This window comes from Pseudomonas arsenicoxydans (assembly GCF_006438915.1).
GTDB classification, from domain to species: Bacteria; Pseudomonadota; Gammaproteobacteria; order Pseudomonadales; family Pseudomonadaceae; genus Aquipseudomonas; species Aquipseudomonas arsenicoxydans_A.
This window is the reverse complement of record NZ_RCZE01000011.1, coordinates 1-56,537: the sequence shown is the minus strand read 5'-3', so window position 1 is coordinate 56,537 and position 56,537 is coordinate 1. Positions and strand designations below refer to the sequence as shown.

General features: G+C 59.1%; 52 protein-coding genes, 4 tRNA genes and 1 pseudogene (1 of these 57 running past the window's edge). 26 read left to right on the top strand and 31 right to left on the bottom strand.

The window, feature by feature from the left end; genetic code table 11:
* The 7 genes and pseudogenes from clpB to EAH78_RS33425 all read left to right on the top strand — a co-directional run.
* Positions 1-2,340: the 3' portion of an ATP-dependent chaperone ClpB gene (gene clpB / locus EAH78_RS21985; RefSeq protein ID WP_140669413.1), read on the top strand. It extends 225 nt beyond the left edge of the window; 2,340 of the gene's 2,565 nt are visible here — the last part of the coding sequence; its start codon lies off the left edge, out of view; its stop codon occupies positions 2,338-2,340.
* A gap of 299 nt (positions 2,341-2,639) precedes the next feature.
* Positions 2,640-2,715, top strand: a tRNA-Asn gene (locus tag EAH78_RS21980).
* A 9-nt stretch (positions 2,716-2,724) separates the two neighbouring features.
* A tRNA-Pro gene (locus EAH78_RS21975) sits at positions 2,725-2,801 on the top strand.
* 5 nt (positions 2,802-2,806) lie between these two features.
* Positions 2,807-2,882, top strand: a tRNA-Lys gene (locus tag EAH78_RS21970).
* Between the two features lie 96 nt (positions 2,883-2,978).
* Positions 2,979-3,055 (top strand) — tRNA-Pro (locus EAH78_RS21965).
* A 185-nt stretch (positions 3,056-3,240) separates the two neighbouring features.
* A pseudogene (locus tag EAH78_RS33430) lies at positions 3,241-4,011 on the top strand (MCP four helix bundle domain-containing protein); the annotation flags it as partial.
* Positions 4,003-4,866, top strand: coding sequence for a methyl-accepting chemotaxis protein (locus tag EAH78_RS33425; protein ID WP_430539947.1), 864 nt, complete (start codon positions 4,003-4,005; stop codon positions 4,864-4,866). The pseudogene EAH78_RS33430 and the gene EAH78_RS33425, both read left to right, overlap by 9 nt.
* A 63-nt stretch (positions 4,867-4,929) precedes the next feature.
* Here the strand turns inward: EAH78_RS33425 and EAH78_RS21955 are convergent, their stop codons facing one another.
* The 5 genes from EAH78_RS21955 to EAH78_RS21935 form a co-directional block, all read right to left on the bottom strand.
* The gene (locus EAH78_RS21955; RefSeq protein WP_027924177.1) at positions 4,930-5,328 is read right to left on the bottom strand and encodes an HvfA family oxazolone/thioamide-modified RiPP metallophore; all 399 of its coding nucleotides are present in this window, start codon (positions 5,326-5,328) and stop codon (positions 4,930-4,932) included.
* 319 nt (positions 5,329-5,647) lie between these two features.
* Positions 5,648-6,946, bottom strand: a complete 1,299-nt coding sequence (locus tag EAH78_RS21950) for an NAD(P)/FAD-dependent oxidoreductase (protein ID WP_140669411.1) — start codon at positions 6,944-6,946, stop codon at positions 5,648-5,650.
* A 60-nt stretch (positions 6,947-7,006) separates the two neighbouring features.
* Complete coding sequence (locus EAH78_RS21945) at positions 7,007-7,180, bottom strand: DUF3094 domain-containing protein (RefSeq protein WP_032833555.1); 174 nt, start codon at positions 7,178-7,180, stop codon at positions 7,007-7,009.
* A gap of 50 nt (positions 7,181-7,230) precedes the next feature.
* Complete coding sequence (locus tag EAH78_RS21940; RefSeq protein ID WP_140669410.1) at positions 7,231-7,758, bottom strand: MOSC domain-containing protein; 528 nt, start codon at positions 7,756-7,758, stop codon at positions 7,231-7,233.
* Entirely contained in the window at positions 7,755-8,381 is a 627-nt protein-coding gene (locus tag EAH78_RS21935) for a DUF1780 domain-containing protein (RefSeq protein WP_007942303.1), read from the bottom strand. The genes EAH78_RS21940 and EAH78_RS21935 overlap by 4 nt, the downstream gene beginning before the upstream one ends.
* Before the next feature lie 138 nt (positions 8,382-8,519).
* On the opposite strand from EAH78_RS21935, the gene EAH78_RS21930 reads away from it, so the two are divergent.
* The gene (locus EAH78_RS21930; protein WP_140669409.1) at positions 8,520-9,209 is read left to right on the top strand and encodes an energy-coupling factor ABC transporter permease; all 690 of its coding nucleotides are present in this window, start codon (positions 8,520-8,522) and stop codon (positions 9,207-9,209) included.
* Between the two features lie 63 nt (positions 9,210-9,272).
* The gene (locus EAH78_RS21925; RefSeq protein ID WP_140669408.1) at positions 9,273-9,488 is read left to right on the top strand and encodes a hypothetical protein; all 216 of its coding nucleotides are present in this window, start codon (positions 9,273-9,275) and stop codon (positions 9,486-9,488) included.
* Positions 9,489-9,491: 3 nt separating this feature from the next.
* On the opposite strand, the gene yacG is transcribed toward EAH78_RS21925, so the two are convergent.
* From yacG to pilB, 5 genes are read right to left on the bottom strand one after another with little or no spacing between them, the layout of a single operon-like run.
* Positions 9,492-9,692, bottom strand: a complete 201-nt coding sequence (yacG, locus tag EAH78_RS21920; RefSeq protein ID WP_140669407.1) for a DNA gyrase inhibitor YacG — start codon at positions 9,690-9,692, stop codon at positions 9,492-9,494.
* On the bottom strand, positions 9,689-10,312 hold the full coding sequence (coaE, locus tag EAH78_RS21915; protein ID WP_140669406.1) for a dephospho-CoA kinase: 624 nt from the start codon (positions 10,310-10,312) through the stop codon (positions 9,689-9,691). The genes yacG and coaE overlap by 4 nt, the downstream gene beginning before the upstream one ends.
* The gene (locus EAH78_RS21910; RefSeq protein WP_140669405.1) at positions 10,309-11,181 is read right to left on the bottom strand and encodes a prepilin peptidase; all 873 of its coding nucleotides are present in this window, start codon (positions 11,179-11,181) and stop codon (positions 10,309-10,311) included. Before EAH78_RS21910 ends, coaE begins: the two co-directional genes overlap by 4 nt.
* Position 11,182: 1 nt before the next feature.
* The gene (locus EAH78_RS21905; RefSeq protein ID WP_140669404.1) at positions 11,183-12,400 is read right to left on the bottom strand and encodes a type II secretion system F family protein; all 1,218 of its coding nucleotides are present in this window, start codon (positions 12,398-12,400) and stop codon (positions 11,183-11,185) included.
* 2 nt (positions 12,401-12,402) lie between these two features.
* The gene (gene pilB / locus EAH78_RS21900) at positions 12,403-14,103 is read right to left on the bottom strand and encodes a type IV-A pilus assembly ATPase PilB (protein ID WP_140669403.1); all 1,701 of its coding nucleotides are present in this window, start codon (positions 14,101-14,103) and stop codon (positions 12,403-12,405) included.
* A gap of 225 nt (positions 14,104-14,328) precedes the next feature.
* On the opposite strand from pilB, the gene EAH78_RS21895 reads away from it, so the two are divergent.
* On the top strand, positions 14,329-14,745 hold the full coding sequence (locus EAH78_RS21895; protein WP_140669402.1) for a pilin: 417 nt from the start codon (positions 14,329-14,331) through the stop codon (positions 14,743-14,745).
* Between the two features lie 308 nt (positions 14,746-15,053).
* Positions 15,054-15,407, top strand: coding sequence for a BON domain-containing protein (locus EAH78_RS21890; protein WP_140669401.1), 354 nt, complete (start codon positions 15,054-15,056; stop codon positions 15,405-15,407).
* Between the two features lie 288 nt (positions 15,408-15,695).
* Here the strand turns inward: EAH78_RS21890 and EAH78_RS21880 are convergent, their stop codons facing one another.
* From EAH78_RS21880 to dksA, 16 genes are all read right to left on the bottom strand, one after another.
* Positions 15,696-15,956 carry a DUF2845 domain-containing protein gene (locus tag EAH78_RS21880; protein ID WP_140669569.1) on the bottom strand — a complete coding sequence of 87 codons (261 nt, stop codon included), beginning with the start codon at positions 15,954-15,956 and terminating at the stop codon, positions 15,696-15,698.
* Between the two features lie 35 nt (positions 15,957-15,991).
* A complete protein-coding gene (locus tag EAH78_RS21875) occupies positions 15,992-18,943 on the bottom strand; it encodes a DUF748 domain-containing protein (RefSeq protein ID WP_140669399.1) in 2,952 nt (983 codons plus the stop codon).
* A 92-nt stretch (positions 18,944-19,035) separates the two neighbouring features.
* The gene (locus tag EAH78_RS21870; protein ID WP_140669398.1) at positions 19,036-20,052 is read right to left on the bottom strand and encodes a class I SAM-dependent rRNA methyltransferase; all 1,017 of its coding nucleotides are present in this window, start codon (positions 20,050-20,052) and stop codon (positions 19,036-19,038) included.
* 189 nt (positions 20,053-20,241) lie between these two features.
* The gene (locus EAH78_RS21865; RefSeq protein WP_140669397.1) at positions 20,242-21,114 is read right to left on the bottom strand and encodes an oxygenase MpaB family protein; all 873 of its coding nucleotides are present in this window, start codon (positions 21,112-21,114) and stop codon (positions 20,242-20,244) included.
* 50 nt (positions 21,115-21,164) lie between these two features.
* Entirely contained in the window at positions 21,165-23,102 is a 1,938-nt protein-coding gene (gene acs / locus EAH78_RS21860; protein ID WP_140669396.1) for an acetate--CoA ligase, read from the bottom strand.
* Between the two features lie 227 nt (positions 23,103-23,329).
* Positions 23,330-24,994, bottom strand: coding sequence for a glucose-6-phosphate isomerase (gene pgi / locus EAH78_RS21850; RefSeq protein ID WP_140669394.1), 1,665 nt, complete (start codon positions 24,992-24,994; stop codon positions 23,330-23,332).
* A 229-nt stretch (positions 24,995-25,223) separates the two neighbouring features.
* Positions 25,224-25,604, bottom strand: coding sequence for an aspartate 1-decarboxylase (panD, locus tag EAH78_RS21845; protein WP_003228271.1), 381 nt, complete (start codon positions 25,602-25,604; stop codon positions 25,224-25,226).
* A gap of 193 nt (positions 25,605-25,797) precedes the next feature.
* A complete protein-coding gene (panC, locus tag EAH78_RS21840; protein ID WP_140669393.1) occupies positions 25,798-26,658 on the bottom strand; it encodes a pantoate--beta-alanine ligase in 861 nt (286 codons plus the stop codon).
* The gene (gene panB, locus EAH78_RS21835; protein ID WP_140669392.1) at positions 26,655-27,455 is read right to left on the bottom strand and encodes a 3-methyl-2-oxobutanoate hydroxymethyltransferase; all 801 of its coding nucleotides are present in this window, start codon (positions 27,453-27,455) and stop codon (positions 26,655-26,657) included. Before panB ends, panC begins: the two co-directional genes overlap by 4 nt.
* Positions 27,456-27,820: 365 nt before the next feature.
* A complete protein-coding gene (gene folK / locus EAH78_RS21825; protein WP_140669391.1) occupies positions 27,821-28,306 on the bottom strand; it encodes a 2-amino-4-hydroxy-6-hydroxymethyldihydropteridine diphosphokinase in 486 nt (161 codons plus the stop codon).
* A 3-nt stretch (positions 28,307-28,309) separates the two neighbouring features.
* Entirely contained in the window at positions 28,310-29,710 is a 1,401-nt protein-coding gene (locus EAH78_RS21820; protein WP_170219149.1) for a polynucleotide adenylyltransferase PcnB, read from the bottom strand.
* A gap of 733 nt (positions 29,711-30,443) precedes the next feature.
* Positions 30,444-31,880 (bottom strand): sigma-54-dependent transcriptional regulator, encoded by a 1,437-nt coding sequence (locus tag EAH78_RS21810; RefSeq protein WP_140669389.1) that lies wholly within the window; start codon positions 31,878-31,880, stop codon positions 30,444-30,446.
* Between the two features lie 22 nt (positions 31,881-31,902).
* Positions 31,903-34,857, bottom strand: a complete 2,955-nt coding sequence (locus EAH78_RS21805) for a sensor histidine kinase (protein WP_170219148.1) — start codon at positions 34,855-34,857, stop codon at positions 31,903-31,905.
* On the bottom strand, positions 34,841-35,017 hold the full coding sequence (locus EAH78_RS21800) for a hypothetical protein (protein ID WP_003176118.1): 177 nt from the start codon (positions 35,015-35,017) through the stop codon (positions 34,841-34,843). The genes EAH78_RS21805 and EAH78_RS21800 overlap by 17 nt, the downstream gene beginning before the upstream one ends.
* Before the next feature lie 77 nt (positions 35,018-35,094).
* Complete coding sequence (gene gluQRS, locus EAH78_RS21795) at positions 35,095-35,979, bottom strand: tRNA glutamyl-Q(34) synthetase GluQRS (RefSeq protein WP_170219151.1); 885 nt, start codon at positions 35,977-35,979, stop codon at positions 35,095-35,097.
* Positions 35,980-36,183: 204 nt separating this feature from the next.
* Complete coding sequence (dksA, locus tag EAH78_RS21790) at positions 36,184-36,624, bottom strand: RNA polymerase-binding protein DksA (protein ID WP_027924150.1); 441 nt, start codon at positions 36,622-36,624, stop codon at positions 36,184-36,186.
* 332 nt (positions 36,625-36,956) lie between these two features.
* Here dksA and EAH78_RS21785 point away from each other — a divergent pair, with 332 nt between their 5' ends.
* Positions 36,957-38,129 carry a pyridoxal phosphate-dependent aminotransferase gene (locus EAH78_RS21785; protein ID WP_140669387.1) on the top strand — a complete coding sequence of 391 codons (1,173 nt, stop codon included), beginning with the start codon at positions 36,957-36,959 and terminating at the stop codon, positions 38,127-38,129.
* Positions 38,129-38,842 carry a DNA/RNA nuclease SfsA gene (sfsA, locus tag EAH78_RS21780; RefSeq protein ID WP_140669386.1) on the top strand — a complete coding sequence of 238 codons (714 nt, stop codon included), beginning with the start codon at positions 38,129-38,131 and terminating at the stop codon, positions 38,840-38,842. The genes EAH78_RS21785 and sfsA overlap by 1 nt, the downstream gene beginning before the upstream one ends.
* Here the strand turns inward: sfsA and EAH78_RS21775 are convergent.
* Positions 38,839-39,156 (bottom strand): Rieske (2Fe-2S) protein, encoded by a 318-nt coding sequence (locus tag EAH78_RS21775; RefSeq protein WP_140669385.1) that lies wholly within the window; start codon positions 39,154-39,156, stop codon positions 38,839-38,841. The two genes, sfsA and EAH78_RS21775, sit on opposite strands and share 4 nt — an antisense overlap.
* Before the next feature lie 165 nt (positions 39,157-39,321).
* On the opposite strand from EAH78_RS21775, the gene EAH78_RS21770 reads away from it, so the two are divergent.
* The 4 genes from EAH78_RS21770 to EAH78_RS21755 are packed head-to-tail and all read left to right on the top strand — an operon-like array spanning position 39,322 to position 42,866.
* Positions 39,322-40,194, top strand: a complete 873-nt coding sequence (locus EAH78_RS21770; protein ID WP_140669384.1) for a heme/hemin ABC transporter substrate-binding protein — start codon at positions 39,322-39,324, stop codon at positions 40,192-40,194.
* Between the two features lie 50 nt (positions 40,195-40,244).
* Positions 40,245-41,228 (top strand): FecCD family ABC transporter permease, encoded by a 984-nt coding sequence (locus EAH78_RS21765; protein ID WP_185045079.1) that lies wholly within the window; start codon positions 40,245-40,247, stop codon positions 41,226-41,228.
* On the top strand, positions 41,228-41,995 hold the full coding sequence (locus EAH78_RS21760) for a heme ABC transporter ATP-binding protein (RefSeq protein ID WP_140669382.1): 768 nt from the start codon (positions 41,228-41,230) through the stop codon (positions 41,993-41,995). Before EAH78_RS21765 ends, EAH78_RS21760 begins: the two co-directional genes overlap by 1 nt.
* A 19-nt stretch (positions 41,996-42,014) precedes the next feature.
* Positions 42,015-42,866, top strand: coding sequence for a ChaN family lipoprotein (locus EAH78_RS21755; RefSeq protein WP_140669381.1), 852 nt, complete (start codon positions 42,015-42,017; stop codon positions 42,864-42,866).
* Between the two features lie 252 nt (positions 42,867-43,118).
* On the opposite strand, the gene EAH78_RS21750 is transcribed toward EAH78_RS21755, so the two are convergent.
* The 3 genes from EAH78_RS21750 to EAH78_RS21740 all read right to left on the bottom strand — a co-directional run bounded on the left by EAH78_RS21750 (position 43,119) and on the right by EAH78_RS21740 (position 45,602).
* Positions 43,119-43,391, bottom strand: a complete 273-nt coding sequence (locus EAH78_RS21750; RefSeq protein ID WP_140669380.1) for a TfoX/Sxy family protein — start codon at positions 43,389-43,391, stop codon at positions 43,119-43,121.
* 219 nt (positions 43,392-43,610) lie between these two features.
* Positions 43,611-43,955 carry a pentapeptide repeat-containing protein gene (locus EAH78_RS21745; protein ID WP_140669379.1) on the bottom strand — a complete coding sequence of 115 codons (345 nt, stop codon included), beginning with the start codon at positions 43,953-43,955 and terminating at the stop codon, positions 43,611-43,613.
* A gap of 90 nt (positions 43,956-44,045) precedes the next feature.
* Positions 44,046-45,602, bottom strand: coding sequence for an AAA family ATPase (locus EAH78_RS21740; protein ID WP_140669378.1), 1,557 nt, complete (start codon positions 45,600-45,602; stop codon positions 44,046-44,048).
* Positions 45,603-45,720: 118 nt separating this feature from the next.
* Here EAH78_RS21740 and mrcB point away from each other — a divergent pair, with 118 nt between their 5' ends.
* Genes mrcB through EAH78_RS21725 form a run of 3 tightly spaced genes read left to right on the top strand, consistent with a single transcriptional unit; the run spans position 45,721 to position 49,137 of the window.
* Entirely contained in the window at positions 45,721-48,045 is a 2,325-nt protein-coding gene (mrcB, locus tag EAH78_RS21735) for a penicillin-binding protein 1B (RefSeq protein WP_140669377.1), read from the top strand.
* Positions 48,046-48,061: 16 nt separating this feature from the next.
* Positions 48,062-48,802, top strand: a complete 741-nt coding sequence (locus EAH78_RS21730; protein WP_140669376.1) for a tetratricopeptide repeat protein — start codon at positions 48,062-48,064, stop codon at positions 48,800-48,802.
* Positions 48,802-49,137: a YqcC family protein gene (locus EAH78_RS21725; protein WP_140669375.1), complete on the top strand. Its 336-nt coding sequence runs from the start codon at positions 48,802-48,804 to the stop codon at positions 49,135-49,137. The genes EAH78_RS21730 and EAH78_RS21725 overlap by 1 nt, the downstream gene beginning before the upstream one ends.
* 45 nt (positions 49,138-49,182) lie before the next feature.
* On the opposite strand, the gene EAH78_RS21720 is transcribed toward EAH78_RS21725, so the two are convergent.
* On the bottom strand, positions 49,183-49,599 hold the full coding sequence (locus EAH78_RS21720) for a DUF4124 domain-containing protein (protein WP_140669374.1): 417 nt from the start codon (positions 49,597-49,599) through the stop codon (positions 49,183-49,185).
* Between the two features lie 400 nt (positions 49,600-49,999).
* Here EAH78_RS21720 and EAH78_RS21715 point away from each other — a divergent pair, with 400 nt between their 5' ends.
* The 6 genes from EAH78_RS21715 (at position 50,000) to msrQ (ending at position 55,983) form a co-directional block, all read left to right on the top strand.
* Positions 50,000-51,724 carry an acetolactate synthase 3 large subunit gene (locus EAH78_RS21715; protein WP_140669373.1) on the top strand — a complete coding sequence of 575 codons (1,725 nt, stop codon included), beginning with the start codon at positions 50,000-50,002 and terminating at the stop codon, positions 51,722-51,724.
* A 2-nt stretch (positions 51,725-51,726) separates the two neighbouring features.
* The gene (ilvN, locus tag EAH78_RS21710; RefSeq protein WP_003176102.1) at positions 51,727-52,218 is read left to right on the top strand and encodes an acetolactate synthase small subunit; all 492 of its coding nucleotides are present in this window, start codon (positions 51,727-51,729) and stop codon (positions 52,216-52,218) included.
* Positions 52,219-52,266: 48 nt separating this feature from the next.
* Complete coding sequence (gene ilvC / locus EAH78_RS21705; protein WP_007948647.1) at positions 52,267-53,283, top strand: ketol-acid reductoisomerase; 1,017 nt, start codon at positions 52,267-52,269, stop codon at positions 53,281-53,283.
* 145 nt (positions 53,284-53,428) lie between these two features.
* A complete protein-coding gene (gene pssA / locus EAH78_RS21700; protein WP_007948646.1) occupies positions 53,429-54,286 on the top strand; it encodes a CDP-diacylglycerol--serine O-phosphatidyltransferase in 858 nt (285 codons plus the stop codon).
* A gap of 63 nt (positions 54,287-54,349) precedes the next feature.
* The gene (msrP, locus tag EAH78_RS21695; RefSeq protein ID WP_140669372.1) at positions 54,350-55,363 is read left to right on the top strand and encodes a protein-methionine-sulfoxide reductase catalytic subunit MsrP; all 1,014 of its coding nucleotides are present in this window, start codon (positions 54,350-54,352) and stop codon (positions 55,361-55,363) included.
* Positions 55,363-55,983, top strand: coding sequence for a protein-methionine-sulfoxide reductase heme-binding subunit MsrQ (msrQ, locus tag EAH78_RS21690; protein WP_140669371.1), 621 nt, complete (start codon positions 55,363-55,365; stop codon positions 55,981-55,983). Before msrP ends, msrQ begins: the two co-directional genes overlap by 1 nt.
* Positions 55,984-56,537: the final 554 nt, after the last annotated feature.

Sequence of the window (56,537 nt, the reverse complement as noted above, 5' to 3'; positions counted from 1 at the left end):
AACCCGACCGGCGACGTGAACATGTCGCAGGACCTGGCGCGCCTGCTCAATCAGGCTGATCGCCTGGCCCAGCAGAAGGGCGACCAGTTCATCTCCAGCGAACTCGTGCTGCTCGCCGCCATGGACGAGAACAGCAAGCTCGGCAAGTTGTTGCTGGGGCAGGGCGTGAGCAAGAAAGCCCTGGAAAACGCGATCAATAACCTGCGGGGTGGCGAAGCGGTCAACGATGCCAACCACGAGGAGTCGCGCCAGGCGCTGGATAAATACACGGTCGACCTGACCAAGCGTGCCGAAGAAGGCAAGCTCGATCCGGTGATCGGCCGTGACGACGAAATTCGCCGGACCATTCAGGTCCTGCAACGCCGTACCAAGAACAACCCGGTGCTGATCGGTGAGCCAGGCGTGGGTAAAACCGCCATCGCCGAAGGCCTGGCCCAGCGCATCATCAACGGCGAAGTGCCGGACGGCCTGAAAGGCAAACGCCTGCTGTCCCTCGACATGGGGGCGTTGATTGCCGGTGCCAAGTACCGCGGTGAGTTTGAGGAACGCCTGAAATCGCTGCTCAATGAGCTGTCGAAGCAGGAAGGGCAGATCATCCTGTTCATCGACGAACTGCACACCATGGTCGGCGCCGGTAAAGGCGAAGGCTCGATGGATGCGGGCAATATGCTCAAGCCTGCGCTGGCGCGCGGCGAGCTGCATTGCGTCGGCGCGACCACGCTCAACGAGTACCGCCAATATATAGAGAAGGACGCAGCCCTCGAGCGGCGCTTCCAGAAAGTCCTGGTGGACGAGCCGAGTGAAGAGGACACCATCGCGATTCTGCGTGGCCTCAAAGAGCGTTACGAGGTTCACCACAAGGTGGCGATCACCGACGGCGCGATCATCGCCGCGGCCAAACTCAGCCATCGTTACATCACTGACCGGCAGTTGCCGGACAAGGCCATCGACCTGATCGACGAAGCGGCCAGCCGCATCCGCATGGAGATCGACTCCAAGCCGGAAGTGCTCGACCGTCTGGAGCGTCGCCTGATTCAGTTGAAGGTGGAATCTCAGGCACTGAAGAAAGAAAGCGATGAAGCGGCGATCAAACGCCTGGAGAAACTCCAGGAGGAAATCGTCCGCCTCGAGCGTGAGTACTCGGACCTCGAAGAAATCTGGAACGCGGAAAAAGCCGAAGTCCAGGGTTCTGCGCAGATCCAGCAGAAAATTGAACAGTCTCGTCAGGAGCTGGAAGCCGCGCGCCGTAAAGGTGACTTGAACCGCATGGCCGAGCTGCAATACGGGGTGATCCCGGACCTGGAGCGCAGCCTGCAAATGGTCGATCAGCACGGTAAAAGCGAAAACCAGTTGCTGCGCAGCAAAGTGACCGAGGAAGAAATCGCTGAAGTCGTGTCGAAGTGGACCGGCATCCCCGTGTCGAAAATGCTCGAAGGCGAGCGCGACAAACTGATGAAGATGGAAAGCCTGCTGCACCAGCGTGTGATCGGCCAGGATGAAGCGGTGATCGCGGTCTCCAACGCGGTGCGGCGTTCGCGGGCAGGGTTGTCCGACCCGAATCGCCCGAGCGGTTCGTTCATGTTCCTCGGCCCGACCGGTGTCGGTAAAACCGAGCTATGCAAGGCGCTGGCCGAATTCCTCTTTGATACTGAAGAGGCCATGGTGCGGATCGACATGTCCGAGTTCATGGAGAAACATTCCGTGGCCCGACTGATCGGTGCGCCACCAGGCTACGTGGGCTATGAAGAGGGCGGTTACCTGACCGAGGCTGTGCGTCGCAAGCCTTACTCGGTGATCCTCCTGGACGAGGTCGAGAAGGCCCACCCGGATGTGTTCAACATCTTGCTGCAAGTGCTGGAAGATGGCCGCTTGACCGACAGCCATGGCCGCACAGTGGATTTCAAGAACACTGTGATTGTCATGACGTCCAACCTGGGCTCGGTGCAGATCCAGGAACTGGTCGGTGATCGTGAGGCACAGCGCGCGGCGGTGATGGATGCGATTTCCACCCACTTCCGGCCGGAGTTCATCAACCGGGTCGACGAAGTGGTGATCTTCGAGCCATTGGCGCGGGATCAGATCGCGGGCATTACCGAGATCCAGTTGGGTCGCCTGCGCAGTCGCCTGACCGAGCGTGAGCTGAAACTGGAGCTGAGCCCTGAGGCCATGGATAAGCTGATCGCGGTGGGTTACGACCCGGTGTACGGCGCACGTCCGCTCAAACGAGCGATTCAGCGCTGGATCGAGAACCCGCTGGCTCAGTTGATTCTGTCGGGGCGTTTCTTGCCCGGCGATACAGCCCAAGGTGTGGTGGAAAACGACGAAATCGTATTCGTCTGACCCATCCAGGCAACAAAACCGACGAGGCCTCGGATTGCGAGGCCTTTTTTTCGCCAGGCTGTTGAACTCTAAGGAAAAGGCTTGTAAAGTGCGCCCCGCAGTCAGTTACCCGCCAGGGTTTCCGCTCCCCAAGCAGGAATCCAAAATAAGTTGCAAATCATTAACTTGAAAGCAATTTAGGGGGTTGACAGAGGTGCTGAAGATTGTAGAATAGCGCGCCTCAGACACACGAACGCAGCGATGCGAACGGGTCGAAGAGAACGCAAAAAGCTTCACCGTTGTAAATTGAAATATGTAGTTCCGTGATAGCTCAGTCGGTAGAGCAAATGACTGTTAATCATTGGGTCCCAGGTTCGAGTCCTGGTCACGGAGCCAATTTCAAACCGGGGTATAGCGCAGTCCGGTAGCGCGCCTGCTTTGGGAGCAGGATGTCAGGAGTTCGAATCCCCTTACCCCGACCATTTTTGGGTCGTTAGCTCAGTTGGTAGAGCAGTTGGCTTTTAACCAATTGGTCGTAGGTTCGAATCCCACACGACCCACCATTTTTGAAACCAGTTAACGCTGGGATCAGATCTTAAGATCAGAGGCCAAAAGCCCTGATCGAAGAAGGCGACTTGTAAAGGTCGCCTTTTTTTTACCGGGGTATAGCGCAGTCCGGTAGCGCGCCTGCTTTGGGAGCAGGATGTCAGGAGTTCGAATCCCCTTACCCCGACCATATTAAAAATCCTCGTATCGAAAGATACGGGGATTTTTTTTGTCTGCCGTTTTTTTGCCTGCCGCTTTTTATCTACCGGAAATGCGATTCCCTTCAAGTCATCGTACAACTTGCCGATAGCGAAGCGACGGGGTTCTGCCGACACACGCCCCTTATCCAGGCCATTACAAAAAAGGGCGTTCGTTATGTTGCTTCGTCAGTTGAATATTGCTCCTCGGGCGGCCTTGGGGTTTGCCCTGATCGCCGTGTTGGTCGCCTTGCTCGGCGTGTTTGCGCTGGGGCAGATGTCGAGCATTCGCGACAGTGAGGTGGCGGTGGAGAAGCAATGGCTGCCGAGCATCCGCGGTGGCGACGAGATCCGCGAGATCATGCTGCGCATCCGTACCATTTCCCTGCGGATGGCCCTGGATCAGGACCCCAAGAACATCCCCCAGTACCGCAGCCAGATGGATACTCGCGACAAGGAACTCAGCGACAGGATCGCCGCGTACGACAAGCTGGTAAACACCGCCGAAGGCAAGGCGTTGTATGACCAGTTCAAAACCACCTTCGCGGCTTACCGTTCCGGTATTGCCCAATCGTTTTCCCTGGCAGAACAAGGTCGCCGTGACGAACTGACCAAACTGCTGCTGATCGACATGAAAACCGTGGTCGATGGCTCCGGTAAACAACTCACTGACCTGGCGGACCTGTTCGCCAAGCAAGTCGCCGCTGAAAGCGAGAAGTCCGCTGCGCATTACGACACGTCGCGAATGATCGTCAGCCTGTTCATCGCGTTGGCGGCGCTGGCCACCGTCGGCCTGGCCATGTTGCTGACCCGCAGCATCGTCAAACCCTTGAGCGAGGCGTTGCAGGCTGCGGAAAACGTGGCCCGTGGCGACCTCACGCGTCCGATCGAAACCCATGGCAACGACGAAGTCAGCCGCTTGCTCAAGGCGCTGGCGACCATGCAGCAGAATCTGCGCGAAACCTTGCAAGGTATCAGCGGCTCGGCGGCGCAACTGGCCATGGCGGCGGATGAGTTGAACGCGGTTACCCTCGACAGCACACAAAATCTGCAGCAACAGAACAACGAAATCGAACAAGCCGCCACCGCCGTCAACGAGATGACCACGGCGGTGGAGGAAGTTGCTCGCAATGCCGTGTCGACGTCCGACGCTACGCGACAATCCAGCGAATCCGCCCACGCCGGTCAGGAGCGCGTCAGCGAAACGGTCACGGCCATCGGGGTGCTGGCCAGTGATGTGCAGGTGACGGGTGGCCTGGTGCAATCCCTGGCCAACCAGTCGCAGGACATTGGCAAAGTGCTGGATGTGATTCGCGCGATTGCCGAGCAGACCAATCTGCTGGCGCTCAACGCCGCCATTGAAGCGGCGCGCGCCGGGGAAAGCGGTCGGGGGTTTGCAGTGGTGGCCGATGAAGTTCGCGCACTGGCTTATCGCACGCAGCAATCGACCCAGGAAATCGAACAGATGGTGCAGGGCATGCGCAGCGGCTCGACCCAGGCGCTGGATTCGATGCAAGCGAGCTCAACTCGCGCAGCAACGACTCTGGCCCTGGCCGAGCGCGCGGGCGAAGCGCTGCAGACCATCACTGACTCGGTTCACCAGATCCATGAACGCAATCTGGTGATCGCCAGCGCGGCTGAAGAACAAGCCCAAGTGGCGCGTGAGGTCGACCGTAACTTGGTGAACATCCGCGACCTGTCGGTGCGTTCCGCTGCCGGGGCGAATCAGACCAGCGCCTCCAGCCATGAACTTTCACGCCTGGCGAATTCGTTGAGCACCATGGTGCAGCGCTTCCAGGTGTAAATTCGCCAGACGAAAAATAGCCCCGCTTCTCGGTGGAGAAAGCGGGGCGTGGTGCTCAGAGGCTTAGGCGCCGTCTTGGTCTTTCAGGTGCTCGAACAGACCTTTTGGCATTTTCTTGCCGTTGGCTTCGTAGTTGGCTTTCACGTTATCGAACGCTTCTTGCTCGTCGATGAAGCCATCATGGTTGGTGTCGATCTTGTCGAAGTTGGACTTCGGAGCGACAGCCTGGAATTCCGCGCGGGAGACCTTGCCGTCGCCATCAGTGTCGGTTTTGGCCATCGACGCATCGCCACACTTGCCTTCGCCACATTTGCCCTCAGGGGTTTTCACCACCTGTTCAGCCGAGGCCAGCAGATAGCCTTGGGTCAGGGGCTGCGAAGCGAAGACAGAGCCGGTCAACATCATGCCACCAGCCAAAACAGCGCCAAGCAGACCGATAGTGTTTTTGGTAGTACGGGACATTTCAATTCTCCTGGGTTGCACGACACAACCACTTGATAAAGGGTTGCCACGTAAGTGCGGCGACAACCGAAGCGGGCGGGGTGCCTTGCTCGGGTGTGGCCATTTAGCGGGATGGGTGTATCGCTACTGTGTCGCGCAAGGGGGAGTTTGTAAGCGAAGGGGCGAAAACGCGGGGGGAGATACAGTGAGACACAGATCTTCAGGGCAATGAATAACAAATGTGGGAGCGGGCTTGCTCGCGAAAGCGGAGTGCCAGGCAACATTCATGTCGACTGACACTCCCTGTTCGCGAGCAAGCCCGCTCCCACACTAGACCGAGTTAGTGCAGTTTTAGTCGCGGCTCAGTCCCGCGCCCGATTTTGCTGCCCAGCATCAGCATCGCCGTACGAAACGCCCCATACAGCGCCATCTGGTGCATGCGGTACAGCGACACGTAAAACATCCGCGCCAACCAGCCTTCCAGCATCACGCTGCCCGTCAGGTTGCCCATCAAGTTACCCACAGCCGAAAAACGCGACAGCGAGATCAGCGAGCCGTAATCGGTGTACTTGTATTCCGGCAACGCTTTGCCCTCGATCCGCAGCTTCAGCGACTTGGCCAGTAACGACGCCTGCTGATGCGCCGCCTGAGCGCGCGGCGGTACATTTCGATCAGTACCCGGTTGCGGGCAGGCCGCGCAATCGCCGAACGCGAAGATATTTTCGTCGCGGGTGGTTTGCAGGGTCGGCAGCACTTGCAGCTGGTTGATGCGGTTGGTTTCCAGGCCGTCGATGTCCTTTAGGAAGCCCGGTGCACGAATCCCGGCGGCCCAGACTTTCAGGCTCGCGTTGATCACTTGGCCATCGGCGGTGATCAGGCTGTCGGCTGTCACTTCACTGACCGCCGCATTGGTCATGACGTTGACCCCGAGTTTCTCCAGGGTTTTATGCACAGGCCCGCCGATGCGTTCCGGCAACGCCGGCAATACCCGAGGCCCGGCTTCGATCAGAGTGATGTGCATGTTTTCCGGTTTGATCCGGTCCAGGCCATAAGCCGCCAGTTCATGCGCCGCGTTGTGCAGCTCGGCAGCGAGTTCAACACCAGTGGCACCGGCGCCGACGATGGCCACGCTGATCTGTTCGACCTTGTCGGTCTGCCCGGCATGGGCTCGCAGGTAATGGTTCAGGAGTTGCTGGTGGAAGCGCTCGGCCTGTTTGCGGGTGTCGAGGAACAGGCAATGTTGCGCCGCGCCCTGGGTGCCGAAATCGTTGGTGGTGCTGCCGACCGAGATCACCAGCGAGTCGTAGCCCACTTCACGGGCGGGCACCAGTTCCAGGCCGGCTTCGTCGTAAGTGGCGGCCAGCTGGATTTTTTTCTGCGTGCGATCGAGCCCGCTCATGCGCCCCAGCTGGAACTCGAAGTGGTTCCATTTGGCTTGGGCAACATAGTTGAGTTCGTCTTCGGAAGAGTTCAGCGACCCGGCCGCCACTTCGTGCAACAGCGGTTTCCAGATGTGGGTCAGGTTCGCGTCGACCAGCATCACACTGGCCGTGCCACGCTTGCCCAGAGTCTTACCCAGACGGGTAGCCAACTCCAGACCGCCGGCGCCGCCGCCAACGATGACAATACGATGAGTCATGGGGATATCTCGCAAGGCTAAAAGAAATCGGTGCAGTCAACCGAGCGAGCGCGATGCTGCTCATAGCGTCAGGTAACTGATAAATCGGCTTAACAGGCCCAGGCCTATGGTCACTGCCAGCACCACCACCAGGAGCATCCACGGCCGGAAAGGTCGGCGCTCGACTTGGTGCTGGGACAAGTGCAGGTACTCTTCGACATGCTTTTGGTCGTCGGGGTTCAGGCGGCTGGTCATAAAGGCCTCGTCAGTAGACGTTGCTGAATGTGTAGAAGCTACAGGCGGATTTAACGCACGTTGAACGGAGCATAGCCGCTGTCCGGGATGGGCTCGACGCTCACCGTGTCGTCCAGTCGAATGATTCCACTTTGTATCACCCGCGCGGTGATTCCGCCATGGCCACGCACGGCCTGAAACGTCCCGGGACCAAGGTTGTTTTGCAGGCGTGCGCAAGGCTGGCACCAGCCGGTGGTTTCGAAAATCGCCTGACCGATCCGGAAACGCCGGCCCTTGAGGCTGAACAGGTTGATACCGCTGATAACGAGGTTGCGCCGCAAATCATTAGGTAAGACCGGTTGATCGTCCGGGCGGCCCATCAGCGAACTGATAACGGCCAAGTGTTCCCATTGAATCAATGTCACCTGCCGTGCATTACGCACCCCGGGACGGGCTCGATCGCCAGTCAAACCGGCCTCGAGTCGCGCTTCCACGGCCTCCAGTTCGATCATCGGGACGTGAGGTTCGGGGCGCACGCCGATCCAGCGTACGCGGCCGGTTTGCGGGATGTGTGCGATCAATTCCTGCAATGGGCTCACAGGCTGATCCCGACGTCAAAGACGATGCTGCGCCCCAGGTTGCTGCGCAGGAAATCCGGTGCATCCGGGTGCGCGAACAGCACCCGGGCGAACGTCGGGCCGACCAGCGACAACGAACGCCAGCCTTGGCGCAGGTATTCGGTGGGCGGCGGAAAATGGCTGTTGAGGTCCAGCACTTCGCGCTTGAGGCTGGCGAAGGCAATGATGTCGAGCTCCCCCAGGTCCATGCCGCGTTCTTTGTAGTTGTGCGCTTTTTTGCGCAAGGTCGGCGCCAGTCGCAGCAAAAACTCATTGGCGGGGATGCGTTTGGGTTTGGCTTCGCGTCGCACCAACTGGCTCAGGGAAAACGCGCTGCGCCGACGTTGCAGTTCGTCGCGCCATTCGTCGTTCAGTCGCCGGCCCTCATCGAGCACGAAGAACACTTCGAAATTCGCCTCGCGAAACAACACGTCCGGCGGCTCGCCGGCCGGGGCGAACTCGTCGGCGCGGTAGGGAATGTTCAGGCCTTGCAGCAGGCGCTGGCACACCCAACGCTCACGCTCCCATTTGCGGGCATTGGAGAGGAACGCGTTGGCTTGCTCGGCCGCAATGGTCAGCAGGCGTAAATAATCTGAGTCATCCATAGGCCCAAGCTTAGCGTTCAAATGCGACAAGCAGAAAGCTTTGCATCGGGTAGAGAGACTTTTGTGCCGGTGTAGACTGCTGGACACAGAGCCGGTATCACACAAGGAGTCTGCGGTGGAGTTCAAGGGGTTGCCCACATGATTGGCGCAGAGTTGCTGTCACCCGAAACGCTGACGGTCGGCTGGCTGATCTATGTGCCCGTATTGCTGTGGGCGATCTGGCGTGCGCCGTGGGTCGAGCTGTTCACCGACAGCCGGCGCCAGCATTTGCTGTTCGGCACGGTATTCGCGCTGTTCATGCTGTGGCTGGTACGGCGGGATTTCGATACCGGCGTGTCATATCACTTCATCGGCATGACCGCTGTCACCTTGTTGCTGGACTGGCCGCTGGCAATCATCGGCGGCTTGATAGCGCAGCTCGGACTGGTGCTGCTCGGACGCCAGGACCTGGTCGCCGTGGGGGTCAACGGGGCGCTGCTGATTTTGCTGCCGGTGCTGGTCACCGAGTGCATCGCTATCCTGGTGGAGCGGGCGCAACCGCGTAATCCCTTTGTGTATATCTTCTGTTCCGGTTTTTTTGCGGCAGCGCTGTCGGCGTTGTTGTGTCTGCTTCTGGCGCTGTGGGTGCTGTGGTTCGACGAAATTTTTGTCATGCCGTATTGGCTGGAAGATTTTGTCGGTTATCTGTGGCTGCTGATTTTTCCGGAGGCGTTCATCAACGGCATGATCGTCAGCGCGCTGGTGGTGTTTTGCCCTGAATGGCTGGAGACGTTCAACCGCACACGCTACCTGTCGGCCCCTTGGAAAGACGACGATCCGAAGTCTTGATCCACATCAAATCGACTAAACGCCGGCGAACTCATGCTCGACCAAACCTTGAGGAGCATCGACATGAGTGTGTACGAGTGGGCAACACAGCAGCTGCGTCAGAGTCTGGATGGGGCGCAGGAAGTGGGGTTTGATCCGGGTTTGAGCCTGCGCGCCTTGCTCAGCGCAGTGGTGCAACAAAGCAAGGCGGTGCGCAGTATCGAAGACCTGGCTGACGAGTTGCGCTTTCTCGCGGAAAACCTCGATGACGACCAGGACTACGGTTTTATGCGGCCCTGAACCTCAGTGGCGCGGTTCGAAGTCTTCGCTGAACAGTTCATCCTCGGCGTCCGGGCTGACCGGAATCTTGTGTTCTTCCGATGCCCAGGCGCCCAGGTCGATCAGTTTGCAGCGATCCGAGCAGAAAGGCCGGAAAGTGTTATCGGCACTCCATTCAACAGGCGCGCCACAGGTAGGGCATTGGACGGTTGGGGTCTGGCTCATGACTGGCCTCCACGCAAAGTAAGGTAAAAGTGATGCAGGCGTTCGACCTCGCTGTGCAGCCAGGCGAGGTCGCGGTCGTTGACCACCACATCGTCGGCATGGCTCACGCGGTCCTCGCGGCTGGACTGGGCCTTGAGGATCGCCTGGACCTGTTGCTCGCTGGTCTGGTCACGCTGCAAGGTGCGTTCGATCTGTAACTGTTCCGGGGCATCGATCACCAGCACCCGTTGGGTCATGGTGTACTGCCCGGACTCGATCAGCAGTGGCGAAACCAGAATCGCGTAGGGCGATTGTGCCTTGGCCAGATTGTGTGCGATTTCTTCACCGATCAACGGATGCAGCAGGCCTTCGAGCCACAGGCGTTCTTCCGGCACTTCAAAAATCAATTTGCGCAATGCGGCACGGTCCAGTTGTCCGTCAGCTTGCAACACGTCGGGGCCGAAGTGTTCGGCGATGGCGGCCAGCGCCGGGCGACCCGGTTCGACCACCCAGCGCGCCGCATGATCAGCGTCGACGACATGGATACCGAGATCGATGAAGTGTTGGGCCGCCGCGCTTTTGCCGCTGCCGATGCCGCCGGTCAGGCCGAGAATCCAGGGTTGTTCCACAGGGGTATTCATTTCAAACCGACAGACTGCCAATAGAAGTCGGTTATTTGACCACCCCAGAGCAAGGCAATCCAGCCGGCAATTGCCAGATAGGGGCCGAAGGGGATTGGCGATGAGGTTTTCGCGTCGCGCAGACGCAACAAAATTACCCCGAGAATGGCGCCTACCAGCGATGACAGCAGGATCGTCAGCGGCAAAACCTGCCAGCCGCCCCAGGCACCGAGCATGGCCAATAATTTGAAGTCACCGTGGCCGATCCCGTCTTTTCCGGTGATCAGCTTGAACAGCCAGTACACCGACCACAACGCCATATACCCGGCCACCGCCCCCCACAACGCTTCATGCAGTGACACGAAAACCCCGAAGCTGTTGACGATCAGCCCCAACCACAGCAGCGGCAATACCAATACGTCCGGCAGCAGTTGGTGCTCGGCGTCGATCAAACTCATCGCCAGCAAACCCCAGGTCAGCAACAGCACCATGCCGGCCTGCCAGCCGAAACCGAAATGCCACGCGATAAACGCCGAGAGCACACCGCAAGCCAGCTCAGTCAGCGGATAGCGCTTGCTGATCGGTGCCGCGCAGTTCGAGCATCGACCGCGTAAAAACAGGTAACTGAGCACCGGGATGTTTTCCCACGCGCGTATTCGATGGTCGCAGTGCGGGCAGTGGGAGTGGGGCAGCATCAAGTTGTAGGTCGGGCCCGGCACTTCGGGAGGCACGCCCAGCACGTCATGGGCTTGCAGCCGCCATTCGCGCTGGAGCATTTTCGGCAGGCGCCAGACCACCACATTGAGAAAACTGCCCACCACCAGACCCACCGCCAAGGCGATGACCACGAAGAACGCCGGGTAAACCGTGAGGATTTCAGTCAATGGCATGTCAGATCGCTGAGCCGAGTTGGAAGATGGGCAAGTACATCGCAACCACAAGGCCTCCGACGATAACACCGAGCACGACCATGATGAATGGCTCCATCAGGCTGGTGAGGTTATCGACCATGTTGTCCACTTCGTCTTCGTAGAAACTCGCGACCTTGTCGAGCATGTCGTCCAGCGCACCGGACTCTTCGCCAATGGCGGTCATCTGAATTGCCATGTTGGGAAAGATGCCGGACGTGCGCATGGAAAAATTCAGCTGCATGCCGGTCGAGACATCCTGCTTGATGCGCAGCACCGCGCGCTTGAACACGATATTGCCGGTGGCGCCGGCCACTGAATCCAGCGCTTCGACCAGTGGCACGCCGGCGGCGAAGGTGGTCGACAGCGTGCGGGCATAGCGGGCCACGGCAGACTTGTACATCAGCGTGCCAATCAGCGGCAGTTTCAACAGCCAGGTGTCGAGCCAGTCGCGAAACCCCGGGGATTTCCTGAAGGCGTGACGAACGCCGAAAATGCCCGCGAACAGTCCGCCGAGCATCGCCCACCACCACTGCTGCATGAATTCCGACAGGCCGATGACCATCACCGTAAAAGCCGGCAGTTCGGCACCAAAGCCCTTGAACACTGACTCGAACTGCGGCACGACCTTGACCAGCAGAATCCCGGTGACAATGATCGCGACGAAGACCACGGCCAGCGGGTAGGTCATGGCTTTCTTGATCTTGGCTTTGAGGCTTTCGCTCTTTTCCTTGTAGGTCGCGACCCGCTCCAACAAGGTATCGAGGGCACCGGCTTGCTCGCCGGCGTCCACCAGGTTGCAGTAGAGCTCATCGAAATATTGCGGCTTCTTGCGCAGGGACGCGGCGAAGCTGTTACCCGCCGCCACTTCCTGTTTCACCTCGTCTACCAGCTTGCGCATAGCCGGGTTATCGAAGCCTTCGCCGATGATGTCGAACGACTGCAGAAGCGGCACTCCGGCTTTCATCATGGTCGCCATCTGCCGGGTGAACAGGGCAATGTCCTGGGCCTTGATGCGTTTGCCGAAATTGAAAATCGACGCGGACTTCTTGCGCACCTTGCCGGGGTTGATGCCTTGCTTGCGCAGTTGGGCCTTGATCAACGCCGGGTTCTGACCGCTCAACTCGCCGGTCATTTTCGTGCCTTTCCTGTCTGTGCCTTCCCAGGCATAGACGCTGATTTTTGCTGCTTTGACCGCCATGTTCAGTCCTTGGTGACCCGGTTGATTTCTTCAAGACTGGTGACGCCGTGCATAGCCTTGATCAGGCCCGAGGTGCGCAAGTCGTTGAAACCGTCCTTGCGCATCTGGCTGTCGATTTCCAGCGAGTTGCCTTCGGCCATGATCAGCCGTTGCAAATCCTTGGTGTTCTTCACCACTTCATAAATCCCGACTCGCCCTTTGTAGCCGCCGTTGCACTGATCGCAACCGACCGGTTCATAGATCGTGAACGAGCCGATGCGTTCCTCGGGGAAGCCTTCCTTGAGCAGCGTTTCTCGGGGGATCTCGATGGGGCGCTTGCAGTGGCTGCACAATTTGCGCGCCAGCCGCTGGGCGATGATCAGGGTGACCGAGGTGGCGATGTTGAAGCCCTGAATGCCCATGTTGTGCAAACGGGTCAGGGTTTCGGCGGCGCTGTTGGTGTGTAGGGTGGATAGCACGAGGTGCCCGGTCTGCGCGGCTTTGATGGCAATTTCGGCGGTTTCGAGGTCGCGGATTTCGCCGACCATGATCACGTCCGGGTCCTGGCGCAGGAACGAACGCAGCGCCTGGGCGAAATCCAGTCCTTGCTTGGGATTGACGTTGACCTGGTTGATGCCTTCCATGTTGATCTCCACCGGGTCTTCGGCGGTGGAAATGTTGATGTCCACGGTGTTGAGGATATTCAGGCCGGTGTAGAGCGATACGGTCTTGCCCGAACCGGTGGGGCCGGTGACCAGGATCATCCCCTGTGGCTGCTTCAGGGCAGCCATGTACAGGTCTTTCTGGTCGGGCTCGTAGCCGAGCGCGTCGATGCCCATTTGCGCGCTGGCTGGGTCGAGGATCCGGATCACCACTTTCTCGCCCCACAGGGTCGGCAGGGTGTTGACTCGAAAGTCGATGGACTTGCTTTTGGACAGACGCATCTTGATCCGCCCGTCCTGAGGTTTGCGCCGCTCGGAGATGTCCAGGCTGGCCATGACTTTCAGCCGCGCCGCAATGCGGCTGGCCAACTGGATGGGGGGCTTGGCCACTTCGCGCAGCATGCCGTCGGTGCGCATCCGCACCCGGTAAGTTTTTTCATAGGGCTCGAAATGCAGATCGGACGAGCCACTCTTGATCGCGTCGAGCAGCATTTTGTGGACAAACCGCACCACGGGCGCGTCATCGGCGTCTTGCCCGGCGATGGAATCCTGATTTCTGTCATCACCTGACTCGATGTCGACACCGTCAAGATCGACATCGGCCATTTCTTCCAGGCCGGTGGAGTGACTGTCGAAGAATTTCTCGATGGCATCGCTGAGCTTGTCGTCCTCTACGAGGATGGCTTCGGTGTTCAGCCCGGTGCTGAACTGGATGTCGTTGATGGCTTGGTGATTAGTCGGGTCGGAAACACCCACGAACAGTTTGTTGCCGCGTCGCCAGAGGGGCAGGGCGTGGTGCTGACGAATCAACTTCTCGCTGACAAGCCCTTTGGGTTGGGTCTCCTTGTCCAGGCAATTGAGGTCAAGCAGCGCCATGCCGAAATGCTCGGAGGCAATCTCGGCCAGTTCACGGCTCTTCGCCAGTTTGTTCTGTACCAGGTAGCTGACCAACGAGATCCGATTGCGTTGAGCTTGCTGAGACGCTTGTTGCGCAGTTTTGTCAGTAATCAGTTCAGCCAGGACCAATTGCTTGGCCAGACCGCTAAGGGCGATGTCATTCATTGGGATACCGGACACAGACAGTTCATGACTTATAGCCTAGTCAAGGACCCGAGCCCAACCAGCCGTGTTGAGGTGACAAAAAGTGTCAGATAGTGCGGTTGCTGGGTGTAGGAAAGATCTTTTGATTGACGCGGCGCCCCGCCAGCAGGGGCTGTAGCGCTTGGCACGGGCTGTGCTGGAGCTCTTTCAGATCATGAGATTCCGACTCATGCATGGAGCTTGTCTATGAAGACTCAGAAAGGTTTTACCCTGATCGAACTGCTTATCGTGGTGGCGATCATCGGGATTCTGGCGACGTTTGCGTTGCCGGCGTACTCCAAATATCAGGCAAAGGCCAAGGTAACGGCCGGGATCGCGGAGGCCTCCGCGCTTAAAGTGCCCTTTGAAGACGTTATTAATGCCGGTTCGGCCAATCCGGATATCACTAGCGTCAATGCTGGCGTGACGGCAACTCAGAACTGCACGATGGGCGCATCGGGCACAGTGGCTGACGGAAAGGGAACGATTACCTGCAAATTGATCAATGCGCCTGCGCCAGTGCTCGGTCAGACTATTACGCTGACCCGCAGCGCAACGACCGGTTGGTCGTGTGCGTTCTCTGGTTCGAAAGACTACACAACGACAAGTTGCCCAGGTGTTTGACAGAGCAATTTATTGATCAAATACCCCGCCTCGCGGGGTATTTTTTTGTTTGGCGGTCATAGAAAACCTTAAAAACAAAAAATCCCGACAATTCATGGCCTTAGGCCTGCGCCAAAACCCGCAACTTGCATGTCGATTAATTCCAACTCATGCATTTTGCATGATTCCGAAAATCCAGTGAATTTATAAGTTATTGATTTGTAAGGGGTTGTTGGTCGTCTCAAAGTTGGCACAGCGTTCGCAATATACCCAGTAACCCTGCTGAGAAGACAACCAGCAGACTATCTGGAAAAACAGGAGTTACTCGTATGAAGAAGTTCGCTATCGCTGCCGCTACTGCTACCGCGCTGACCCTGACCATGGCCAACGTAGCATTCGCACAGACCACCACCACTCAAGCGCCAATGACCTTGGCTGCTGGTGAAATGACCAAGGCCTCGGAAGCTACTTCCGATACCTGGATCACTACTAAAGTCAAAAGCGACCTGCTGACCGAAAAAGGCATTCCTGGTACCGACATCAAAGTCGAAACCAACAAAGGTGTTGTGTCGCTGTCGTCCACTGTTGCAGTGACTGACTCCCAGAAAGCCACCGCCGTGGCGATCACCAAGAAAATCAAAGGCGTCAAAGCGGTTTCCGCTGACGGCCTGAAAGCCGAGTAAGGCAAGACTTCTCGCCTGGACCGGGAGAAGGTGTGGCAGACGGGCTGAGCAATACGCCTGCCGCTTCTTAGGAGTTCATGCGAACGGCCATAGGGATGTGGCCATTACAGGCCTCCGACATTCGTGTCGGGGGCTTGTTCTATTTGGGACAGCAAAAAATATCAAATGTGGGAGCGGGCTTGCTCGCGAATGCGGTGGTTCAGTCAACAGAGATGTTGAATAAGAGACCGCATTCGCGAGCAAGCCCGCTCCCACATTTTGATTGTGCCCACACATGAGTTGGGGGATCTAATTGCCGCGCTTGCTGGTGATCTGCGTCAGGCGATTCCCTTCAAACCGAAGGAACTGATACATCCCGCCATTAGGCCCATAGGTCCATTCCTCCACCTGAAACTCTTCGCGTCGGTTGGCGCTACGTTTGTAGCCCAGCAAGTCGCGGCTGACCGGTTCGCCGCACTTTTGCAGCACTTCGCTGGACCTGTCCCCGACGCTGACCAACTGACTGCCGCAGCGTAGCGTATCGGCTGACGAGGCCTGGCTGGCAACCATCACCAGGGCCAGGCCCGCCAGCAATCGCTTCACGATCACTCTGCGTCCAAATGCAATGGCGTCACTACCCGACCGTCACTTTCGGCCTCACCCAGGTTGGCGTCGACGAAGTACACGCGGTCATCGGCCAATTGACCCTTGTCCACCAGATAGTCCTTGATGCTGCTGGCGCGCTCCTGCCCTAACTGACGCAACAGCACGTCGCTGGCGCTCCAGAACTTGATCACGTCGGCGCGCATTTTCGCGGTGCGTTCTTCCTTGCCCAGGTCCTTCCATTCGGCCGGCGGCTGAGTCTTCAGGCGCGTGCGGTAGATGCCTTCCAGCAGGGGCCCTTTCTCGTTATCCGGGACCTGCAGCAGTGAAGCCTGGGCCGGCACTTTGTCGCCACGACGCTGGAGCATTTTGTAGTAGTTGTACTGGTATTCACGTTCCAGGCGTTGCTCGGCAATCAACGGGCCGTCGCTGCTGGCGGCGGCCGTGCCTTCGATTTCCAGGCGCAGGGCCGGACGTTCCTTCAACGCTTGGGACAGTTTGACCAGTGCGCCTTCGGCGTCCTTGCTCAAATCGCTTGAACCCGGCGCGAACGACACGGTGCCCAAGTCCTCGGAACCGCCACCACTGATCAGTCCGCCAATCATTTTGAACGGCGCAGCGGCCGCTTTGACAATCAGGTTGCGCAGGGTTTGCCAGACAATTGGCATGATGCTGAACTGCGGATTATTGAGGTCGCCAGTGACCGGCAACTCGATGGAAATCTTGCCATCGACATCCTTGAGCAAGGCAATCGCCAGTTTCAGCGGCAGGCTCACGGCATCCGGGCTGTCGACCTTTTCACCGAGTTGCAATTGTTCGATCACCACTTTGTTTTCGGCTTTGAGCTGGCCTTTGGTGATCAGGTAATGCACATCGAGATTGAGCCGGCCCTTGCGGATGCGATACCCGGCGAATTTGCCGGAGTAGGGCGTGAGGGTAGTCAGTTCTACCCGTTTGAAACTGGTGGCAATGTCGAGGCTGGCCATCGGGTCGAACGGATTGACCGCGCCCTTGATGGTCACCGGCGCATAGCGGTCAACCTTGCCTTTGATATCCACGCTGGCCGGTTTCGCCTGACGGCTGTCGATGGTGCCGATCTGCCCGTTGAGCTGTTGGATGGCGGTGGCAAAGTTGGGTGTCAGGCTGAAGTCGGCGAAGTTCGCCGAACCGTCATTGATGGCAATGCCGCCGATGTGTATGCCCAGTGGTTTGCCGCTGCTGGCCGGTTTGGCCGCGGGGGTTTTGGCGCCGCTATCGGGCGGTTGCGGGATCAGCAAGTCATCGATGTTGGTGGTGCGATCATCGTTGATCATGAAGCGCGCATAGGGCTGGAACAGGTTGACCTTGTCGATCGACAGGCTGTCACCGTGCTGATAATTCAGGCCTTCGAGCACCAGTTGTTGCCACTTGAGGAAGTCGCGGGTTTTAAGGGTGTCGAGGGTGTGCAACTGATCGACCTGAGCACGACCGGTGACGCTGAATACCAACGGCTCGGTGCTTTTCAGATCGACCGCCAGATCACTGCCGAGCATGCCGCTGCGCAGTTCCAGGCGAATGAGCGGGGTGATGTAGGACTGTACGACACGCAGGTCGATGTCTTTGGTCTGCACCTTCAGTTTGGCGCTGATCGGAGCGAGATTGACCACGCCGTCTGCCAACACCTTTCCTTGTTTACCCACGCCGGTGTCGAGCTTGAGATTGAAAGGCGAACCATTAAGGCTGTCGAAATTCTGCAAGTCCAGATTCAACGGGCCGACATCCAGCGCTACGGCCGGTTGTGCCTTGCGGTCAGCCAGGTGCACTTGGTAATCGCGCAGCTGTACGTCTTTGAGCAGCACCTGCCACGGTTTACTCGGTGGCGCCGGTTCAGGCTTGGGTGAGTCGGCTGCCGCTGGCGTACTGGCGGGTTCGGCCTTGGCTTTAGCGGCGGGTTTGGACGGTTGGCTGGCGAACAGCTTTTGCCAGTCGAGTTGCCCGTCGGCTTCGAGGGCGGCCCAGGTTTCCAGTTTCTGGCTGCGAATCTTGCCGACCACCACTTGCTGCTTGGCCAGGTCGACCGTGGTTTCGCTGATGTCCAGTCGTTCCAGCCTGGCCAAAGGTCGGCCGTCCGGGGCCTTGATCGCGAACGGTGCGATGCTGACCGCAACGTTGTTCAGCAACAGTTCGGTTTCTTTGGACAGGTTGAGTTTGTAGTCGGTACTGAGGCTCATGAGGCCGCTTTCGAGGTCCAGGGGCACGGCGTCGCGCACATAGGGCCAGAAGGCTTGCATCTTGCCATCGGTGATTTTCAGCTTACCTTCGGAGGTGAACGGGATCAGGCTGAAGTTGCCGGTCCAGTCGACCTGTCCGCCATTGGGGCCGATGGCCACCAAGGTCATGTCGGCGCTGTCGTCGGGCAGGGTGCTGAGGTTTTTCAGCTCGAAGTCGAGTTTGTCGTAGAGAAATTCGATGGGTTCGCTGGGGCGCAGATCCTGAAAGTGCACCGCGCCCCCGGCCAGATTGATCCGGTCAATGCGCAATGGAAATGGCTTGGCGTTCGGGTCGGCAGGTGTCGGTTCGCTCGCCGGCAGTTTGAACAGCCCGAGCAGGTTGAGCTGGCCGTCCTTGCCGAAGAGGATTTCAGTCTTGGGTTTGTCCAGTTCGATGTCGGACAGATGTACGGCTTTGGTCCAGAGACTGTCGACTTGCACGTTGGCGTACAGGCGTTCGAAGCCGACCTGTTCCTTGCCCGGCTTGCCGATGACCAGCCCCCAAAGGGTGACTTCAAGGCTGAACGGGTTGAGTTCGATCCGTTGAAGGTGGGCGGGCACCGTGGCGTAGTTGGCCAATTGCTGGTTGGCAACCCGCAACGCGATGCCCGGCAAAATCAGAAACCCCAGCAAGCTGTAGAGAGCCAGAGCAGTCAACAAGGCGCCGATAGCGCGAATCAATCCTTTGGGCATGTGTGGCTTCATCTGTCTGAATCGGAGTGCCTTGGAGTATGGCACGCGATTGCGGTTCCGAAGCCATCACGCTTTATAGGAATTGTCTGAAAGTCAGGGGAATATCAGAGCTGCAGGATCAGCGTTTTCAGCGGAGGTTGCTGATCCATCGACGGAAAATCCGCGCCCGGCTTCATCACGGTCCACTCGCGTACCGGGCGCCCGGCCTTCTCTGCGCAGCGCAATACCTGTTCGCGCCAGTCGTCCATGCTGACCTTTGCCAGGTTGTTGCAGCAGATCAGCACGCCGTTGTCGGCGGTGGTCAGCAGCGCGGGTTTGAGCAGGCTCTGGTAGTCGCGCAGCAGGTCGACGGTGCCGAAAGCGCTCTTGGCCCAGGCGGGAGGATCGAGCAGTACCAAGTCGTACTGACGCTGTTCCAGTCGCGTGTAGCTCGGTAGTTTCGGCCCGCGCCGTTGACTGATCGGCAGGCCCGCCAACTGGCGAATCGCCGGGAAGTAATCGGACTGGATGAACTCCATGGCGGGCAATTGTGGATTGAGCAGCCCGTTCTCACGGCCGACCGCCAGGTTACCCTCGGCGAAATCCAGGTTGCACACCTCACGGGCGCCACCGGCCGCCGCACTCAGGCCGACGCCACAGGTGTAGGCAAACAGGTTGAGCACGCTTTTGTTTTGGCTGTGTGCCTTGACCCAGCCGCGGGTGTTGCGCAGGTCGAGGAACAGCAGCGGGTCTTGGCCGGCATGGCGCCCGCGAACCCGATAATTGAGGCCCCATTCGTGGCCGACCAGGTCCGCCAGCGCGGCTTCATCGGCACGGTAGACCGTGTCTTCGCGGTCGATGCGTGAATTGCCACGGGAGCGGTCGTTGTAGACCAACAGCGTGTCGAGGCCCAAATGCTGGTTGATTGCCTCGTGCAGTTGCAGCAGCGCATCGCGTTCCAGCGCCTGGTGAAAGCTTTGCACCAGCAGTTGCGGGCCGTAGCGGTCGATGGTCAGGCCGCCGGCGCCTTCCTGGCTGCCGTGGAACAGGCGATAGCAATCGGTGCCCTGCTGATGCAGTTCGGCAAGCAGGTCCTGGCGATGTTCTAGGGCGGCGCGCAGCGCCTGATTCAAGGAAGACATGCTGGGCGCCTTGCAGGAGGGAATTTGGCGCGGGAGTTTAACACTGTGGCGAGGGGGATTGCCTGTGGCGAGGGAGCTTGCTCCCGCTGGGCTGCGAAGCGGCCCCAAAAGTTTCGGCAACTGTCGCAGATTTTGCGAGCACTGCGCACTCGAGCGGGAGCAAGCTCCCTCGCCACAGATTGCGCAGTGTCAGGTGAGTAACCCCATCCGCCGCTTTGCGCGCTGCACCGAGCCATTACGCACCGCCCAGCGCAACATCGGCGCACTGCGATTGACGCTGGCGCGGATCAGTTTGCGTTGCAACGGGTTCTGGCTGACGCCCAGCATGTCACTGGCCCAGTCCGGCAGCAGATCGATCCCGGCCTGCATCATCAACCCACCGAAAGGCTTGGCCAAACGGCTGGGCGATGGCGCATTCAACAACAGTCGCAAGACTTCACGGCTGCGTTCATCGCACAGCAACTGTGGGCGAATGCGTTCAAGGTAATCGGCGATTTCCTGCCGCGAGCGAGGCACCTCTCGGGCGCCCAGTCGTTCGGCGACCAAGGCGATTTCCCCGTAATAACGGTCCTGGTCGGCCAGGGACAGATGCGGATTGCGATAACGCAAATGCGCGGCGAGGAAATTGCTGACCTCGGCCACGTGCACCCAGGTCAACAGGTCCGGATCGCTGGCCGCATAGGGGCGCCCATCCGGCGCGGTGCCGGTCACTTGCAGGTGGATGGTGCGGACTTTCTCGATCAGCCAATCGGCATCTTTGCGAGAGCCAAACGTGGTGCCGGAGATGAACTGCCCGGTGCGGCGCAGTCGGCCGAGCATGTCCTCGCGGAAATTCGAATGATCCCAGACCCCGGCCAGGGCCAGGGGATGCAAGGCTTGCAGCATCAGCGCACTGATGCCGCCAATGAGCATGCTGCTGAAATCGCCATGCACTTGCCAGCTCACCGAGTCCGGGCCGAACAGGCCCGGATCGCCCTTGGGATTTTCCAGGTCGAGTTTGCCGAGGGACAGACCGGTCAGGCTCATGACCTGGGTTTCGATGCGGGTGCGAATAAATTCCATGGCGACTCAGTGGCGAAAATGAAACGCGGCCATGGCTGGCCGCGTCGGGCTTATTGGTTTAGGCGTTTATCGACCAGGTCCTGAACAACGCTCGGATCGGCCAGGGTCGACGTATCACCCAAGGTGTCCAGTTCGTTGCAGGCGATCTTGCGCAGGATACGCCGCATGATCTTGCCCGAGCGGGTTTTCGGCAAGGCCGGGGCCCATTGGATCAAGTCCGGTTTGGCGAAGCTGCCGATTTCCTTGCTGACGTGGGCCAGCAGTTCTTTCTTCAACTCGTCGCTGGGTTCGGTGCCGTTCATGGGCGTGACAAAGGCGTAGATGCCTTGGCCCTTGAGGTCGTGGGGATAACCGACGACAGCGGCTTCGGCGATGCTGTCGTGCAGCACCAGGGCACTTTCCACTTCGGCGGTGCCAATACGGTGGCCGGAGACGTTGATCACGTCGTCAATGCGCCCGGTGATCCAGTAATCGCCGTCCTCATCGCGCCTCGCGCCGTCGCCGGTAAAGTAATAACCGGGGTAGGGCTTGAAGTAGGTATCGAACATCCGTTGCGGGTCGCCGTACACGCCGCGGATCTGTGCCGGCCAACTGGATTTGATCGCCAGCACGCCGCTGCCGGCACCCTTGATTTCCTTGCCCGTTTCATCGAGCAACACCGGTTGCACGCCGAACATAGGTTGCGTGGCGCAACCCGGTTTGATCCGTTGCGCACTGACCAGCGGGCTGAGCATGATGCCGCCGGTTTCGGTCTGCCACCAGGTATCGACAATCGGGCAGCGTTGTTCGCCGACCGCATTGAAGTACCAGTCCCACGCTTCCGGGTTGATCGGCTCACCGACGCTGCCGAGTAATCTGAGGCTGGCGCGGGACGTTTGCTTCAACGGTTCCGGCCCTTCGCGCATCAGCGAGCGCAGTGCGGTTGGCGCAGTGTAGAAAATGTTCACGTGGTGTTTGTCGATGACCTGCCAGAACCGCGAGCTGGTGGGGTAGCTCGGCACGCCCTCAAAGATCAGCGTGGTCGCGCCATTGGCCAGCGGGCCGTAGACGATGTAGCTGTGGCCGGTGACCCAGCCGACATCGGCGGTGCACCAGAACACTTCGTTATCACGGTAGTCGAGCACGTATTTAAAGGTCATCGCCGCTTGCAGCAGGTAGCCGCCGGTGGTGTGCAACACGCCTTTGGGTTTACCGGTGCTGCCGGAGGTGTAGAGGATGAACAGCGGGTCCTCGGCGTCCATCGGCTCCGGCGGGCAATCGTCGCTGACGTCGCGTAAGGCCTGGTGATACCAGAGGTCGCGGCCTTCGACCCAATTCACTTTGCCTTGCGTGCGCTCGACGACGATGACGGTGCTGACATTCGGGCAACTCTCCAGCGCTTTGTCGACTTTCTCTTTGAGCGGTACGAATTTGCCCCCGCGCACGCCTTGGTCGGCGATGATCACGGTGCCGCAATCGGCATCGAGGATCCGGTCGCGCACCGAGTCCGGGGAGAAGCCGCCAAAGACTACCGAATGCACCGCGCCAATTCGCGTGCAGGCGAGCATCGCGTAAGCGGCTTCAGGAATCATCGGCATGTAGATGCAGACACGGTCGCCTTTCTTCACGCCACGGCTTTTGAGCACGTTGGCCAGGCGGCAGACATTGTGGTGAAGTTTTTTGTAGGTGATCTGTGCGGATTCGGCGGGATCGTCGCCTTCCCAGATGATCGCGATCTGATCGCCGCGCTGTTCCAGATGACGGTCGATGCAGTTGTAACTGACGTTCAACTTGCCGCCGGCAAACCAGCTGGCTTCACCGGTTTTCAGGTTATAGCGCTGGACGGTGTCCCACGGCGTGCTCCAGTCGAGAAAGCGCGTGGCTTGTTCGGCCCAGAAGGTGGTGGGGTGCTCGATGGATTCGCGGTACAGGCGGTGGTAGTCGTCTTGACTCAAATGCGCAGCCCGGCGGACGGCATCGGCTTTGGGGAACGTGCTGATATCGAACATGACGGTTCCTTATGCTTGTTTTGCGACAAGTAATAAAGATGCGCCGAGCGGGAGGCGGGTTCAAGTCATACACAAAACCAATGTGGGAGCGGTCTTGCTCGCGAATGCGGTGTGTCAGTCAACATTTAAGCTGAATGACACACCGCATTCGCGAGCAAGCCCGCTCCCACAGGGGATTACTGTTGCCCACAGGGTTTGGGTTTCAAACCTGTGGGCAAGGCGTCAGATCAACCGCGGTGACGGCCGCGGAAGTAGTTGATCAGGCCTTGGGTCGAGGCATCGTCAGCCGGGGTTTCTTCGCTGCCGACCAGGCGGTTGTAGACGCCTTTGCCGAGTTCTTTACCCAGCTCCACGCCCCACTGATCGAAGGCGTTGATGCCCCAGATCACGCTTTGCACGAAAACTTTGTGCTCGTACATCGCCACCAGTGCACCGAGGCGACGCGGGCTGATGCGCTCGACCACCAGGGTATTGCTCGGACGGTTGCCCGGAATCACCTTGTGTGCCGCCAGTTTCTTCACGTCTTCTTCGCTCATGCCTTTGTCACGCAGCTCGGCTTCCGCTTCGGTAAGGGTCTTGCCGAGCATCAGCGCCTGACTCTGCGACAGGCAGTTGGCGTACAGCCACTGGTGGTGGTCGGACACCGGGTTGAAGCTGACGATCGGAACGATGAAGTCGGCCGGGATCAGTTGGGTGCCCTGGTGCAGCAACTGGTGATAGGCGTGTTGACCGTTACAACCGACGCCGCCCCAGATCACCGGACCGGTATCGGTGGACACTGGCGTGCCGTCCTGACGCACGCTCTTGCCGTTGGATTCCATGTCCAGCTGTTGCAAATGCTTGGTGATGTTGCGCAGGTAGTGGTCGTACGGCAGGATCGCGTGGCTTTGCGCGCCCCAGAAATTCCCGTACCACACGCCGAGCAGGGCCAGCAGCACCGGCATGTTCTGTTCGAACGGCGCGGTCTGGAAATGCTGGTCCATGGTGTAGGCACCGGACAGCAGTTCCTTGAAGTTCGACATGCCGATGGCCAGGGCAATCGGCAAACCGATGGCCGACCACAGCGAGTAACGGCCGCCGACCCAGTCCCACATCGGGAAGATGTTTTCTTCGCGGATACCGAACGCCACGGCTGCCGCGTTGTTGCTCGATACGGCGATGAAGTGACGATACAGCTCGGCTTCCGAACCGCCCTGAGCCAGGTACCAGGCGCGAGCGGCCTGGGCATTTTTCAGGGTTTCGAGGGTGTTGAAGGATTTCGACGACACGATGAATAGCGTGGTTTCGGCGCGCAGCTTCTGCGTCAGTTCGTGGAACTCACTGCCGTCGATGTTCGCCAGGTAGTGGCAGCGCACGCCTTTCTGGGCGTAGGACAGCAGCGCTTCGGAGACCAGCTCAGGGCCGAGGAATGAACCACCGATGCCGATGTTGACCACGTCAGTGATCGGCTTCTCGGTGTAACCGCGCCACAAACCGTCGTGGATGCGGCCCACGAGGTCGGTGATCTGGTTCAGCACTTTGTGCACTTCCGGCATCACGTTGACGCCGTTGACCGACAGCTTGTCGCCTACCGGGCGGCGCAGCGCGGTGTGCAGGGCCGGACGACCTTCGGAAGCATTGACGATTTCGCCTTCGAACAGCGACTTGATCGCGCCCTGGAGGTCGACTTCATTGGCCAGGCCCACCAACAGGTCGCGGGTCTCGGCGTTGATCAGGTTTTTCGAGTAATCAAGAAACAGCCCGCAGCTACTCAGGGTGAATTGGGTGAAGCGCTGCGGGTCGGCATTAAAGGCTTCGCGCATGCTGAAATCCTGCATGGCTTGGCGGTGATCATTCAACGCCTGCCAGGCGGGCAGGGCGGTCACGTCGTGAGGAGTGCGGTAGTACGCCATCGCTGCGGGTTTCCTTTTTACTTGAACGGCTTTTTGAACACTAAAAATCCCGGAGCGCTGCGGGTCGGCGTCCGGTCAACTGCGTCGACACGATTTCATGGCGCAGGGCGAATACAGTAAACCCCGCGCCTTGATCTGTCTTGACTTTGTCTGACCTGTTTCCGGTACTTTTTTAACATCAAAGTGAGAATCGGCCGACAAACGGAAAAAAGACAGGACTGCGGCTCGATCAGGCGACCTGGACCGGAATGGCATTGCTGGTATGGCTCAGTTCATTGCCCGGTGCCATGTAGAGCATGCGCGGCTTGAAGTTGAGCAGCTCGGCTTCGCTGTAATGAGCGTAAGCACAGATGATCACGCGGTCGCCGACCTTGGCCTTATGGGCAGCGGCGCCGTTGACCGAAATCATGCGCGAGCCTTCCTCGCCACGGATGGCGTAGGTGGTGAAGCGTTCGCCGTTGTCGACGTTATAGATCTGGATTTGTTCGTATTCACGGATGCCGGACAAGTCCAGCCATTCGCCGTCGATGGCGCAGGAGCCTTCGTAATCAAGTACAGCGTGGGTAACTTCGGCGCGATGCAGCTTGGCCTTGAGCATGATGGCGTGCATGAGTGTTTCCCCAGGTCGGAATCGAACGGCGGGCAGTTTGCCCGAAGGCTTTGGAGGCAGCAATACAGGGTGGGAGCCAGTGCAGAACTCTGTAGGAGCCGAGCTGCTCGCGATGGCGATATTTCAGTCACATCCTGTATTGGATGTGCCTTCGTCATCGCGAGCAAGCTCGGCTCCTACAGGGGGGTGGTGTTTATGCGAGCGCGTCGAGGTTCAGGTGCAGGTTGTCGATCAACCGCGTGGTGCCCAGGAACGCCGCGACCAGAATCACCAGGTCACGATCTTCCGGTGTCGCCGGGCGCAAGGTCAGCCCATGGCGAATTTCCAGGTAGTCGGTGCGCAATCCCGCGGCTTCGAGCTGCTTGATTTGCGCGTCGATCAGCGCCGGGAAATCCCGACCACCCTGTCTGATCTCGTCGGCAATCGAACTCAGGGTGCGATAGACCACTGGTGCCACGGCGCGCTGTTCTTCGCTGAGGAAGCCATTGCGCGACGACAGCGCCAGGCCATCGGCCGCACGCACAGTTGGTTCGCCAATGATTTGAATCGGCATGTTCAGGTCATGCACCAGGGATTTAATGACCGCCAGTTGCTGGAAGTCTTTCTGGCCAAAGATCGCCAGATCCGGCTGGACCATGTTGAACAACTTGCTGACCACCGTCGCCACACCTTCAAAATGCCCCGGACGGCTGGCGCCGCACAGGCCTTCAGACAGCAGTGGAACGCTGACGCGCGTTTGGCCGGCCATGCCGTCCGGGTACATTTCCTCAACGGTGGGCGCGAACAGCAAATGGCAACCGGCCTGGAGCAGTTTCTCCTGGTCAGCGGCGAGGGTGCGCGGGTACTTGTCGAGGTCTTCACCGGCGCCGAATTGCAGCGGGTTGACGAAAATGCTCGCGACCACAAAATCTACCCGTTGGGAGGCTTTGGTGATCAGCGCGATATGACCGCTGTGCAGGTTGCCCATGGTCGGCACGAAGCCGATGCGCTTGCCTTCGCTGCGGGCGCGGGCCACGGCGGCCCGCAGTTCGCGTACGGTTTTTACGGTGTTCATGCAGAGAATCCGTGTTCGATACCTGGGAAAGTCGCCGCTTTGACTTCAGTCACGTAAGCACTCAGGGCTGCTTGAAGGGTCGGCTGGCCGGTCATGAAGTTCTTCACGAATTTTGGCACGCGACCGGTAATCGACAAGCCCAGCATGTCGTGCAGGACCAGCACCTGGCCGTCGGTGCCGCTGCCGGCGCCGATACCAATGACCGGGATCTTCACGGCCTGGGTGATTTCTTCAGCCAGTTCGCTGGGCACGCATTCAAGCAGCAGCATGGCGGCGCCGGCCTGCTCCAGCGAAATTGCGTCGGCACGCATCTGCCGCGCCTGGTTTTCGTTGCGGCCCTGGACTTTGTAACCGCCGAGGATGTTCACCGATTGCGGCGTCAGGCCCAGGTGCGCACACACCGGGATGCCGCGTTCGGCCAGCAGGCGAATCGAGTCCGCCAGCCACAGTGCACCTTCTACCTTGACCATGTGTGCACCGGCCTGCATCAGCAAGGCACTGTTGGTCATGGTTTGTTCGGTGGTGGCGTAGGCCATGAAGGGAAGGTCGGCGAGGATGAGCGCATCGGTGTTGCCGCGTTTGACGGCTGCAACGTGGTAAGCCATCTCAGCGGTCGTCACGGGCAGGGTGCTGTCGTGACCCTGCAAAACCATGCCGAGGGAGTCGCCCACCAGCAGCACTTCGACGCCAGCCTCATTACAGGCGTGGGCGAAGGTCGCGTCATAGCAGGTCAGCATGGTGATTTTTTCACCTTTTTGCTTGAGACCTTGCAGAGTGGTCAGGGTGATGGCTGGCATGAAAAGATCCTCATTCAGGCGCTGTGGAAACTACTGCGAGTAACGCGCGTGATTCTTCGTTAAATACAGGCGCACGGTCTGTTGTCGTGCTTTTACGGCCTGGATTGCGCCCTTCAACGCCGTGTTGGCGGCAGCGGGACGCCTATAGTCGTGAGGAGAACTCGGGAAGTCAATTGCATGTGTTACCGCATTGTTACGACAGGGGTGTTACCGGGGTAACTGATGCGATTCAGCATCAGATTTTGTGTTCAACACAAAAAACAATGTGGGAGCGGGCTTGCTCGCGAATGCGGTGTGTCAGTCAACGATTAAGCTGAATGACACACCGCATTCGCGAGCAAGCCCGCTCCCACACTAGATTTGCGTCAATCTTTAGGGAGGCGTTCCAGGCCGACGAACGGGCAGGCTGCGAGTAAATCCTTCAGCGTGCGGCCATCGGCCAGACGCAAATCCACAGGCGCCAGTTCGGCCAGTGGATACAGGACGAAGGCCCGTTCCTGCAGGTGGTAATGCGGAACCTTGAGCCGAGGCTCGTCGATCAGTCGATCGCCAAACAACACGATGTCAAGATCCAGCGTGCGAGGCCCCCAGCGCTCAAGGCGCTCGCGACCCTGCCCGTTCTCAATGGCTTGCAGCGCATCGAGCAGGTCCAGCGGCGCGAGTGTGCTGTCGAGGGCGGCGACCGCGTTGGTGTAACGCGGTTGGCCGGGTAGCAGCGAGTCGCTTTGATAAAACGCGGACACCCCGACCAGCTCGGTCTGCGGTAATTGCACCAGCGCTTCGACGGCGCTGCGCAATTGTTCGGCGGGGTCAGCCAGATTGCTGCCCATGCCGATGTAGATGCGTTCCATGGATTACTCGCCCGAGACGCTCGGTGCACCGGCGGCGCGTTTACGCTTGGCGCCACCGCTGCGGCGACGTTTGCGCGGTGCCCCGGTGCCGTCTTCCTTGCCGCTGAGGTCGCGGATCATGTCGCGACGTTCGCTGTCGTTGGCGTCCTGATAATCCGTCCACCATTCGCCCAGGCCATCGGTCTGCTCTCCAGCGCTTTCGCGCAGCAGCAGGAAGTCGTAACCGGCACGGAAGCGTGGATTCTCCAGCAACAGATCAGCGCGCTTGCCGCTACGGCGTGGCAGGCGCTCCTGCATGTCCCAGATCTCGCGGATCGGCATGGTGAAGCGTTTCGGGATAGCAATGCGCTGGCACTGTTCGGCAATCAGCTCGTGAGCCGCTTCCTGCATCGCCGGAATCGGCGGCATTCCGCGTTCTTGCAGGCGCAGTACGCGAGCCGGCAGGGCAGGCCACAACAGGGCGGCAAACAGGAACGCCGGGGTGACCGGTTTGTTCTGCTTGATGCGCAGGTCCGTGTTGACCAGTGCATCGCTGATCAGGGTGTGGGTGTACGTCGGGTTGTATTCCAGCGCTTCGGCACTGGCCGGGAACAGCGGATCGAACAGCTGCAAGTCGACCAGCATCTCGAAAGTGTCCGCGGCGTGGCCGGAGAGGAACAACTTGAGCACTTCTTCGAACAGACGCGCCGACGGGATCTCGCGCAGCATCGGTGCCAGTTCGCGAATCGGCGCGGCGCTGTGTTTCTCGATACCGAAATTCAGCTTGGCGGCAAATCGCACGGCCCGCAGCATCCGCACCGGGTCTTCCTGGTAGCGCTGTTTCGGGTCGCCAATCAGGCGGATCAGGTGATTGCGGATGTCGTGTACGCCGTTGGCGTAATCGAGAATGCGCTCGCTGACCGGATCGTAATACAGGGCATTGATGGTGAAGTCGCGGCGTTGCGCGTCTTCTTCCAGAGTGCCGTAGACGTTATCGCGCAGGATGCGCCCGCTTTCATTACGGGAAGACTGGTTGCTGTCTTCTTCCTCGTCGTTTTGCGGGTGATTGGCGCGGAAGGTCGCCACTTCGATGATTTCGCGACCGAAGTGGATATGCACCAGTTTGAAGCGGCGACCAATGATCCGCGCGTTGCGGAATTCGGCGCGCACCTGTTCAGGTGTGGCACTGGTGGCGACGTCGAAATCTTTCGGCGTGATGCCGAGCAGCATGTCACGCACGCAGCCGCCGACCAGGTAAGCCTGGTAACCGGCGTTCTGCAGGCGTTCGACGATATTCACCGCGTAACGGCTGAATTGGGCCTTTTGCAGCGAGTGTTGGCCGCTGTTGAGCACTTCAGGCGTACTGCGAATGTGTTGCGTATGACGCTTGGGAGAACGGAATGACTGGAACAGCTTCTTCAGCATGGGATGCACTGTTTGAAGGAATGTTCGGCCATAACAGAAGAATGACCGCATGATGGGCGGGGATTCTAGCATTTAGTCGAGGGATGGTGTAGGAGACAGCAGATATGAGCTGTAAGCCGCAGGCTTAAAGCAGAGAACACTGCAGAATTGGGGGGTAAATCGTAGAAACTACAAGGGGAGCCGAAGCTCCCCAAGAAGTAGTTGCATGCTCTATTTTTATTATTGATTTCGGGCTTTTTGTTTTTGTTAAGTGCCCTCGTCATGAAGCTTTTCCTTCATGACCCTCCCAATCGGGAGCCAAGAGCAAACGGATTGCTTTGGTCGCTGTGCTGCAGTGATCTTGCGATCCAACCAGTTCAGGCACTGCCTTAGGACAGTTTTTTATTATTCTCGGCCTGGTCGTGGGGCAAGCCCCAAATACAACGCCTCTCCAAAAGAATCAGTTAGCTGCGCCTCTCGCCGTCTTGTTTTTATTGTGCGTGAGTCGATTCGTCTTATTTTTATTATGTTATGCATTGCTTGTTATTGTTCTTGTACCAAACATATAGCAGGGTGCGTGCCAACTTTTGCGAACCCCAGTAAAACAAGGGGTTAGGTCGGTCGGTGGGGTTTTCCAAGGCCAAAAAAAGCCGGGGCTTCGTTACCGTAAGCCCCGGCTTCTGTTACGTGAAAAATCTGGGGTAACAGTTTTTTCACGAAGTCACGTGTTACCCACACCTCGGACAGGTGACATTCAGCTTTCGCTGGCGACCCCGGTCTTGCGCCGCGGAATGCCCAAGCGCTGACGACGCTCCCACAGGCATTTGCGGCTGACCCCGAGTTTGCGTGCCAGCTCGGTCTCGGTCATGTGGTCCTGATGCTCGAGGACGAAATGCTGGAAGTAGTCTTCCAGTGACAAGTCTTCGGTCGGCTCATGGCTGGAGTTGCTGCCATTGTTGCCCTGTTGCGGTGCCAGGCCGATGAACTCGTCCTCTTCCAGGCCGCTCAGTTCGATGTCGATACCCAGCAGCTCGGCAGAAATCTCCGGGCTCTCGCACAGGATGACCGCGCGCTCGACAGCATTTTCCAGCTCGCGAACGTTACCGGGCCAGGAGTAATGACGAATGGCCTGCTCGGCATCCGGGGCGAATTTCAGATCGGTGCGGTTGACCCGCGCGCTCTGTCGCGCCAGGAAGGCATTGGCGATTTCGTTGACGTCCGCACCACGCTCACGCAAGGCTGGCAGTTTCAGGGCGATCACGTGGAGGCGGTAATACAAGTCTTCACGGAACTGGCCGATTTTTGCCAGGCTCTTGAGGTCCCGGTGCGTCGCGGCGATCAAACGAACGTCGACCTTCTGCGATTGCACCGAACCCACCCGGCGAATTTCGCCTTCCTGCAACACGCGCAGCAGGCGAGCCTGGGCCTCCAAGGGCAGTTCGCCGATCTCGTCGAGGAACAGGGTGCCGCCGTCGGCTGCTTCCACCAGACCGGCACGCCCGGCGCTGGCGCCGGTGAACGCACCTTTTTCGTGACCGAACAGCTCGGACTCGATCAGGCTTTCCGGGATGGCCGCGCAGTTCACCGAAATCATCGGCGCCTTGGCGCGCTTGGACAGGTTGTGCAGCGCGCGCGCCACCAGTTCTTTACCGGTGCCGGATTCGCCCTGGATCAACACGTTGGAATCGGTCGGCGCGACTTTACGGATTTTGCTGTAAAGGTCCTGCATCGGCGGGCATGAGCCGATAATGCCGATTTCGCCGTTGCTGTTATCGACGCCCGCTTTCGCCGCGCCGTTGGTAGCTTTGCCGGCAGGCGCTTCGCCACCGGCCGGCAACGATTGCCGGTCGCGCAGGATACGGGCGACAGCCTGGAGCATTTCATCGTGATCGAAAGGCTTGGCGATGTAATCCACCGCGCCCATCTTCATCGAGTCGACCGCCGAACGCAGGCTGGCGTAGCTGGTCATGATCAGCACCGGCGTGCCTTGGCCGAGTTTGATCAACTCGGTGCCCGGTGCGCCCGGCAGACGCAGGTCACTGACGATCAGGTCGAACGTGGGAACGGTGAAGCGTTCTTGTGCTTCCTGCACTGAACCGGCTTCGCTGACCTGGTACTGGTTACGTTCCAGCAGGCGGCGCAAGGCGGAGCGGATAATTGTTTCGTCTTCGACGATCAAAATGTGCGGCATTGATTCGATACTCTCGACGGTCTCAGTTCACAGCGGACGTCGCTTCGACATGACGCGGCAAGGTCACCCGGATACGGGTGCCGCGTTGGCTTTGAACATCAGCCGGGCTGTCGATGGTGATTTGTCCATAATGCTCTTCAACGATGGAATAGACCAGTGCAAGGCCCAGACCGGTGCCTTCGCCAGGATCCTTGGTGGTGAAGAAAGGTTCGAACAATCTATCCATGATGTTCTTCGGAATACCGCTGCCTTCGTCTTCCACGATCAGGTCGACCGTGTGTTCGCCGGCTTCACTTTTTACCCGCACCGCGCTGCCTGGAGGCGAGGCGTCGCGGGCGTTTGAGAGCAGGTTGATCAGTACTTGTGCGAGCCGTTGAGGGTCGCCTTCGCACCAGTGATCGGGGTCGCACAGGTTGTAAAACTGCACTTCGAAATTGCGTCGGTTCAGGGCCAGCAAACCGATGGCATCCTGGGCCACTTCGGCCAGACAGACGGGCTCATCGCTGTGCTGATGACTGCCGGCGTGGGCGAAGCTCATCAGCGATTGAACGATGCGCGACACGCGTTTGGTCTGCTCGAGGATCTGTCCGCTGATTTCCTTCAGCTCGCCATCGTCTTCGCGTTCTTCGCGCAGGTTCTGCGCCAGGCAGGCGATGCCGGTGATCGGGTTGCCGATTTCATGGGCCACGCCCGCGGCGAGTCGACCGATGCTGGCAAGGCGTTCGGAGTGCACCAGTTTGTCTTCGAGCATCTGGGTTTCGGTCAGGTCTTCCACCAGTAACACCAAGCCACTATTGCCCGGTGCGAGCGGTTCGTCGATCGCCGCTTTGTGCAGGTTCAGCCAGCGGGTCTGGCCGTCGAGGGCCAGGTGCTGTTTGTGCAAATGCTCGTCCGGCAGGTTGATGAAGCCCTGTAGCAATTCTTTCCACGGATCGGCAATGGTGCTCAGGCGTGAGCCAACCACACGTTGCGCGGCAATCCCGGTCAGCTCCTCCATGGCTTTGTTCCACATGAGGATTTCCTGATCCTTGGCCAGAGAGCAGACACCCATTGGCAGTTCCTGCAAGGTCTGGCGATGGTAGCGGCGCAGGGCATCGAGCTCGGCGGCCAGGCCGGTCAGGCGCGAGTGGTAATCCTCAAGGCGACTTTCGATGAAGTGAATGTCTTCGGTGACATAGTTCTCGCCGCCGGCCTTATAGGGCAGGAACGTTTCGACCATGTCCTGCGCCACACTCGGGCCCATCAGGCCGGACAGGTTGGCTTCGATGCGGTCACGCAGGCGGCGCAAGGCGTAAGGCCGGCGCTCGTCGAACGGCAGATAGAGATCGCGCAATGCCTGTTCGACTTCTTTCTGTGCCGCCTTGGCACCCAAGGGTTTTGCCAGCTGCGTGGCGAATTCCTGCGGCGACGCGGCGTGCAGCTCGCGGCGTTGCGGGCGACGTACGTTGTCCACGGCGCAGGCCTCGGCGGCGCTGGCTTCTTCCGGGCTGGCGTTGGTGAACAGCGAGATCAGGGTGAACATCAGCACATTGGCGGCCAGCGAGGCAATCGCCGCCATGTGCCAACTGGTGTCGTCCAGCACGTAGATCATGTTCAGCAGCGGGATGTAGAAACCCTGCAGATTGCCCACCAGCGGCAGCAGCATGGTCACCAGCCACACCAGGATCCCGGCCAGCAAACCGGCAATGAAGCCGCGGCGGTTGGCGGTCGGCCAGTACAGAACCGACAGGACACCGGGCAGGAACTGCAACGTGGCGACAAACGCGACGATGCCGAGGTTCGCCAGATCCTGTTCTGCACCCAGCAGCAGGTAGAAACCGTAGCCGGCCATGATGATCGCAACGATCAGGGCGCGGCGGGTCCACTTCAGCCAGCGGTAGATGTTGCCTTCGGCCGGTGGCTGATAGAGCGGCAACACCAAGTGGTTCAGGGCCATCCCGGACAGTGCCAGGGTGGTGACGATGATCAGGCCACTCGCCGCTGACAGGCCGCCGACGTACGCCAAAAGTGCCAAGGCTTTGCTGTTGGCGGCGATGCCGATGCCGAGCGTGAAGTATTCGGGGTTGGTGGTGGCACCGAGTTTCAGGCCGGCCCAGAGAATCAGCGGCACTGCCAGGCTCATCAGCAGCAGGAACAGCGGCAAGCCCCAGCTCGCACTGACCAGCGAGCGCGGGTTGAGGTTTTCGGTAAAGGTCATGTGATACATGTGCGGCATCACAATCGCCGAAGCGAAGAACACCAGCAGCAGCGTCCGCCACGGCCCTTCTTGCAGCGGTGTGTGCAGGGCGGCGAGGGCGGTCTGGTTTTGCAGCAGCCACAGTTCCAGCTGTTGCGGGCCGTCGAACACGCCGTACAACGCATACAGGCCGACGCCGCCGATGGCGATCAGCTTGATCACCGACTCGAACGCAATGGCGAACACCAGGCCTTCATGTTTCTCGCGGGTCGCGATGTGGCGCGAGCCAAAGAAGATCGTGAACAGGGTAATCAGTGCGCAGAAGCTCAGGGCGACCCGATGCTGCACCGGTTCGCGGGTGAGGATGCCGATGGAGTCGGCGACCGCTTGAATCTGCAAGGCCAGCAGGGGCAACACGCCGATCAGCATGAAAATCGTGGTCAGCGCGCCGGCCCATGTGCTGCGGAAACGGAACGCGAACAGGTCGGCCAGCGACGACAGTTGATAGGTGCGGGTGATTTTCAGGATCGGGTACAGCAACACCGGCGCCAGCAAGAATGCGCCGGAGACCCCGAGGTAGCTGGACAAGAAGCCGTAGCCGTACTGATAGGCCAGGCCCACCGTGCCGTAAAACGCCCAGGCACTGGCGTAAACGCCCAATGACAGGGTGTAGGTCAACGGGTGGCGAATGATCGCCCGGGGGATCATGCCCCGTTCACTGACCCAGGCCACGCCGAACAGCACCGCCAGGTAGGCGGCGCTGATCAGGATCATCTGGGTCAGGCTAAAGCTCATCGGCATCTTTTTGGCTCTGCAGGATGAAGGTCACGACGATCAGAATCAGCCAGAGCAAATAAGGGCGATACCAGGCGCCAGTGGCGTCGATCCACCAATCCATGATGGCCGGGGAAAACAGATAAATCCCCACTACCAGGAGCAGGACCAAGCGATAGATGTACATCCCGGCCTCTCTTTTTTATGCGCGTGCCCGAAAACGTGCGGCGATGGTAACGGATGGGCGCGCCACTGCAAGTGCGATCACTGCAGTTGCGCCTCGGGCAGGTTCAGTGTGCGCGGGATATGCGACGCATCCCAGTGGGCAATGCCCCAATTCAACACTTCCTGCGGGCTGGCGTAAGCCAGTTCGGTGCCGGGTTTTTGCCCGAGCGCACGCAATGCCCGCAGTAATAAAGGCGTTGCCTGATCTTCGGTCAGCGGTGGCGAGCGGTAGGACTTGCCGAGTTTGTTGCCATCGGGCTGGGTGATCAGCGGGATGTGCAGGTAACGCGGTTGCCGCAGGCCGAGCAATTCCTGCAGATAGAGCTGTCTCGGCGTGGAGTCCAGCAGGTCGGCGCCGCGCACGATGTCGGTGATGCCTTGCCAAGCATCGTCCAGCACCACCGCCAGTTGATAAGCGTAGAGCCCGTCGCGACGGCGAATCACGAAATCGCCGACCTCGCGACCCAAATGTTGGCGGTATTCGCCTTGGACGCGGTCGATGAAGTGGTATTCCAGTTCGGGTACGCGCAGGCGAATGGCCGCGTCTTCAGTGGCATGGCCGGCGTTGCGGCACAGCCCTGGATAAATGCCGTGATACGGCTCCAGTTGTTTGCGCGAGCAGGTGCAGGCGTAAGCGAGGCCGTGATTGAACAGGCGATTGAGCACTTCGGCGTACGCCTCGTGGCGATCGCTCTGGCGGACCATTTCGCCGTCCCACTCAAAACCGTAGCTTTCCAGTGCCTTGAGAATCGCTGCCTGAGCGCCGGGTTCTTCCCGTGGCGGGTCGAGGTCTTCCATGCGCATCAGCCAGCGACCACCCACCGAGCGGGCGTCGAGGTACGAGGCCAGCGCGGCGACCAGCGAACCAAAATGCAAATGGCCACTGGGCGTGGGGGCGAAGCGCCCGATGTAGGGAGAGGTGATGGCAGTCATGGCTGGATATTACTTTGTTGGCGCCGAGTGAGCGTACGGCTTGATACCGCCATCGCGAGCAGGCTCGGCTCCTACAAATCTCCTGTAGGAGCCGAGCTTGCTCGCGATGGCGATTTTAAAGTCACAACAGGTATCAGCAAATATCAGAAACAAAAACGGAGCGTTCGCACGCTCCGTTTTTCGTTCAAGTCGATGTTACTTGCCGACTTGCTTTTCCTTGATTTCCGCCAGGGTCTTGCAGTCAACGCACATGTCGGCGGTAGGGCGGGCTTCCAGTCGCTTGACGCCGATCTCGACGCCGCAGGACTCGCACCAGCCATATTCTTCGTCTTCGATCAGCTGAAGCGTCTTGTCGATCTTCTTGATCAGCTTGCGCTCGCGGTCGCGGGCACGCAGCTCGAGGCTGAACTCTTCTTCCTGGCTGGCACGGTCTGCCGGGTCCGGGAAGTTGGCCGCTTCGTCCTTCATGTGATCAACCGTACGGTCGACTTCCTGCATCAAGTCCTGTTTCCACTTGTTCAGGATCTTGGTGAAGTGAGCGCGCATGGGCTTGCCCATGTACTCCTCGCCCTTAACTTCTTTGTAGGGTTCGAAGCCGCTGATCGTCGTGGTTTGCTGCTTTGCTTGGGTGGACATGAAATAGACCGCCTCTACTCTTGTAATCCATTGCGCAGGATTGCTCCATCACCGACACCTGCCGGCCCTGCGGCTGCAAGCGGGCGAACTTACCAGATCAAATCGGGGCGCGCTACTCCCGGATGTCGAGGTAGTGGCCCGTTGGGCTTGCAAATCATTGCAAAGCCTTGCCTGGTGGTGTTGGAGGCCTGATCAAATATTGATTTTAGTCAAACCTGGGGTACTCGCTTGAGTCGTTTATGGCCAGGGTTCTAAGGGGTGTGACCGCTTTAGGTTCTCGCTCGTTCCTGCGCTTGGGTAGAATCGGTTCTTTTCCCGTCGAAGGAAGGCTAATGGCCCAGTCCTACAGTGCTCGCAGTCGTGCGATCGAACCTTTCCATGTCATGGCGCTGCTGGCGCGGGCCAATGAATTGCAGGCCGCAGGCCACGACGTGATCCACCTGGAAATCGGCGAGCCGGATTTCACCACCGCCGAGCCGATCATCCAGGCCGGCCAGGCCGCATTGACGGCGGGGAAGACCCGTTACACCGCCGCGCGGGGCATTCCCGAGTTGCGCGAGGCCATCTCCAATTTTTATCAACAGCGTTACGGGTTGAACATTGACCCCAAGCGCATCCTTATCACCCCCGGTGGTTCGGGCGCTTTGTTGCTGGCCAGCGCCTTGCTGGTGGACCCGGGCAAACACTGGCTGCTGGCGGATCCGGGCTATCCCTGCAACCGGCACTTCCTGCGACTAGTGGAAGGCGCGGCGCAGCTGGTTCCTGTCGGTCCGGACGTGCGTTATCAACTGACGCCAGATCTGGTCGCACGGCATTGGGACCACGACAGCGTCGGCGCATTGGTCGCGTCCCCGGCCAACCCAACCGGGACCATCCTGACCCGCGACGAACTGGCGGGGCTGTCTGCAGCGATCAAGGTTCGTCACGGCCATCTGGTGGTGGACGAGATCTATCACGGCCTGACCTACGGCACCGACGCCGCCAGCGTGCTGGAAGTCGATGACAGCGCGTTCGTGCTCAACAGCTTCTCCAAGTATTTCGGCATGACCGGTTGGCGTCTCGGCTGGCTGGTGGCGCCGGAAGCGGCCGTCGGCGAGCTGGAAAAACTCGCGCAAAATCTCTACATCAGTGCGCCGAGCATGGCTCAATACGCTGCTCTGGCCTGTTTTGAGCCAGCGACCATCAGCATTCTCGAAGAGCGCCGCGCCGAATTTGGTCGTCGTCGCGATTTCCTCCTGCCGGCCCTGCGTGAGTTGGGTTTCGGGATTGCCGTGGAGCCGGAAGGGGCGTTCTATTTGTATGCGGATATCAGCAAGTTCGGCGGAGATGCCTTCGCGTTCTGCCGACACTTCCTCGAAACCGAACATGTGGCCATTACCCCGGGGCTGGATTTCGGGCGTTATCAGGCCGGGCACCACGTCCGTTTTGCCTACACCCAAAGCCTGCCTCGTTTGCAGGAAGCGGTCGAGCGCATCGCTCGCGGACTGAAGAGCTGGCAAGGCTGATGCGTTTTCATCCTCCCCTCGAAGAAGGGCGCCTGATTCGACGTTACAAGCGTTTTCTCGCCGATATCGAAACCGTTAGCGGCGACTTGCTGACCATTCATTGTCCTAACACGGGCTCGATGCTCAATTGTCAGGTCGAAGGCGGGCAAGTCTGGTTCAGCCGCTCCAACGACCCCAAGCGCAAGTTGCCGGGCACCTGGGAAGTCGGCGAAACCCCGCAAGGGCGCTTGTTTTGCGTGAACACCGCCCGCGCCAACGGGTTGATTGAAGAGGCGTTGCGTGCCGGCGTCATCAACGAACTGAACGGGTTTACTGAACTGAAGCGCGAAGTCGCCTACGGACAGGAAAGCAGCCGCATCGATTTTCGTCTCGAATACCCCAGCGGCCCGGCTTATATAGAGGTCAAAAGCGTCACCCTGGGCTTCGACGGGTCATCGGTGGCCGCGTTTCCCGACGCGGTGACCCAACGCGGGGCCAAGCATCTGCGCGAATTGGCGCACCTGGCCCGGGACGGGATTCGCGCAGTGCAATTGTATTGCGTCAACCTGACCGGCATCGACGCGGTGCGTCCTGCAGAAGAAATTGATTCGGCCTACGCGGCAGCCTTGCGTGAGGCCGTCGCGTGCGGTGTCGAGGTGCTGGCCTATGGGGTGCGTTTGAGCCACGAAGAGATGGTGGTCGACCGACGTCTGGATGTGCTGCTCAACGGTTAAAGGCTGACCCAGAGGCCTTGCGCATCTTCGCGGCAGGGCACGGCGGTCAGTGACTTGCCGGCGCAGGGGCCCGAAACGCACTCGCCGTCCTCGATCAGAAACAGGGCGCCGTGGGTGGCGCACTGGATCAGGCTGTTGCTGGGGTCGAGAAAGCTGTCCGGCGTCCATTCCAGGCCAACACCACGGTGCGGGCAACGATTGATGTAGACGTAGACCTGGCCGCCCCGGCGAACGGCGAAGAGCTTCTGCCCATCGATGTCGAAACCGCGACTGCTGGCGTCAGCCAATTCGGCGCCTGTACAAAGAAACTTCATGTCTATCCTCTAGTCCAGCGTCTCGCGACCAGATATGTCCGAGCTTGACGTTCAAATGCAAACAATTATCAAATGGCCGCCTTGCCCGTCGGGTACAGGTGCCAGACGCCGAGGATACGTGGCCTGTCATCTCGATGCCTGGGAAAACTATTAAGGAAGCTGTTTATGCGCCTGAGTACCCGCGTTGCTGCGCTCTGTGCCGGACTCCTCGTCAGTCACCATGCCGCGGCGGCCGAGTTGCCGCAACGCTGGGTCAGTGCCGGTGGCGCGTTATCCGAGTGGGTGAGCGCACTGGGCGGCGAGTCGAAACTGGTCGGCGTCGACACCACCAGTCAGCATCCTGAAAGTCTCAAGGCGCTGCCTAGCATTGGCTATCAGCGGCAATTGTCGGCGGAGGGCATCTTGAGCTTACGCCCGCAGATCCTCATTGGCACCGAAGAAATGGGGCCGCCGCCCGTGCTCTCGCAGATTCGTAATGCAGGGGTGCAGGTCGAGCTGTTCTCGGCGCAACCGGATCTGCCGACGTTGCAGGGCAACTTGCTGCATCTGGGCAAGTTGCTGGGCGCTGAAGAGCAGGCTGTTCAGGCGTACCAGCGTTACCAGGAGCAACTCGATCAGCAAAAAGTCCGCGTGACCAAGGCACAGCTGACGCAACCGTCGCCGGGTGTGCTGTTGTTGCTTGGGCACGCGGGCGGCAAACCGCTGATTGCTGGCAAGGACACCGCGGCCGATTGGCTACTGCGCCAGGCCGGCGGTCACAACCTGGCCACGCATACCGGCTACAAACCGTTTTCTGTCGAATCGCTGATCAGCCTCGACCCCGAGGTGCTGGTGTTTGCCGACCGGGCGCTGACGGGGGATGCGGCGCGGGCTGCGTTGTTCAAGGAAAACCCGATGTTGTCCTCGACTCGAGCGGCGAAGAACGGCCGGGTCATGGAGCTGGATCCGACGTTGTTGGTGGGTGGGCTCGGCCCTCGGTTGCCGGACAGCCTCAAAAAGCTGTCTGACGGATTCTTTCCCGGCATGGCCGGCCAATGACCGTCCTGGTTAAACCCCGTGCGTTGTTCCTTGGCCTGAGCCTTCTGTGTGTGCTGGCGATCTGGCTGTCGCTGGCGCTGGGGCCGGTCAGTTTGCCGTTGCTCGACACCTTGCACGCCGCGCTGCGCCTGGCCGGATTGCCGATTGCACCGGACGGTCTGGAGCAAGCCGAATTGATCGTGGGGCAAATTCGCCTGCCGCGAACCTTGCTGGGTTTGGCGGTGGGTGGTGTGCTGGCGCTTTCCGGTGTGGCAATGCAGGGCCTGTTTCGTAACCCGCTGGCCGACCCGGGGTTGGTGGGGGTATCCAGCGGTGCGGCATTGGGTGCCGCCATCGCGATTGTGGGCGGCTCGGCGTTTGGCGGTCTGCCGGAGTCCTTCGGGCCTTATCTGTTATCGGTGTGCGCGTTTCTGGGAGGGCTCGGCGTCACGGCGCTGGTGTATCGACTGGGCCGACGCAACGGCCAGACCAACGTCGCGACAATGCTGTTGGCCGGTATCGCGTTGACCGCGCTGGCGGGCTCGGCGGTGGGTTTGTTCACTTATCTGGCCGACGACGCGACCCTGCGTACGCTGACGTTCTGGAATCTGGGCAGCCTCAACGGCGCGAGTTACGCGCGGCTCTGGCCGTTGTTGCTGGTCAGCGCGGGTGTGGCGCTCTGGTTGCCGCGTCGGGCCAAGGCCTTGAATGCGTTGTTGCTGGGGGAATCGGAGGCCGGTCATCTGGGCATCGACGTCGAAGGGCTCAAGCGCGAGTTGGTGTTCTGTACGGCGTTGGGGGTTGGTGCGGCGGTGGCGGCGGCGGGGATGATCGGGTTTGTCGGTCTGGTGGTGCCGCACCTCGTGCGCTTGCTCGCTGGTCCTGATCATCGCGTGTTGTTGCCAGCCTCGGTGCTTGCCGGTGCCAGTCTTCTATTGTTTGCCGATCTGGTGGCGCGACTGGCCCTGGCACCGGCCGAACTGCCGATCGGCATTGTTACGGCCTTTATCGGTGCGCCGTTTTTTCTGTTCTTGTTGCTCCGGAGGCGCGCCTGATGTTGCGCACGCAGAACCTGCACATCCGTCGAGGTACCAAGACTGTGCTGTCGGACATCACGCTTGAGCTTCGGCCGGGTGAAGTGCTGGGCGTGCTCGGCCCCAATGGCGCCGGTAAAAGTACCTTGCTCGGTGCCTTGTGCGGCGAATTGCACGGCGACCATGGAAGCGTCTGGCTCGATGATCGCGAGTTGCGTCACTGGGCGGCTCCGCTGCGCGCGCAGCGACTGGCGGTGCTGCCGCAGGTGTCGACCCTGGACTTTGCCTTTCGCGTCGAAGAAGTGGTGGGTATGGGGCGTTTGCCTCATCAAAGTGGGCGAGTACGCGATGACGAGATTGTCGCCGCCGCGCTACACGCCGCCGATGCCGGGCACCTGAGTGGTCGCAGCTATCTGGCCTTGTCCGGCGGTGAGCGTCAGCGGGTTCATCTGGCCCGAGTGCTGGCGCAACTCTGGCCGGGTGAGGCGGGGCAGACGCTATTACTTGATGAGCCGACCTCGATGCTCGACCCGCTGCATCAGCACACCACCCTGCAAGCGGTGCGCGAGTTTGCCGATCGCGGCGCGGCCGTATTGGTCATCCTGCATGATCTGAACCTGGCGGCGCGTTATTGTGATCGACTGTTACTGCTTGAGGGCGGGCGACCGGTGGCATTGGACACGCCGGAGCAGGTCCTGAAACCCGAGCCGCTCAAGGCCGTGTTCGGGCTGGAAGTGTTGGTGCAGCAGCATCCGGAGCGTGGGCATCCGCTGATCATCGCCCGCTGAGACTGTCATCGAGGTGAACATGCGTGGGATTTTGCTGCTAGCCGTACTGCTCTTGAGTGCCTGCCAGCATGTTGCGGTGCCGCCGCCGGTCAACGGTGAAATCCGCGACCTGCGCAACGGTCAGGTCCTGACCGCGCAGCAACTGGTTGAGCGACTGGCCAAGCCTTCGCGGCTGATCGTCGGCGAGCAGCATGACAATCGTGATCATCATCAGCTGGAACTGTGGTTGTTGCAGTCGCTGAGTGAGCAACGGCCACAAGGCAGTTTGCTCCTGGAAATGCTGATGCCGGATCAGCAGCCACGGGTTGATGATGTTCGCCGTGCCTCGAGGCCGCCGGACAATTTGCCGGCGTCGTTGGCTTGGCAAGAGGGTTGGGACTGGGAGCTTTACGGGCCGATCGTACGTTTCGCGCTGACTCAGCCTTATCCGCTGCTCGCGGCCAATCTGGACAACCTCGATGTTCGTGCGGTCTACGCAAGCCCTCCGGCATTGAGCGGTTCGCGCTCCAATGCGGCTTCGGTCAAGGATGAGTTGCTGGCAGAGATCAGCGACTCCCATTGCGGTTTGCTGCCCACTTCACAAATGCCCGCCATGTTGGCGGTCCAGCAGCAACGAGACCGACGAATGGCCGAGCGCTTGCTGGCGGCGCCCACGCCCTCACTGCTATTGGCCGGCGCTTATCACGCGCGCAAGGACGTTGGCGTGCCGATCCATGTGCTGGATTTGGGGCAGGCGCAAGCGCCGACGGTATTGCTGCTGGCAGAGCAGGGAGCCGAGGTGACAGCGGCAATGGCCGATTACGTCTGGTACACACCTGCTTCACGGCCTCAGGATTACTGCGCGCAGATGCGTAAGCAATTCGGCAAGTAACGACTGGTGCTTTCATAGGTAAAAAGGCACAGGCAAAAAGGCGCAGGCAAAAAAAGACCCGGCAAGAGCCGGGTCAAATAACCGTGATTAGCCTGATGAGGAGATATCTGAGAGTCCGAACCAAGGGCTTTTCAAATATCGACCAGTCTCGCGACCAGTTGGTGCTAATCATAGCGATTCTCATTACCAAGTCAACCGCTGTTTTTCAGTTTCTTTGAGATGCCTAGCCAATTCGGTTCAAGGCCAATGCCTTCAAGCCTTGTTGCGCGAAGAAATCGCTTCCAGCTGTTTGTTCAAGGCGTCTTTACGCTCGGCCGGAATGTCGTTCCAGTGCACATCCATCAGGGCACCTTCGATCGCATACAACAACACCTTTGACGCCCGAAACCCGCGCGTACGCACGGCCCGATAAGCATCCACAGCCCCAAGGCGACGCAAATCCGAGGCGCTATGGATGCCCACGGCATGCAGCCACTGCGCCGACGTCTTGCCAAGATTCTTCAGGTGTTGCAGTTCATCATTCATCAAGCCTCCTTGCGACGGCCGAACGGTGCGTGGGCGAGCTTCTCAGGAGTGTAGCCATCAGTAGGAAAAGCGTGATTGTTTGGTCGGTTTCGACGCAAAAGCTTCTAAGAGGACCAGTCAAAGACAGGTAGGGAGGGGCGCCAGAAGTCGGTTTCGGGCGATTACACGGCATCCAGCGCAAAGCGGGGGCGCTGGACGTGTCAGGGTAAAACGTCGTTTTTAGCGAGTGCGATAACGCAGGCGTGTGCCGAAGTTCATCGACATCAGGATCTCGTCCGCGCTCAGTTCTGCCGGGAAGTACGCGCCGGAGATCTGCGCGTGAGCCAGGCTGGCGCCCTCCAGCGATGCACTGCGGAAATCGATACCGCGCAAATCGGCGGAGCGGAAGTAAGCATCGGTGAAGTCGATGCCATCGGCATTCAGTTCACGCAAGTCCAGGCCCCGGAAATCACCAGCGACCATGTCGATAGGTCCGTCTTTGGGCCGTTCGTTGTTGAATCCAGCGATGTCGTCTTTGTGCAGCAAGGCATACAGTGGGGTGTCGAGAAGTTTGGGCTGGCTCATGTCGCATCACCTGATGGTTTTATGACGCCAGTATAGTGCCACTATTTGACAGCCGTGAAGTCGGGGAAGGCTTCACGGCTGAAATAGTTTTTACAGGCCTGGCATGCGTTGGCGAATTTGCGCAACAACGGTGTCGAGGGTCCCGCTTTCATTGGTCTGAACGCGCTTGCTGCACAGAATCTCAGCAGGCGTCAGCGCTTCACGATTGGCTTGCTGGGCTGCGATAACGGCCAGGTTGGCGTCGGACGGATCCTTTTTGTCTGCCTGACGCAGGGCCAGCCAGCTCTCAATGACAGCTTGCGGCGCGTGGCAATCAAGGATCAGGAACGGCGCCCCCGTGGCCTCGGCGATTTTCGCCGCGCCGTCACGCTGGTCGCGCTTGAGGTAAGTGGCATCGATCACCACCGGGAAACCGGCGCGCAGGATGATCCCGGCGATTTCATGCAGACGGCTGTAGGTGGCAGCAGTGGCGTGCGCGTTATAAATGCCGGCTTGCGGATCGTTCGCTACGGTTTGTTCACCGAACAGGCGTTTGCGTTCTACGTCCGAGCGCAGGCGAATGGCGCCCAGCGCTTCGACCATACGCATGGCCACGTGGCTTTTGCCGACAGCGGACACGCCGTGGGTGATTGCCATGAAGCGCGAAGGAATGGTGCTGTAGCTTTCCGCCAGGTTGGCGTAGTTGCGGTACTGGCGCAGGGTCGTTGCGCGCTGCACCGGATCGGCTTCGGCGGGCATGCTGAACAGGCTGACTTTGGCGCGAACCAGTGCGCGGTAGGCTTTATAGAAGTTCAGCAGTTCAAGGCCTTGATAGTCGCCGGTCAGCTCCAGGTATTGGCTGACGAAACGGCGCGCGAGGCTCTTCAGGCCACGATCTTCCAGGTCCATCGCCAGGAAGCCGGTGTCAGCGTAGACGTCGGTGAAACGGAACGGCTCGTTGAATTCGATGCAGTCGAAGATCACGACCTTGCCATCGATCACAGTAGCGTTGCCCAAGTGGATATCACCGTGGCATTCACGAATGAAGCCTTCGGCCTTGCGCTGGGCGAACAGTGGCTTGAGGCGTTCGAAGCTGCTCTCGGCCCAGGCTTGCAGGGCGTCGAGTTGCGCCAGGTCGGCCTTGTCGCTGAGGAACGGGCGGATCTGTTCGAAGTTCTGGCGCACCGGCGCCATGACGCTGTCCGGGGTGCCGGCTTCGTGTTCGGCAGGCACTTTTGGCGCGTTTAGGTGGAATTGAGCGATCTGCGCGGCCATCTCGTCGATGTGCGAGGTGGTCAGCTCACCATTCGCCTGCAAGGTGCTGAGCAGCTGGCTTTGTGGGAATTGACGCATTTTCAGGGCGAAATCGACCACTGGGCCACTGCCGCCGAACTGAGGGGCTTCGGCGCTGCCGGTGATTGGCAACACTTCCAGATACAGGTCGTTGGTCAGGCGCTGGTTCAAGCGCAGTTCTTCACCGCAGAAGTGCTCGCGGGCGTCGAGGCTGGTGAAGTCGAGGAAACCGAAATTCACTGGCTTCTTCACTTTATAAGCAAAGGGACCTGTGAGGATGACCCAGGAAATATGGGTTTCGATGACCTGAAACCCATCTACCGGATGCGGGTAGAGGGCCGGGTTTTGCAGAGCGGCGATCAGGGACTGGCTCACAGGCGATCCTTCAAAGACTGGGAAAAATTCAAGGCCGCCATTATGGCCGCAAGTCCGCCTGACGCAAACCTCGGAGGGCGCCTGTTGAGTATGAATAAAGTGCGTATAATCCGCCGCCATGACTCGTACTCGATCCCCCCGCACTCCAAAAAAACCACCTTCCAGGGGCTTGCACCCTTGGCTGGGCTGGGCCCTTAAACTCAGTCTGGTCGGCCTCGTTGTGCTCGCCGGATTCGCGGTTTACCTCGACGCTATCGTCCAGGAAAAATTCTCCGGCAAGCGCTGGACGATCCCGGCCAAGGTGTATGCGCGCCCGCTTGAGCTGTTTACCGGCCAGAAACTGAGCAAGGATGACTTCCTCACCGAACTCGACGCCTTGGGCTACCGCCGCGAAAGCGTGAGCAATGGCCCCGGCGCTGCGGCGGTCAACGGCAACACCGTTGATTTGAATACCCGTGGCTTCCAGTTCTATGAAGGCCTGGAAAAGCCCCAACCTGTGCGCGTGCGTTTCTCTGGCGACTATGTTGCCGAGCTTTCGGCGACCAACGGTTCGAAGCTTTCGGTGGTGCGTCTTGAGCCGCTGCTGATCGGCGGGATTTACCCGAAAAACCTTGAAGACCGCATCCTGATCAAAATCGATCAGGTGCCGCCATATCTGCTTGAAACCCTGGTCGCCGTGGAAGACCGGGATTTCTATAGCCACTGGGGCGTGTCGCCGAAGTCGATTGCCCGAGCGGTCTACGTCAACACCTCTGGCGGCAAGATGACTCAGGGCGGCAGTACGCTGACACAACAGTTGGTCAAGAACTTCTACCTGACCAGCGAACGTAGCCTGACCCGCAAACTCACTGAAGCCATGATGGCGATGTTGCTTGAGCTGCATTACGACAAGCGGGAAATTCTTGAGGCTTACCTCAATGAAGTCTTCGTCGGTCAGGACGGCCAGCGCGCAGTGCACGGTTTCGGTCTGGCCAGCCAGTTCTTCTTCGGGCAGCCATTGTCCGAACTGAAACTGCATCAAGTTGCCATGTTGGTGGGGATGGTCAAAGGGCCGTCGTACTACAACCCGCGTCGCAATCCTGAGCGTGCACTTGAGCGACGCAATCTGGTGCTCGATGTCCTTGAACAACAGGGCGTCGCCACCGCTGAGCAAGTTGCCGCGGCGAAGAACATGCCCCTGGGTGTGACGACGCGCGGCAAGCTGGCCGACAGCTCGTTCCCCGGTTTCCTCGATCTGGTTAAACGCCAGTTGCGCGAGGACTACCGCGACGAAGACTTGACCGAAGAAGGCCTGCGGATCTTCACCAGCTTCGACCCGATCCTGCAGATGAAAGCCGAAGCCTCCGTCAACGATACCTTCAAGCGTCTGTCGGGTCGCAAGGGTTCCGATGATGTTGAAGCAGCGATGGTCGTGACCAATCCGGAAACCGGTGAAGTCCAGGCCATGATCGGCAGCCGCCAGGCGAGTTTCGCCGGCTTCAACCGTGCGCTGGATGCGGTGCGACCTATTGGCTCGTTGATCAAGCCGGCGGTTTATCTGACAGCCCTTGAAAAGCCTACCCAATACACCCTGACCAGTTGGCTGTCGGACGAGTCCTTCTCGGTCAAAGGCGCGGACGGTCAGGTCTGGAAACCGCAGAACTACGATCGTCGTTCCCACGGTACGGTGTTCCTGTATCAGGGGCTGGCGCATTCCTACAACCTGTCGACCGCGCGTCTTGGTTTGGCAGTCGGTGTACCGAATGTCCTCAAGACCCTGGCTCGCCTGGGCGTGACCCGCGAATTCCCGGCATTCCCATCGATGTTGCTGGGTGCGGGCGGCATGACGCCGATTGAAGTGGCGACCATGTACCAGACGCTGGCCAACGGTGGTTTCAACACGCCGATGCGCGGCATTCGTAGCGTGTTGACCGCCGAAGGCGAACCGCTCAAGCGCTATCCGTTCCAGATCGAGCAGCGTTTTGATCCGGCCTCCATTTACCTGATCCAGAGCGCCATGCAACGGGTCATGCGTGAAGGCACCGGTAGCTCGGTTTATAACGTGTTGCCGAAAACCCTGACCCTGGCCGGCAAGACCGGTACCAGTAACGACTCGCGAGACAGCTGGTTCGCCGGTTTCAGTCAGGACTTGCTGGCGGTGGTCTGGCTGGGTCGCGATGACAACGGCAAGACGCCGTTCACCGGCGCTACCGGCGCCTTGCAGGTCTGGACCAGCTTCATGCGCAAAGCCGATCCGCTGCCGCTGGACATGCCGCAGCCGGATAATGTTGTTCAGGCCTGGGTCGATTCGCGTACCGGGCAAGGCTCCGACGCCAACTGCCCAGGCGCGGTACAGATGCCGTATATTCGCGGCAGCGAACCACCTCCCGGTGCGGCTTGCGGTGGCGAAAGCCCTGCTTCCGGCGAAACGGTGATGGATTGGGTCAAGGGCTGGATGAATTAAGCAAAGAGGGATTTACGTGAACAAGTGGTTGATACCAGCGGTTGCCGCCGTGGCGTTGCTCAGCGGTTGCTCCACCGTACAACGCGGTTCGATTCCGGTTGAAGACTCCGGCACGGCTGTGTCCAACAGTGAGCGGATTTCGGCGAATGGCGGTTTCCGCAAGTCGACCGTAAAGCGTCCTGCGCAAGCCCAGTCGCAAACCCAGGCGATCCCGCAAGGCGATACCGGTGTGGTGGTGATGGTTCCGGGTGGCGGCGCGGTCTCCTCGGCACCGATCAGCGCCACGCCGATCACGCCAGGCCCGATCACTCCGGGGCCAATCGATACCTCTCCGGTTCAGTCGGCACCGATCAATCAGGGCAGCTACAGCATGCCGTCGACGCCGAGCGGGATTCCTTCGGCGAGCGCTGGCGGTCTGTCAGCCGACGAGCAACTGGATGGTCCGGTGCTGGCGCTGTTGACCACGGCTCAGCAGCAACAGGCAAGCGGCGACCTCAACGGTGCTTCGTCCAGCCTGGAACGTGCTCAGCGCGTTGCACCGCGTGAGCCGCAAGTGCTTTATCGTCTGGCTCAAGTGCGCATGGCCCAAGGCGATGCGGCGCAGGCTGAACAATTCGCTCGCCGTGGTCTGACATTCGCCAATGGCCGTCCGGACCTTCAGGCCAGCCTGTGGGAATTGATTGCCCAGGCACGCGAGAAGCAGGGTGATTCTGCCGGCGCAACATTGGCCCGTCAGAAGGCCAAGGTTTCGCTGTGATGGACGCGCGCTTCCCGAAGATTGCCGAGCAGTTGCTGCTGATTGAGCGTGAACTGCGGGTGCAGGGGTGGTGGGATGAAGTCTCGCCATCCCAAGAAGCGCTATCCAGCGTCGAGCCGTTTTCGGTCGATACGCTGGATTTCGAGCAGTGGCTGCAATGGATCTTCCTGCCCCGGATGAAGATGATCCTCGAGCAGGACCTGCCGTTGCCCGCCGTCTCCGGGATTCAGGAGATGGCCGAAATGGTCTTCGCCGGCCGTGATGTCCAGGGCCGGGATCGACAGCTGCAAGTGCTGCTCAAAGAGTTCGATCTGCTGATCACCGCCTCCCGCTAACACCGATCTCTGTAGGAGCCGAGCAAGCTCGGCTCCTACAGGTGCCTACTGGCAGTTCTGCGCAATCTGTTTCTGCGTTTCGCTGATGCGCTCCTGACGTTGTTGATCGGTCAGGCGACGCATTTCGCCCTTCACATCCTCCCGAAGTCGCGGATTGTTCTGCAGTTGCGCCAGATTCGTACGCGCCTGCATGCAAAATGCCTTGAGCTGGGCTTGCTGCTCGGCGACCTGTTTTTTCACCGTGTTGTCGATGTCCTGCTGATTGCCGATGGCTTTACTGCCAGGCAGCGTGGCTGGTTGGCTCACAGAAGAGGAGGGCGTCACCACGGTGGTGGCTTGCTGCCCTTGTGGAGGTTGTGCGTCGAAGTGAGTCACTCCCTGAGCATCGACCCATTTGTAGATCTGGGCGGCCGTGCACAAAGGGCTGATCAGCAGGCTGACCATGAAGAAGATCGTTCGCATGCCATTTCCTTGTCATGAGTTGCGCAATCGAAGCTAACACAGTCGCTGTTTAGCGATTTTTTCTTGCTTTCTCATGTGCTTACTTCAATAAAGCACATAGACGACTTGACTTGCAGGGGACGAAACAGAAGAATCCAAAGTCCGCTGTAGAGGGACTGCCAGAAGCAGACCCACTCAGCAGATCATGAGGCGCACATCCGCGCCGACCTGTTACACCCGCAACGCGTTACCTCGCGCTGGGTGGGAAAGGCCCGCAACACTTGGGACGATCCCAATACTTGCTCAGTCAGTGCTGACGTAGTCGGCGACCACCGTCGCTCATGCTCTGCTGAGAAGTAAACCTATTAAGACCCGTCCCCGTTTATGTGGGCGGTATTCTGGCGTTTTAGAGGTGAACAACGTGGAGCTTTTATCTGGCGGTGAGATGCTCGTCCGCTTTTTGCGTGACGAAGGCGTCAAATATATCTACGGGTACCCGGGTGGTGCTCTTCTTCATGTTTACGATGCCCTGTTCAAAGAACCGGAAGTGACCCACATCCTGGTTCGTCACGAACAAGCGGCTACCCATATGGCTGACGGCTATGCCCGTGCCACCGGTAAAGCCGGCGTGGTACTGGTGACTTCCGGTCCTGGCGCAACAAACGCCATCACCGGTATTGCCACCGCCTATATGGACTCGATTCCGATGGTGGTCATTTCCGGCCAGGTGCCTAGCAACATGGTGGGCACCGATGCGTTCCAGGAAACCGACATGATCGGTATCTCCCGGCCGATCGTGAAGCACAGCTTCATGATCAAGCACGCGTCGGAAATCCCGGAAGTCATGAAGAAGGCATTCTACCTGGCGCAATCCGGTCGTCCGGGCCCGGTCGTTGTCGATATCCCGAAAGACATGACCAACCCGGCTGAGAAGTACGAATACATCTTCCCGAAAAAAGCCAAGCTGCGTTCCTACAGCCCGGCCGTTCGCGGCCACTCCGGGCAAATCCGCAAGGCGGCAGAAATGCTCCTCGCGGCCAAGCGTCCGGTGATGTACGCCGGCGGTGGCGTGATTCTGGGTGGTGGCTCCGCGCCGCTGACCGAATTGGCGAAGATGCTCAACCTGCCAGTAACCAATACCCTGATGGGCCTGGGTGCCTACCCTGGCACCGACCGTCAGTTCATCGGCATGCTCGGCATGCACGGCAGCTACACCGCAAACCTGGCGATGCACCACGCCGACGTGATCCTTGCGGTCGGCGCGCGTTTCGATGACCGTGTGATCAACGGCCCGGCGAAGTTCTGCCCGAATGCCAAGATCATTCACATCGACATCGACCCGGCTTCGATCTCCAAGACCATCAAGGCAGACGTACCTATCGTCGGCCCGGTCGAGAGCGTCCTGACCGAAATGGTCGCGATCCTCAAGGAAATCGGCGAGACCCCGAACAAGGAGTCCGTTGCCAGCTGGTGGAAGCAAGTTGATGAGTGGCGCGGTGATCGTGGCCTGTTCCCTTACGACAAGGGCGACGGCAGCGTCATCAAGCCGCAGACCGTGATCGAAACCCTGTGCGAAGTCACTAAGGGCGATGCTTATGTCGCTTCGGACGTGGGCCAGCACCAGATGTTCGCCGCGCAGTACTACACGTTCAACAAGCCAAACCGCTGGATCAACTCCGGTGGCCTGGGCACCATGGGCTTCGGTTTTCCAGCGGCCATGGGTATCAAGTTGAGCTTCCCGGATGCCGACGTCGTTTGCGTGACGGGCGAGGGCAGCATCCAGATGAACATTCAGGAACTGTCCACCTGTCTGCAATATGGCTTGCCGGTCAAAATCGTCATCCTGAACAACGGTGTTCTGGGTATGGTTCGCCAGTGGCAAGACATGAGTTACGGCAGCCGTCACTCGCACTCGTACATGGAATCGCTGCCTGACTTCGTCAAGCTGGCAGAAGCCTATGGTCACGTTGGCGTGCGCATCACCGACTCGAAAGACTTGAAGTCGCAGATGGAAGAGGCGTTCGCCATGAAGGATCGCCTGGTCGTGCTGGATATTTCGGTCGACACCAGCGAGCACGTCTATCCGATGCAGATCAAAGACGGCTCCATGCGCGATATGTGGCTGAGCAAGACGGAGCGTACTTAATCATGCGACACATTATTTCCTTGCTTCTGGAAAACGAACCGGGCGCTCTGTCTCGTGTAGTCGGCCTGTTCTCGCAGCGTAACTACAACATCGAAAGCCTGACGGTGGCACCTACCGAAGACCCGACCCTGTCGCGTCTGACGCTGACCACGGTTGGCCATGATGAAGTGATCGAGCAGATCACCAAGAACCTGAACAAGTTGATCGAAGTGGTCAAACTGGTCGACCTGTCGGAGAGTGCTCACATCGAGCGCGAACTGATGTTGGTTAAGGTCAAGGCCACCGGCGCCCAGCGCGCCGAGATCAAACGCACCACCGATATTTACCGTGGGCAGATCGTCGATGTCAGCGCAAGCGTGTATACCGTTCAACTGACCGGTACCAGCGACAAGCTCGACAGCTTCATTCAGTCCATTGGCACTGCGTCGATTCTGGAAACCGTCCGTAGCGGCGTAACCGGTATTGCTCGCGGCGACAAAGTACTCAGCATCTAAACCAAATTAGCGAATGGCCTGAACGGCCTGGATATATAGGGGAATTTCATGAAAGTTTATTACGAAAAAGACTGCGACCTGTCCATCATCCAGGGCAAGAAAGTTGCCATCATCGGTTACGGTTCCCAGGGCCACGCTCAAGCGTGCAACCTGAAAGACTCCGGAGTTGACGTTACCGTTGGCCTGCGTAAAGGTTCGGCCACTGTTGCCAAAGCCGAAGCTCACGGCCTGAAAGTGACCGACGTTGCTTCCGCTGTTGCGGCTGCCGACCTGGTGATGATCCTGACCCCGGACGAGTTCCAGTCTGCCCTGTACAAGAACGAAATCGAGCCGAACATCAAGAAAGGCGCCACCCTGGCCTTCTCTCACGGCTTCGCGATCCACTACAACCAGGTTGTTCCGCGCGCTGACCTCGACGTGATCATGATCGCGCCGAAAGCACCGGGTCACACCGTGCGTTCCGAGTTCGTCAAAGGCGGCGGTATCCCTGACCTGATCGCTATCTATCAGGATGCTTCCGGCAACGCCAAAAACGTTGCACTGTCCTACGCCGCTGGCGTTGGTGGTGGTCGTACCGGCATTATCGAAACCACCTTCAAGGACGAGACCGAAACCGACCTGTTCGGCGAGCAAGCCGTTCTGTGCGGCGGTACTGTTGAACTGGTCAAAGCCGGTTTCGAAACTCTGGTTGAAGCTGGCTACGCGCCAGAAATGGCCTACTTCGAGTGCCTGCACGAACTGAAACTGATCGTTGACCTCATGTACGAAGGCGGTATCGCCAACATGAACTACTCGATCTCCAACAACGCTGAATACGGCGAGTACGTGACCGGTCCGGAAGTGATCAACGCCGAATCCCGTCAGGCCATGCGCAACGCCCTGAAACGTATTCAGGACGGCGAATACGCCAAGATGTTCATCAGCGAAGGTGCAACCGGCTATCCTTCGATGACCGCCAAGCGTCGTAACAACGCCGCTCATGGTATCGAAATCATCGGCGAGCAACTGCGCTCCATGATGCCGTGGATCGGTGCCAACAAGATCGTCGACAAAGCCAAAAACTAAGTCACGATCCTGTACGGAAAACGCGGCCTAGGCCGCGTTTTTTCGTTTGGAACGCCGCTTCTGGTATAAAGCAGCATCGTTTGTGGCCGAACCGTCGTCCCAGACACCTGTCGAAAACTTTCCACCCTGTTGCAAGGTAATGTCCATGAGCGAACGCCCCGAAGAGCCAAACCAGGCTTCTGACGCCGAAAGCCTGCTGCCCATCGATGAACACATCGAGGAAGGGCATGACGCTGAAGGCCGCAAAGTCCGGCATCGTGGTATCTATCTTCTGCCGAATCTGTTCACCACTGCGAACCTGTTCGCAGGGTTTTATTCCATCATCAACTCGATGAGTGCCCAGGCGGCCTTGAGTGCTGGGGACTCGGTCAATGCGAGCAAGTACTTTGCTTTCGCCGCGATCGCGATTTTCGTCGCGATGGTGCTCGACGGTCTCGATGGCCGAGTGGCGCGCATGACCAATACCCAAAGCGCTTTTGGTGCCGAGTACGACTCGTTGTCGGACATGGTCGCCTTCGGCGTCGCGCCGGCCTTGCTGGCGTTTGGCTGGGCCTTGGGTGATATGGGCAAGGTCGGCTGGATGGTCGCCTTCATCTATGTGGCAGGCGCTGCGCTGCGTCTGGCGCGCTTCAACACTCAGGTTGGCACCGCAGACAAGCGCTACTTCATCGGTCTGGCCAGCCCGGCAGCGGCGGGTGTGGTCGCGGGGATCGTCTGGGCGTTCAGCGACTACGGCATTCAGGGGTCGAAGATGTCCTTCCTGGTTGCGCTGATGGTGGCGGCGGCCGGCATGCTGATGGTCAGCAACATCAAGTACAACAGCTTCAAGGAGCTGGACTTGAAAGGGCGCGTACCTTTCGTGGCGATTCTTGCGGTGGTGCTGGTGTTTGCCGTGGTCTTCAGTGATCCGCCACGCATTCTGCTGCTGGTTTTCCTCGCTTATGCGGCCTCCGGTCCGGTGCAATACCTGTTGCGTCTTCGTCGCCACAAAAACGCCGAGTGATGTAATTTCCCTCATACTCCGCAGTCTATTGGTGCAACTGTTCTCCAATGCTGCGGAGTTGCCATGCTGATCAAAGTCCCCAAAGCGTCTGACTGCCATGAGTCGGACGTCACGCCTGAATCCTTCTATCTATCCCGACGTAATGTTCTCGGTGCTGCCGTTGCCGGTTTGGCTGTCAGTGGCCTGCCGCGCTGGGCCAGTGCCGAAGAAGCTGCGCGCTATGCCGATGTCGAGCCTGGCAGGGCGCCTTCCTGGTTTGCCGAAAAGCTTCCTTCTACTAAATGGGGCGCGGTCAACGTCAAGGACGAAGCGATCACGCCGTTCAAGGACGCAACCCACTACAACAACTTCTATGAGTTCGGTACCGATAAAGGCGACCCCGCTGCCAACGCAGGCGCGCTAAAGACCGAGCCGTGGAGCGTGGTGGTGGATGGTGAGGTAGGTAAGCCAGGGCGGTATGCGCTGGAAGACTTCATGAAGCCTTATCAGCTGGAGGAGCGGATCTATCGTCTTCGCTGCGTTGAGGCGTGGTCGATGGTCATTCCGTGGATCGGTTTTCCCATTTCGACGCTTCTCAAGGAAGTCGAACCGACTTCCAGGGCAAAGTACATTCGTTTCGAAACCCTGGAGGATCCCAAGAGTATGCCGGGCCAGCGCTCCGGGTTTGCCTTGATCGACTGGCCGTATGTGGAAGGGTTGCGTCTTGATGAGGCGATGAACCCACTGGCGATTCTGGCGGTAGGTATGTATGGGCGGGAGCTGCCGAATCAGAATGGCGCGCCGCTGCGTCTGGTGGTGCCTTGGAAGTACGGCTTCAAGAGCATCAAATCCATAGTGCGTATTAGCCTGGTCAGCGAGCAGCCGAAAACCACCTGGCAGAGCATTGCCGAGGATGAGTATGGTTTTTACGCGAACGTGAATCCGACGGTTGATCACCCGCGCTGGACTCAGGCGCGGGAACGTCGATTGCCCAGTGGTCTGTTCAAGCCCAATGTGCGAGACACGCAGATGTTCAATGGCTACTCGGATGAAGTGGCCTCTCTCTATACAGGGCTCGATCTGCGGAAGAACTACTGATGCGATTTCCGGTTTGGCGTATTGGCGTCTTCATCGTGACAGCGGTGTGGCCGCTGCTTTGGTTGTATCAAGCCTGGGCGGATATGCTGGGGCCGGATCCGGGCAAGGTGCTGGTCGATCGGTTGGGGTTGGGTACTCTTGTTCTGCTACTCATTACACTCAGCATGACGCCTTTGCAAAAACTCACCGGTTGGGCGGGGTGGATTGCTGTGCGGAGGCAGTTGGGGTTGTGGTGCTTTGCTTATGTGGTTTTGCATTTGAGTGGGTATACGGCGTTTATTCTCGGGTTTGACTGGTCGCAGTTGGGGGTTGAGTTGCGCAAGCGGCCGTACATTATCGTCGGCACATTGGGCTTTCTGTGTTTGCTGGCGTTGGCGGTGACGTCCAACCGCTACAGTCAGCGACGTTTGGGCAATCGCTGGAAGAAGCTGCATCGCTTGGTTTATGTGATTCTCGGGCTTGGATTGCTGCATATGTTGTGGATCGTTCGCGCCGATCTGAAGGAATGGGCGGTGTATGCCTTTATAGGGGCGGCGCTATTAGTGTTGCGTATACCGGCGGTTGCCCGCCGAATCCCGCGTTTAGTGGCTAAAAAGGCACCCTCTGTACGAAAGGCGTAATTAAAGGTTGACGACAGATTCTGTATGTCTATAATTCGCCCCACTTCCGGCGCAGTCGAAACGGAAAACTCCTTGGTAAACAAAGAGTTACGCAGTTTTCGGCAGCAAGCGACTTCAGGTCATCGAAGCGCGAAAGGAGTTGAAAAAGAGGTGTTGACAGCAGCGTGTAACGCTGTAGAATTCGCCTCCCGCTACCGAGTGATCGGAAGCGCAAGTGGTTGAAGTTGTTAAAGATTTCCAAGCGAAACTTTGAAAGCTTCTGAAAATAACCGCTTGACAGCAACAGAGGCTGCTGTAGAATGCGCGCCTCGGTTGAGACGAAAGATCTTAACCAACCGCTCTTTAACAACTGAATCAAGCAATTCGTGTGGGTGCTTGTGGAGTCAGACTGATAGTCAACAAGATTATCAGCATCACAAGTTACTCCGCGAGAAATCAAAGATGTAACCAACGATTGCTGAGCCAAGTTTAGGGTTTCTTAAAAACCCAAAGATGTTTGAACTGAAGAGTTTGATCATGGCTCAGATTGAACGCTGGCGGCAGGCCTAACACAT

Bases quoted from the DNA above. Each gene is read 5' to 3' on its own strand.
- EAH78_RS33425 (WP_430539947.1), top strand. From the start codon at position 4,003: ATGCAGCAGAATCTGCGCGAAACCTTGCAAGGTATCAGCGGCTCGGCG.
- EAH78_RS21955 (WP_027924177.1), bottom strand. From the start codon at position 5,328: ATGTCCCGTACTACCAAAAACACTATCGGTCTGCTTGGCGCTGTTTTG.
- EAH78_RS21950 (WP_140669411.1), bottom strand. From the start codon at position 6,946: ATGACTCATCGTATTGTCATCGTTGGCGGCGGCGCCGGCGGTCTGGAG.
- EAH78_RS21945 (WP_032833555.1), bottom strand. From the start codon at position 7,180: ATGACCAGCCGCCTGAACCCCGACGACCAAAAGCATGTCGAAGAGTAC.
- EAH78_RS21935 (WP_007942303.1), bottom strand. From the start codon at position 8,381: ATGGATGACTCAGATTATTTACGCCTGCTGACCATTGCGGCCGAGCAA.
- EAH78_RS21930 (WP_140669409.1), top strand. From the start codon at position 8,520: ATGATTGGCGCAGAGTTGCTGTCACCCGAAACGCTGACGGTCGGCTGG.
- EAH78_RS21925 (WP_140669408.1), top strand. From the start codon at position 9,273: ATGAGTGTGTACGAGTGGGCAACACAGCAGCTGCGTCAGAGTCTGGAT.
- yacG (WP_140669407.1), bottom strand. From the start codon at position 9,692: ATGAGCCAGACCCCAACCGTCCAATGCCCTACCTGTGGCGCGCCTGTT.
- coaE (WP_140669406.1), bottom strand. From the start codon at position 10,312: ATGAATACCCCTGTGGAACAACCCTGGATTCTCGGCCTGACCGGCGGC.
- EAH78_RS21910 (WP_140669405.1), bottom strand. From the start codon at position 11,181: ATGCCATTGACTGAAATCCTCACGGTTTACCCGGCGTTCTTCGTGGTC.
- EAH78_RS21905 (WP_140669404.1), bottom strand. From the start codon at position 12,400: ATGGCGGTCAAAGCAGCAAAAATCAGCGTCTATGCCTGGGAAGGCACA.
- pilB (WP_140669403.1), bottom strand. From the start codon at position 14,103: ATGAATGACATCGCCCTTAGCGGTCTGGCCAAGCAATTGGTCCTGGCT.
- EAH78_RS21895 (WP_140669402.1), top strand. From the start codon at position 14,329: ATGAAGACTCAGAAAGGTTTTACCCTGATCGAACTGCTTATCGTGGTG.
- EAH78_RS21890 (WP_140669401.1), top strand. From the start codon at position 15,054: ATGAAGAAGTTCGCTATCGCTGCCGCTACTGCTACCGCGCTGACCCTG.
- EAH78_RS21880 (WP_140669569.1), bottom strand. From the start codon at position 15,956: ATGGTTGCCAGCCAGGCCTCGTCAGCCGATACGCTACGCTGCGGCAGT.
- EAH78_RS21875 (WP_140669399.1), bottom strand. From the start codon at position 18,943: ATGAAGCCACACATGCCCAAAGGATTGATTCGCGCTATCGGCGCCTTG.
- EAH78_RS21870 (WP_140669398.1), bottom strand. From the start codon at position 20,052: ATGTCTTCCTTGAATCAGGCGCTGCGCGCCGCCCTAGAACATCGCCAG.
- EAH78_RS21865 (WP_140669397.1), bottom strand. From the start codon at position 21,114: ATGGAATTTATTCGCACCCGCATCGAAACCCAGGTCATGAGCCTGACC.
- acs (WP_140669396.1), bottom strand. From the start codon at position 23,102: ATGTTCGATATCAGCACGTTCCCCAAAGCCGATGCCGTCCGCCGGGCT.
- pgi (WP_140669394.1), bottom strand. From the start codon at position 24,994: ATGGCGTACTACCGCACTCCTCACGACGTGACCGCCCTGCCCGCCTGG.
- panD (WP_003228271.1), bottom strand. From the start codon at position 25,604: ATGCACGCCATCATGCTCAAGGCCAAGCTGCATCGCGCCGAAGTTACC.
- panC (WP_140669393.1), bottom strand. From the start codon at position 26,658: ATGAACACCGTAAAAACCGTACGCGAACTGCGGGCCGCCGTGGCCCGC.
- panB (WP_140669392.1), bottom strand. From the start codon at position 27,455: ATGCCAGCCATCACCCTGACCACTCTGCAAGGTCTCAAGCAAAAAGGT.
- folK (WP_140669391.1), bottom strand. From the start codon at position 28,306: ATGGAACGCATCTACATCGGCATGGGCAGCAATCTGGCTGACCCCGCC.
- EAH78_RS21820 (WP_170219149.1), bottom strand. From the start codon at position 29,710: ATGCTGAAGAAGCTGTTCCAGTCATTCCGTTCTCCCAAGCGTCATACG.
- EAH78_RS21810 (WP_140669389.1), bottom strand. From the start codon at position 31,880: ATGCCGCACATTTTGATCGTCGAAGACGAAACAATTATCCGCTCCGCC.
- EAH78_RS21805 (WP_170219148.1), bottom strand. From the start codon at position 34,857: ATGCCGATGAGCTTTAGCCTGACCCAGATGATCCTGATCAGCGCCGCC.
- EAH78_RS21800 (WP_003176118.1), bottom strand. From the start codon at position 35,017: ATGTACATCTATCGCTTGGTCCTGCTCCTGGTAGTGGGGATTTATCTG.
- dksA (WP_027924150.1), bottom strand. From the start codon at position 36,624: ATGTCCACCCAAGCAAAGCAGCAAACCACGACGATCAGCGGCTTCGAA.
- EAH78_RS21785 (WP_140669387.1), top strand. From the start codon at position 36,957: ATGGCCCAGTCCTACAGTGCTCGCAGTCGTGCGATCGAACCTTTCCAT.
- sfsA (WP_140669386.1), top strand. From the start codon at position 38,129: ATGCGTTTTCATCCTCCCCTCGAAGAAGGGCGCCTGATTCGACGTTAC.
- EAH78_RS21775 (WP_140669385.1), bottom strand. From the start codon at position 39,156: ATGAAGTTTCTTTGTACAGGCGCCGAATTGGCTGACGCCAGCAGTCGC.
- EAH78_RS21770 (WP_140669384.1), top strand. From the start codon at position 39,322: ATGCGCCTGAGTACCCGCGTTGCTGCGCTCTGTGCCGGACTCCTCGTC.
- EAH78_RS21760 (WP_140669382.1), top strand. From the start codon at position 41,228: ATGTTGCGCACGCAGAACCTGCACATCCGTCGAGGTACCAAGACTGTG.
- EAH78_RS21755 (WP_140669381.1), top strand. From the start codon at position 42,015: ATGCGTGGGATTTTGCTGCTAGCCGTACTGCTCTTGAGTGCCTGCCAG.
- EAH78_RS21750 (WP_140669380.1), bottom strand. From the start codon at position 43,391: ATGAATGATGAACTGCAACACCTGAAGAATCTTGGCAAGACGTCGGCG.
- EAH78_RS21745 (WP_140669379.1), bottom strand. From the start codon at position 43,955: ATGAGCCAGCCCAAACTTCTCGACACCCCACTGTATGCCTTGCTGCAC.
- mrcB (WP_140669377.1), top strand. From the start codon at position 45,721: ATGACTCGTACTCGATCCCCCCGCACTCCAAAAAAACCACCTTCCAGG.
- EAH78_RS21725 (WP_140669375.1), top strand. From the start codon at position 48,802: ATGGACGCGCGCTTCCCGAAGATTGCCGAGCAGTTGCTGCTGATTGAG.
- EAH78_RS21720 (WP_140669374.1), bottom strand. From the start codon at position 49,599: ATGCGAACGATCTTCTTCATGGTCAGCCTGCTGATCAGCCCTTTGTGC.
- ilvN (WP_003176102.1), top strand. From the start codon at position 51,727: ATGCGACACATTATTTCCTTGCTTCTGGAAAACGAACCGGGCGCTCTG.
- ilvC (WP_007948647.1), top strand. From the start codon at position 52,267: ATGAAAGTTTATTACGAAAAAGACTGCGACCTGTCCATCATCCAGGGC.
- pssA (WP_007948646.1), top strand. From the start codon at position 53,429: ATGAGCGAACGCCCCGAAGAGCCAAACCAGGCTTCTGACGCCGAAAGC.
- msrP (WP_140669372.1), top strand. From the start codon at position 54,350: ATGCTGATCAAAGTCCCCAAAGCGTCTGACTGCCATGAGTCGGACGTC.
- msrQ (WP_140669371.1), top strand. From the start codon at position 55,363: ATGCGATTTCCGGTTTGGCGTATTGGCGTCTTCATCGTGACAGCGGTG.